The sequence below is a fragment of the Curtobacterium pusillum genome (assembly GCF_007673235.1).
Lineage (GTDB): Bacteria > Actinomycetota > Actinomycetes > Actinomycetales > Microbacteriaceae > Curtobacterium > Curtobacterium pusillum_C.
In genome coordinates, this window is sequence record NZ_VDZH01000008.1 from 56430 (window position 1) to 102047 (window position 45618).

Consider the following 45618-nt stretch of genomic DNA (forward strand, 5'->3'; position numbering starts at 1 on the left):
CGCGTTCGATCAGGGCACGGATGGTCGCCTCAACGGTTTCGATCTCTTCGGGCTCCAGCTCGTCCAGCGACCTCGCTGCCATTCTTGTCACGCCGAGGCTGCGCATCGACTTCGCCAGGCGGAGACGCGCTTCGAGCTTCTTGGTGCGCTCGTCATCGTCCGACATCTGGCCGAGGAGGTACTCGGCGGGCACCTCGAGGAAGGCCGCCAGGCTGGTCACGAGAGCTTGAGAGCCGGCGCCGTCGATGAACGCACGCCACTCGCGCAGCGGAAGCAGCTGGCCCGACTTCCCGAGAGCCTGTCGCGCCTCTCGATAGGCGCCGTCGAGATCCCCGTAGAGGTTGGCCGCCTCGAGAGCAAGTTGCGCGCGGTCCGAGCGGACGACCTCGTCAGCTGCGTTACTCAGAGACAGTCCTGCACGGTCGGCGGCCCGCTGGATGAGCTCGAGGGGATCGTCGTTGATCGCGTGACAGAGCGTGACGAGCTCGACGACGGTCACCGGACGCTTGCCGTTGAGGATCCGGTAGATGGTGTCGTGTGTGATGGACGCTCGATCGGCCCATGCGCGCACGTTGACATGGGCGACACCCTGCGCTGCGCGCAGCTCGGCGGCGAGCGCTTCGTGAAGAGCTCTTGCGGAGGTTTCGCTCATTAGTTCCACTCAAAAACGCTAGCAGGTGCTTGCGGTGGGGTTCCTTGCAAAGATACATCAGTGTCGCTGATCTGCAACTATGGTCGTACTCGACAAGCCATTCACACGAGAGCGATGACCACCACGTTGACCAAGCCCACGACCGCGGCACCGGCGAGGATCAGCCAAACCCATGCACGTGACTGCGTGCCGGGCTCGGCGGTCCTCTCGCCCGAGCGCGGTTTCGTAGCGATGGGGGTAGAACGCTCGTCCAGCACGAGAAGCAGCTTGCTACAGCTCGCTGGAGTGCGCGAGTGAACGGGCCTTTCACCGACACGCCGCCAGCCAACGGCCTAGCCCGGGGTGTTAACACCAGGATCATGCGCATGGCAGCGAATCAATCGGCGGTGAAGCGCAACAGGCTGCCCGCCGGCGTGAAGGGCGCGAAGCCCGAACTCGTGTTCGATCCCGACACTGTGGAGGCGTACCGCGCTGCTGCGCTTGCCTCCGGCAACCTCAGCATGTCGTTGTACCTCGAGCGTCTTCGCGCGCTGTACGAGGCCGCCTACGGCACGCTGCCGATCCTTGACGATCGAGTGGAGCTGCCTATCCCAGCCGCGTAAACGACAGAACCCCCGCCGAGGCGGGGGTCCCGGGCTAGGCCCGAAAGTCATGTCTCACCACCTGGGTAGTCGCCAAACAGTTCAGGTTGTGAGTTCCGAGAGAAGAAGCCCGGTTACCCGGGAGCCTTCGTCGTACCACCACTCCGAGGAGGGGAGGTGTCGTCATCGTAACGCACGTTGCTGCGCTCAGCACGTACGAATCTGCCCGCGTGTCTACACCGGACACCGCCTGGGCTCTCACGCGCTCTATCGCGCCTCGTCGGTACGTGAACCGCATGATCGCGGAGGCGGACGGGCTGATCCGGTCGAACAGTTACCCGTCGAAGTTCCCGACTGCGGGGCACACTCCCCCGTCGACGCCGTGGACGATCGATCTCACCGACCTTGACGGACGGTTCTGGTTCGCCGCGTTCGACCTCGACGCGAAGACCCCGGAGGACTTCGACCAGGCGGCCGAGGACCTCGGCGTGCTGGTCCGGATCCTCCGCGACGCGCAGGTGCCGCACGTGGTGTGCCGCTCGAGCCCGACGGGCGGGTTCCACGTGTGGGTGCCCCTTGCCGGCGTCGACAAGGCCACGATGGTGCAGCTCGCCGGCGCCGCCCGCGCCGTGCTGCCGTCCCTTGACCACGGGCTGCTCTGCAACGACCGCACGGGAGCCGTCCGCCCGCCCCTGACCCCGCACGCACGCGGTGGCGCGTCCGAGGTGATGGCCGGCGCCGACGACGTCGACGTGCTCCGCACCCCGACCGTCACCGCCGGCGACCTCCTCCGCGTCACTGCAGCGTTCCGTGAGCTCCGCCCGACCGTGGATCCTGCGGACTCCTCCCCCACCGGTCCCGTCGACGTCCGCCACCGGGTGCACCGGTCCCTGCCGGCGTGGGGTGAGGCGCACATGGCCACCGTTGCTGGCGGCCGCGACCCGTCCCGTACCGGGTACCTGTGCCTGCTCGCGGCCGCGGTGTCTGGGTGGACCCTCGCCGACGTCGAGCACGCCGCGAAGACCGCGCCCGGCATGGAGCACTACCGCACCCGCAACCGCCCCGCCGGCGGCCGCGAGCCTCGCACCGCGGCCGAGGCGGCCGCGCGCCTTGAGCGGCAGTGGGCGAAGGCGCAGGAGCGGGCCGTGCTGTATCGGTACGCGCCCGAGGAGCGGCTACAGCGCGATCTCACGCAGCTGACGGGCATCGTCGACGTCGTCGAGGCCATGCTGCGGGCGTTCACCGCCTCCCCCGGCCGCTGGACCCGCACCGAGGCAGACCTGCACGACAGCACCGTCCTGACCTACCTCGCGTGGCTGTCTCTGCGCTCCGGCTCCCGCGACGTTGGCGCCGCGCTCCGCTCCGTGGCGATCGCCACCGGGATCCCCTCGAGCACCGTCGACCGGTCCCTCCGCCGCCTCCACGAGGCCGGATGGATCAGCCGCAGGCGCCAGGCAGACGGCCCCAATGCAGCCGTCTGGCGGCTCACGGACCGGTTTTCCACACCTTCCGAACACGTCGGGCCACTTCACAATGTGACCGCCCGCCCCCCGGCCGAGCTCTTCGACGTGAGAGTCACCTTCGTGAACACCCTGGAAGACCGACTCGACGCCGGACGCCACGACGTGTTCACCCGCGCAGGACTCGGACCCACTGCCCGCCGCGTCTACGAGAGCCTGACCAACGACGGGGACGCACCAGAGGTCGTTGCTGAGCGCGCAGGACTCCCCCGCGGCCGCGCACGAGCAGCCCTCGCACGCCTACGCCGCTACTCTCTTGCGATCCTCTCCCCCACGGGCTGGCGCCGGCGACTCCAGGACTTTCGAACTCACGTGGCCAAGCAGCTCGGCGTCGACGGGATTCTCCAGCGACGGGAACAGCAGTACATCGATGAGCGTGACCTCTGGGGCTGGTGGCAGAACCACCTCATCCGCAGGGCCGGCCGCCGCGGCCGCGAGCGCACACCCGCCACGCAGGTCGTCATGTTCCGAGCTACCGATGACCACGGCGGGCCCGAGGCGTATCCGGCGTACCCGTGCTCGAGCGACGGCCGAGCCGACCATCAGGAAGCCATGCGGTTCGTCCGACGCAGACTTCTCCAGCAGCTCCGCGACCTCGAACTGGCTGCATGATGACCCGCACGCATGCCTGCTTGCCTGCTTTCCTGCTTTCTTTCATGCATGAATGCATACATACACGATTGCTTGACAGCCAGCATTCAAGCTGACATGCTTTCTTGCATGCAGACAGTCATGGTGTACAGCGAGTCAGGCGGGGTGTCGAAGACGACGACCGCAGTGTCCATCGCGATGATCGCTGCAGAACGAGGTCTCAGAACACTCCTTGTCGACTTGGATCCCCGGGCAGCTTCAACGAAGTGGCTGAACGTCGAGCCATCGGGGGAGGGGTTGCATGTTGGTGCGATCCTCGGCAACGAGGAGCCGGAGGGGTGGGCAGAGGACCTTGCAGTGCCTACCGCCTGGTCACCGAACCTCCGTGTCCTGCCGAGCGCGCGCAACGTCTCGAACCGCGAGGCCGACCGGGCTGATCATGCGGAGCTCCGTCTCCGCATGTCACTCGAGGGCGTGCAGGCTGATCTTGTCGTCATCGACTGCCCCAACCGCCAGGGCGGCCCGTTGACCCTGGCGGCCCTCAACGCTGCGGACACCGTCATCTACGCGGCTACCGCGACGAACGACGGTATCGATGGCTTCACCGGCGCCCGGAAGACCGTGCAACAGTTCCGACACAGTCGAGAGCGCATCGGCGCCCCCGTGACTATGACCGAAGCCGGCATCGTCGTCGGGGGAGTCCGGGAGACGATCATGTCTCGACCGGCCGTGGCGAGCATCGACGAGCTCCGCGACACAGGCATGCTCTTGGTGCCCCTCGTGCCAGAGCGAGCGATCGTGCAGGAAGTGCGGCTCACGGGTGAGTGGTACGGCAACTACAGGAAGGGCGCACCAGTGCTCGACGCGTACACCGCCATCGTGGATCAGGTGATCCGATGAGCGACCAAAAGCCAGAGCGTCCCGGCGATCTCAGGAGCCGACGCCGACCCCAAGCCGCCGCAGATGAGCTCGTCGACCCGGTCGACTACCGCCAGACCGAGCCTGCTCCGAGTCCTGTTCCGGCCCAGGCTCCGGCCCCGACGTCGCCGAAGGCGCCGGCGCCGCGCCGCGGCCGTCCTCGGCGCGAGGTGACGGTCCCGTTCAGCACCCGTCTCGCACTCGACGTCCAGGATCTGATCGATGCAGCGGTCGACGGCGGCGAGGGCACGATTCGCAACGTCGTCGAAGAGGCGATCCGCGAGAAGTGGGGACAGCGATACGGCGCTGGGGGTCAGCGCTGATACGACTCAGCGCCGTGCCAAGCACTCATCCTTCGGCCCTCGGCAATGCCAGACCGCTGTCGGCGTCTACCGAATGGCGGTCGAGGGCCCTGTAGACGGTGGCCCTGCCTATGCCGAACAGCTCGACGAGTTCGGCGATCGAGTGGTCGCCGGCGCGGTGAAGCGCGACGAGGTGGCGTTCCTGGGCGGGGGAGAGCTTCGGCTTGCGTCCCTTGAGCTTCCCGCGGACCTTCGCTGTGGCCATGCCCTCGCGCGTGCGAGCACGAATGAGGTCGGACTCGAACTCAGCGACCATGCCGAGCACGTTGAACAGGAGCCGTCCTACGGGATCCGTCGGGTCGTAGATCGACCCGCCGAGGTTCAGCTTCACACCGCGGCGTGTGAGCTCTTCCGCGATATCGGTTGCGTCACGGAGGGATCGTGCGAGCCGGTCGAGCTTCGTGACGACGAGGGTGTCTCCCGGCCGGCACGCAGCCAGTGCCGACTTCAGCCCCGGGCGATCGCGCTTGGTGCCGGTCATGCCCTTGTCCGTGAACACTCGATCACTCGGGACTCCGAGCGCCACGAGAGCATCGGTCTGGGCGGTGAGGTCTTGGCCGTCGGTCGAGACGCGGGCGTAACCGAGGGTCCATCCGGGTTCCATGCTAGGAGTCTCGCATAGGGCACCGTCACCGGAACCTATTTCGGACTACCTATCTGAGACGCGCCGGATGTAGGTACCGTCTGGGTGTGAGCAGCGTCGCTGAGCGTCGCCGTTTTCGCTTTGCTTCGTGTCGTGGTCGTGGTATCGATTCCGAGCGAGTGGGGAGACGCGACTTCTGGTCAGGCCGTCATGCGCTCGGAAGCCCGTCGCGGGGCGACCGGGAGTTCGCCTCCCTCGAAGAGACGAGCATGCACAGATGACAACGCGGTCTGGGTCGCGCCCGCGATGATGGCCTGTTCGCTCGAAGCTGACGTCCTCAGCACAGATTCAACGGGGTGTTCGCCGCTGAACAGCCGTCGTCCGATGGCTTCGACAAGGGGTCGGCCTATCGACGCGAGCGCGCCGCCGATCACGATCTCGTGCGGCGCGAGAATCCACGCAATGGCCTGCAGACCAGGAGCGATTCCCGCAGCCAGGGAGTCGACTTCTGCGAGGGCACTTGGATCTCCGAACTGCGCCGCGGCCAGCAGGGACTGAGCCTCCGCGTGGCGTGCGTGCGCCGGGTCCACGAGGCCGCTGAACACGTGAGCTTGCACGGACTCGAAATTCAGCAGCGGTGCCCAGACGACCTCGCCGGCTGCACCGTCAGTGCCTCGATAGAGGCGCCCTTCGATAACGATGCCGAGTCCGATTCGGACACCGTCCGCGCGCACCCACACGAAGTTCGCATCCGGACCTTCCCCAGCGAGGGTTACCTCGCCAAGCGCCGCCAGCTTCGCGTCGTTCTCCACGATCAGCGGGCAATCGAAGCCCGCATCCAGGCGCGCTTGCAGCGGGAAGTTCGTCCAGTCAAGGAAGGTGCTCGGCAGGTCCACGGTGCCGTTATCCCGGACGATACCGGGGGTAGAGACCGTGACCGCGAGCACGTCCGAGCGAGTGGCACCGACGTCGGCGAGAGCAGCATCAACCTCGCGGAAGAAGCGCGCGATACGCGCTTCCCGATCGAGGTTCGTCGCCAGATCGCTTCGTCGATCCAGCACCACAGCGCCAGCGATGTCGGCAATGCGGAGGGTCATGTACCCGAAGTCGAGCTGCGCCCCGAGGACGAATCCGGCGTCCGCGTTGAACCGGAGCTGCCTGGCTGGACGGCCAGCTCCTCGGTTCGCTGCCGCTGCTGGCACCTCGTCGATGATCCATCCCTGATTGGTCAGGTCGTTGACGATCACCTCAAGCGTGCGCCGCGACAGCCCGGTCGTCCGTTGCAGTGCGCCGGAGCTGGCGGGCCCCCGCTCGGACAGGGCGCGCAGTGTGGCGGCGACGTTCAACCGCCGAAGTGCGCTCGGCTCCGCAACAACCATCGTCGCCCCTTCTCGTCCCCGCCACTCTACGTCCTGCGACGCCCGGAGCTGGATTTCTGCCATGTTTCTTCCCAGTATCCGCCTTGTGACATCCCCCGAGGGGAGTAGCAATATTGCGTAGGACGTGCGCATAATCCTCTCCAAGCCCAAGCCGGGCATCCCCTCGCCGAAGGAGTCGTCATGCCGAGCACCCACGTCATCGCCGGAGCACACCTCGCCCCCGTGTTCCTCGACGCTGCTGCCACGACGGCGAAGGCAGTCGACGCCATTGGAGAGGCGGCTACTGCCGGCGCGGAGCTGGTGGCGTTCCCGGAGTCCTTCATCCCGGGCTTTCCCGTGTGGGCAGCACTGTCGGCGCCGATCCACAACCACGACCTGTTCCGCCGATTCGTTGCGGAGTCCATCACCATCGACGGCCCCGAGGTGGGGCTCCTTCGACGGGCTGCACGCCGCCACGGCATCACCGTCTCGGTGGGCATCAGCGAGAAGAGTCACACCAGCGTCGGCAGCATCTGGAACAGCAACGTCGTCATCGGCCCCGACGGCAGCATCCTCAACCACCACCGCAAGATCGTCCCGACCTTTTACGAGAAGCTCATCTGGACGCCCGGTGACGGGCACGGTCTCACCGTCACTGATACCGCCGTCGGTCGTCTTGGCGCGCTCATTTGCGGTGAGAACACGAACCCGCTTGCTCGCTACACCCTGATGGCGCAGGCCGAACAGGTGCACGTGTCCACCTACCCGCCGCTCTGGCCGACCCGCGACCCTGCAGCCGGCGGGAAGCCCTACGACCTCGAAGCCGCGATCCGCGTACGGGCGGGCGCGCACTCGTTCGAGGCGAAGGTGTTCAACCTCGTCGTCTCCGCCGTGTTCGACGACCGGGTGAAGGACGAACTCGCCACCCTCGGCGACGACGCCGCGCGGATCCTCGGCGACGACGCCGCGCGGATCCTCGACGGCACCGCCCGCGGGGTCAGCCTCGTCATCGACCCGTTCGCGGAAGTGATCAGCGACGTCCTCCGCGACGAGGAAGGCCTCCTCATCCAGGAGATCGACCTTGACCAGTGCGTCGAGCCGAAGCAGTTCCACGACGTGTCCGGCTACTACAACCGCTTCGACATCTTCGACTTGACCGTTGACCGCCGCCGTGTCGCCCCGATCGCGTTCACCGAACCCCGGTTCGGCGCATCCGCCGCTGCCGCCTATCCGGACCTCGACGCTGACCTCGAGACGGCTCGATGACCAGCACAGGAGCCACCGTCACCGCCCCCAAGTCGCAGCGGACACGATCTGCAGGGATTGGGGCGGCCGGATTCGTCCTAATGTTCGGCGTCGGGACCATGTACGGTCTCAGCGGCCTGCAGACCGCGCTCACCGCAACGCACACCGTCAACGCGGCCGCAGCGCTTCTGCCGTTCGGCGCCGCATCTGCAGGGCTGGCGGTCGGCAGCGGCATTTCCGGCCCTGTCCTCGGCCGTTTGGGCGCCCGGGGCACCGCGATGCTCGGAGCGCTGATCTGGGCTGCAGCGCTGATCGCGGCCGGCGGCGCATTCCAGGCCAGTTCCCTCGGGGGTGCCCTCGGCGCGTTCGGAGCCGGAGGAATCGGTGTGGGCCTTACCTACCTGACCCTTGTTGCCACCGTCGGGCCCGCGTTCCCGTCGCAGCCGCTGGTCGGCTCAGCGATCGGACCGCTCGGCTTCGCCTTCGGCACTGCAGCCCTGATGCTCCTTGCCGCGATCGCCTTCACCGGCACTTCGGCGGCTGCCATCGGCACGGCGCTCGTCTGGGCCGGCATCGCAGTCGCAGCGCTGACCCTCGCCACCGGTTGGGGGCTCCCGCCACGATCCACGATGGCCCCTTCTCCGATACCGACCCACGAAGCGCGCACCGCGGCGTCGGCTCGGCGGACGCTGCGCCTGCTGCTGTTCGGCAACGCGTATCCCGGGATGCTCTTTCTTGCAATCGTCATCCCTCTGATCGTGTCGAGCTCACCTCGAGTCGATGGTGCCGCTGCCGAGCGCATCATCGCTGCCACAACGGTTGCGCTGTTCCTCGGCGGGTTGGTCGCGCCGCGCCTCCGCGACCTCCTTGGGGCGCGCAGCACCTTCACCCTGCTGCTGACGGTCCGCGGGATCGCCGTGTTCGCGCTGCTGTTCGTGCCCACGCTGCCGGCGGCGATCATCGTCACAGCGCTGATCCTCTTCGGCCACGGCGCAGGCTTCAGCATCCTTCCCGGCCTCATGCGTACCCAGGACGATCCCAGCCGCTTCGCTCGGAACTACGCATCGGTGCTGATCAGTTGGGGCGTCGCCGGCGCTGTCGGCTCCGTGATCGCCGCGCTCTCGGTCGCGGTCACCGGCGGCTTCACTGCCGCGTTGGTCTCAGCCGGAGCCGTCGCGCTGTTTAGCGCCGCGGCCCTGACGATGGCTCGTCGACGCACCGCTGCCGTAATGGGTGAGACAGTTTGACCGCCGCTCCCGCCAGCACCGCCCGCTCCCGCGTGCTGCCACTGATCAGCATCGGCGTCGTCGCCGGGATTCTGTCCGGCCTGTTCGGCGTCGGCGGCGGCGTGATCGTGGTCCCCGCGCTCATGGTCGTGCTCGGCATGAACCAGCGCCGAGCCTCCGGCACCTCCCTGATCGCTATCGCACCGGCGTCCGTCGTCGGAGCGGCCACCTACGCCATCAACGGCAACGTGCACCTGCTCGCAGCAGCCCTGATCGCGGTCGGCAGCATCACCGGATCGCAGATCGGCGTGCGGCTGCTCCGCGTCATCGCCGACCGTGTCCTGCCATGGCTGTTCGCCGCCTTCATCGCCGTCGTCATCGCGTCCCTGTTCTTCGCAGCTCCCAGCCGTGGCAGCAGCATCGAGATTGACCTTCCGAACGCGGCGCTGTTGGTCGGCATCGGCCTGATCGGAGGGGTGCTCTCCGGCCTGGTCGGTGTCGGCGGTGGCGTGGTCGTCGTCCCCGGCCTTGAAGTGGTCCTCGGCGTCGGCGACCTCGTCGCGAAGGGCACTTCCCTCGCGATGATGATCCCGACCGCCGTGTCGGGCACCGTCAGCAACCTCCGCCGCGGGAACGCCGACCTGGGCGCCGGACTCACCATCGGCATCACCGCCTCCGTCCTCGCCCCCGTCGGCGCCCTCATCGCTGCGGTCCTGGCACCGACGACAGCGACGGTGCTGTTCATCTGCTTCCTCGTCATCGTCGCCGGCCTCGTCATCTGGCGCAGCCAGCAACCCCGCACCCCCCAACCGAGCGCATGAGCGCGAAAGGAACCCCCATGACCCAGCTGTCCGACCTCGACGACGAGACACAGCAGGTACCCACCGAGCCCGACGAGCGGGCCCGCGCAACCGAAGCCGCAATGACCGACGACGAACGCTTCGCGGTGATCGTCAACCACATGGCTTCCGGTTTGCTCGACCTCCCCGCCGACAACCGCATCCCCGACAACGTTCCTGTCGGCGCCGGATACACCCCCGGAGTTCCGCGCCTCGGCGTCCCCCCGATGGTGATGACCGACGCGAGCCTCGGCGTCACCAACCCCGGCTATCGCGACGGCGACACCGCCACCGCCCTCCCCGCAGGACTCGCGCTCGGCGCATCGTTCAACCCGGCGCTCGCCCGCCGCGCGGGCACGGTCCTCGGCCGGGAAAGCCTCGCCCGGGGTTTCAACGTCATGCTCGCCGGCGGCGTCAACCTCGCCCGCGACCCCCGCAACGGCCGCAACTTTGAATACCTCAGCGAAGACCCGCTGCTCACGGCAACGATCGCCGCGGAATCGATCGCCGGGATCCAGCATGAAGGGGTCCTGTCGACCATCAAACACTTCTCGTTGAACTGCAACGAAACCAACTCCCGGTGGATCGACGCCCGCATCGACCCAGCAGCGCACCGCGAATCCGACCTCCTCGCGTTCGAGATCGCGATCGAACGCGCCCAGCCCGGCGCCGTGATGACCGCCTACAACAAGGTTAACGGCGAACAGTCCGGCGGTAGCCGGGAGATCGTCACCAACGTCCTCAAGGACGCCTGGAACTACCCCGGATTCGTCATGTCCGACTGGGGCGCCACCCCGGACTGGGAGTACTCCCTCGCCGGTCTCGACATGGAATCCGGTGTGCAGGTCGACACGATGATCTGGGGCGACGAAGCCTTCACCCACCGGCTCCGCGCCGCACTTGCAGACGGTCGGTTCCCCCGCGAACGCCTCTCCGACATGGTCCGCCGGATCCTCCGCTCGATCTACACCGTCGGCCTCGACCGGTCCGTCACCGTCACGGCTTCCGACATTGACGCAGCAGCTCACGATGCGGTCGCCCTCGACATCGCCCGGCAAGGCACGGTCCTGCTCACCAATGACGGGATCCTCCCCCTCGCGTCCGACCTGACCGGCACCATCGCTGTGATCGGCGGCTATGCCCAGCTTGGCGTCATCAGCGGCACCGGCTCCAGCGCCGTCGTCCCGCCCGGCGGCTACGCGGCGAAGGTCAACCTCGGCGGGTTCGGCATCATGAGCCCCAACCGGAACCTCTTCGTCCTCCCGGACAGCCCCCTCGTGCAGCTGCGCGCTGCGTACCCCGACGCAACGATCGAGTACGACCCCGGGATGAGCCCCGCCGAAGCGGCCTCACTCGCCGCGCGCAGCGACCTGGCGATCGTGTTCGGCATCCGCGTCGACGGGCAGGGATACGACCTGATCGACCTCGACCTGCCGTGGGGGCAGAACGCCGTCATAACTGCCGTCGCTGCCGCCAACGCGAACACCGTCGTCGTCCTCGAAGCCGGCAACCCCGTCAGCATGCCGTGGAAGGACCAGGTCCGCGCGATCCTGCACGCCTGGTACCCCGGCCAGGCAGGCGGACGGGCCATCACCGGCATCCTCACCGGCGCCACGAACCCCTCCGGGCGGCTACCAATGACCTTCCCCACTGGCGTCGACGCGATCCCCCGCCCGGCCCTGCCCGGCCAAGGAACCCCCTGGGGCACCCCAACCACCATCGAGTACAGCGAGGGTTCCAACATCGGGTACCGGTGGGCGGCCGCAGCCGGCAACGCCGTGCTGTTCCCCTTCGGGCACGGCCTGAGCTACACCACCTTCGAACACAGCGACATCACCATCGCCGGCAGCGCGACCCTCACGGCCGAGGTCACCGTCACCAACACCGGGACCCGTGCCGGCGCCGACGTGCCTCAGCTGTACCTCACCGGCACCCCCGACCACGCCCGGCAGCGGCTCCTCGGCTTCGAACGCGTCGAGCTCCAGCCCGGCGAGTCAACCCGGGTCCGCATCGCCGCCGACCGACGGCTCCTCGCCGACTACGACCAGAACATCCGCGAGTGGGTCATCCCGGGCGGCACCTTCACCGCCGCTGTCGGCCACTCCGCCACTGAACTTGCGCCCCACCACGACGTGGCAGTCAACGCGGACCGGTTCGGACGCTGACCCGACAAGCACCATCCGACCATCACTCTCTCTCGCACCACTTCCCCTTCCACCTCACCCCTCAAGGACGAGACCATGTCAAGAGCAGCAACCCGCGATCCACACACCACGGCGGTCGAGATGACCGGCCGGCACCGCCTTCTCATCCCACGCCTCGCCGTACTCATGCTTCTCGAGTTCCTCGTCTACGGCTCCTGGAACGCCACCGTTGGCCTCGTCCTCGTTGACCATGGGCTCGGCTCAATCGTGGGCACCCTGTTCGCCCTCGCGGCGCTGGCCGCGATCGTGTCCCCGATGCTCGTCGGCTCGATCGCGGACCGCTTCATCCCGTCACAGTGGGTGCTCGCGGGCATCTCGTTCATCGGCGGCGGCATCATGCTGCTCGTTCCCGGGACGATCCTCGGCGGCAGCGCCGCGCTCGTCCTCACGGCCGTGTTCATCTACATGCTGCTGTTCCAGCCGACCGTTGCCCTCGTGAACAGCGTGTCATTCCTGCACCTCGGACACCGACCGAACATCTTCCCCTACATCCGCGTGTTCGGCACGTTCGGGTGGATCATCGCAGGTCTGCTCGTCGGCCAGCTCGGCCTCTCCTCATCGACGAACCTGTTCTACGTCACCGCTATCGCGTCGTTCGTCATGGGCGCATACTGCCTCACCCTCCCACACACGCCGCCGCTGCAGCGTGGCGCCCGCTTCCACTTCGGCGACGTCATCGGCGCGCAGGCGCTGAAGCTGTTCAAGCAGCGCAACTTCGTCATCTTCGCCATCTGCGCCGTACTGACGTTCATCCCGATCGCCATGTACAACTCCTTCAGCTCCACCCTGCTCTCCTCCCTCGGCTTCGAAAACGTCGCCAGCGTCCTCGTCATCGGCCAGGTGTCCGAAGTTGCGTTCATCCCGGCGATCCCGTGGGTGCTGAAGCGGTTCGGGATGAAGTATGTGCTCCTCATCGGCATGGTGTCGTGGGGCGTCCGCTTCGCCCTGTTCTTCGCCGCCACCGGCGGACAGGCATGGTGGGCCATCATTGCCGTTGCCATCCACGGCATCTGCAACGACTTCTTCCTCACCATCTCCTTCATGTACGCCGAGCGGATCGCCCCCGAGTCCATCAAGGCGCAGTCCCAGTCCCTGGTGCTGCTGCTCACCCAGGGCGTTGGCATCATGATCGGCTCGTTCCTCGCCGGAGGCATTTACAACGCCACCGTCGGCGCTGCCGGAACCCACGCACCCCTCTCCGCGTGGGCTCCCTTCCTGGTCGTCCCGATCGTTGTCTCCGTCGTGGTCGCGATCCTGTTCGCGGTGTTCTTCCGACGCAAGGAAGAAAACGGCAACCCCGACGAGATTGACGTGCCACGTGCCGTCGAAGTGACCCCCTGATCACTGCCTCAACAACACAGCGGCCTGCGACCCCGTTCGGATCGCAGGCCGCTTCTCGGCTCATCGGCCACCCGACCGAGCCCCTCGCCACCCGGCGCTAACACCGCTCACGCGGTCGCGCGAAGTCCGGCCCATCGCTGCCTTCGCGCGACCGCCCCAGCTCTTATGCCGGAGCGGCGTTCCGTGCCACACTGGTCCTGCGTTCATAGTGCGCGCCTATAGCCGGCCTTCGGGTCGGTTTTTTTGTGCCCGGATGTCATGTCGCCTCGCGCGCGCTTCTGGTTTCGCCCGTGACGCCCGACACCTTCGGGCTCACGACCTTCTTTCACGGAGGCCCTAGTCCTCGGACGTGCACGGTGCATGACCCCGAGAGCCAGCCATTCTGCTGGCAGATCGAACGGTGGAGGTCCCATGACCCTGTCGATTCATATCCCCGCTGCCGCTGGCTACGCGGTCGGATTCGCTCTCGCAATGAACTTCATCGCAATCGCGATCGCGATCCGGCAGGTGTGGCCGGTGCTGAGCGACAAGGCTGCTCGCCGCGTCGCTCGTATGCAGCGGGCGAAGGCTGCTTCTAAGAAGTAGCGCTCAAAAAGACACCCCTCCATCGTTGGGAGAGCTCCGTCTCCGTCTTGTTCCATAAACCTCCGATTTCGCTACGACAACCCACGAACGCTCGGAGGTGCAGTCGGGGACGGCGTGTCTTGTAGTGGAACTCAGTCCCGGAATCTACGTCCCGCTACTACCTCTACCGGTCGAGTTTCGTTACGTTCTTCACATGGGTCACCTCCTCGGGTACGCGCGCGTGTCCACCACCGACCAGGACGCGTCGTTGCAGATCGACGCGCTCAACGCCGCCGGCTGCTACCGCGTGTTCGTCGATACCATGTCCGGGTCGCTCCAGCACCGACCTGAGCTCGACAAGCTTCTCGACCAGCTCCGCCCCGGGGACACCCTCGTCGTCTGGCGGCTCGACCGGCTCGGCCGGTCCATCCGGCACCTCATCGACCAACTCCACGCACTCGCGGAACGCGGCATCGGGTTCCGGTCGCTGCAGGAGACCATCGACACCACCTCACCGGGTGGGCGGCTGGTGTTCCATGTCTTCGCTGCGCTGGCTGAGTTCGAACGGGACCTCATCAAGGAACGCACCAACGCCGGCCTCGCCGCCGCTCGAGCCCGCGGTCGAACCGGCGGTCGACCGTCGCGGTTGTCCGCGGACCAGGTCCGCACCGCACGCCGGCTGTACGAGCAGCAGGACATGACTGTCGCGCAGATCGGTGATGTCCTCGGCGTCAGCCGCACCACTATCTACCGGGCTATCGCCCGCCACACCGAACCGGTTGCTGCGAGGCGGCCGAAGCCCTCACCGACGATGTAGCTCACTCATGGACGCGAGCGAGCGGTGGCGGATCCTTCGGCTGCATGTCGACGATGCCATCCCGCTCGCCGCCCTCGCCCGCAGCACGGGCATCACCGAGCGCACCCTGCAACGCTGGCTCACCCGCTACCGCACGGGCGGGTACGTCGCCCTCGCCGACGGTACCCGGACCGATCACGGCGTCCGACGGACGGCAGCGGACCTCGTCCGCCTGGTGGAGGGGCTCGCGCTCACCAGGCCACGACCATCGATCGCCACCATTCACCGTCAGGTCAGCATCCACTGCGCTGAACGGGGGCTGTCGGCGCCGTCGTACTCAGTCGTGCGGTCGATCGTGAACGCGCTCGACCCCGGGATGGTGACGCTCGCGCTCGAGGGGCCGGTCTCCTACCGGGACAAGCACGAAATGCTGCTCCGACGCCGCGCCGACAGGCCCAACGCGATCTGGCAGGCGGACCACACGATGCTGGACCTGCTCATCGTTGGCCCCGACGGCAAGCCCGCACGGCCATGGTTGACGGTGATCCTCGACGACTACTCCCGCGCCATTTGCGGGTACATGGTGTTCCTCGGCGCCCCGTCAGCGGCGAACACCGCGCTCGCGCTGCGCCAAGCGATCTGGCACAAGTCGGAACCGGACTGGCCCGTCTGCGGAATCCCGGACGTGCTCTACACGGACCACGGGTCCGACTTCACGAGCCACCGCCTCGGCGACACCGCCGCCGTGCTGCACCTCCGGATCATCCACTCCCAGGTCGCCCGGCCACAGGGACGAGGCAAGATCGAGCGGTTCTTCGGCACGATCAACACCGAGCTGCTCCCAACGCTGCCAGGCCACCTTGCGCCTGGAACCGCAGCACCGGCACCCAGCCTTGATCTCGCCGGCATCGACTGCGCCATCAACACGTTCGTCCGCCGCTACAACGCTCGCACTCACCGCGAGCTCCGGACGAGCCCACTGCAAGCGTGGATCGCAGACGGGTGGCTGCCACGGCTCCCGGAGTCCCTCGAACAACTCGACGGCTTCCTGCTCACCGTCCCGACCACGCGGGTCGTGCAGCGCGACGGCATCCACTTCGAGGGCCTCCGCTACACCGCGGCCACCCTCGCCCCGTTCGTCGGTAGCACCGTGAGCGTCCGGTACGACCCCCGCGACGTCACCGAGATCCGCGTCTTCCACCGCAACGCATTCCTCTGCACCGCGATCAGCACCGCGCACCAGACCGAGACGATCAGCCTCAAGCAGATCCAAGCCGCCCGGAACGCTCAACGCAGAGCACTGCGCGGGCAGATCCGCGAACGCATCGCGATCGTCACCCCCCTGCCTGGCAACACCACCCCACCAGCAGCCGAGCCGGACCGCCCACGACTGCGAACCTACGAGGAGGACCGGTCATGACGAGTCAGTTCATCATCACCAAGAAACATCGCCGGTTCGCGGAGTTCGCCGACGCGGTCCGGAAGCAGAACACTATCGGCGTCTGTTTCGGCCCTGCCGGCGTCGGCAAGACCCTCTCAGCCCGCCGCTACGCGCACTGGGACAGCATCGGCCCGTTCATCGCCAGATGGGCCGCGCGAAGCGAAGACGACACCAAGATCTACGCCGCCGCCCACCGTGCCCGGACCGTCTTCTACACACCCGAGGTCTCCGCAACGATGCGAGCCCTGCAGGACGACCTCCGGCACGACATGATCCGCACCGAACGCTGCATCGAGGAACACCTTGTCCTCCACGGCCGCCACGTCGACCACATGCACGGCCCCAACCCGTCCCTGCTCGAGCTGATCATCATCGACGAGTCCGAACGCCTCACCGGCAACGCGATCGAGTGGCTCCGTGACCAGTACGACCGAACCGGCATAGCGATGGTCCTCATCGGCATGCCCGGCATCGAGAAGCAGTTCACCCACTACCCCCAGCTCTACAGCCGACTCGGGTTCGCCCACCAGTACCGGCCCCTCGGCCACGACGAGCTGCTGTTCGTCCTCGAACGCCAATGGCGAAAGCTCGGCAAGACACTCGACGCCGACGACTTCACCGACGCGCAAGCCATCGCCGCCGTCGAACGCATCACTCGCGGCAACTTCCGCCTCCTCGAACGCCTGCTCCCACAGATCCAACGCGTCCTGAAGATCAACGAACTCGACGTCATCACCAACGACGTCGTCGAAGCCGCACGCAGCACCCTCGTCATCGGCACCACCTGACCCGACACGAACCGCAGCGAGAAGGACGACACAGAGCGAAGCTGCCCACAGGTCGTGATGGGAGTGCGGTCGGTGTCCGATAGCCGATCGGCTATTGAGACGCCTGCGGCGCTCGATCGATGAGCAAGTAGGCGAGGGTCGCAAGCGTGAGGAAGCCAGCCATAGCGAACATCGCGTGGCCACCGAGCCCGAGGAGCGTTCCAGCGACAGCGGTGCCGATCGAGGAGAACGCGACCTTGATGCCGGCCATGTTGACGAAGATTTGTGCTGCCGCGCCGGGGCGGGGAGAACGCCGCACGGGCCGCCAGACTTGCCGTGAACAGGACTCCCGTCGCGACACCGAGTAGCGCGAATGCTGCCGCGCTGATCGGGACGGAGAAGATCGCCAGTCCGATCACGAAGCCGATTGCGACGACGATGACGCCCCAGCAGATGAGTTGGTCCGCTTGCCCGCGGAGTGGAGCGATGATCAGCAGCAACGACACCGCGAGGTTCCCCGCACCGTAGGCCGCGGTGAGCACCGCCGATGATGCGGCGGTCGCGTCGAGTGCATCGACGGTCCCGACCGCGAGGAGCGGCACTGCTCCGAGGGGGATCGCGGTGACAGCGGTGGCGATCGTCGTCCGGCGCAGACCCGGCATCCGCAGCAGCATCCCGAGCGCGGAACGCAGCCCCACCGGAGCCGGTGCATCATCACTACCGGAGCGTTGCGTTGCGGCGGGAAGGAGCAGGACGACGATCGCCCCCCGCGACAGCCGCACCGGCTGCCGTGAGGATCGCCACGGCGGGTGAACTGGTCGACGCGACGACGGCGATGACGGCGGGACCGGCGGTGGCCGAGACGCCGTACGTGAAGGCGTCCATGCCCTGCGCCCGCCGACGAGCCCGCTCGTCGGTTCCGACGATCGTCGCCAGCTGACTGCTGAGTCCCCCGGTGAGGAGGGGGCCGGCCAGGCCGGCGATCAGGAGGCCGACAGCGGCGGCGATGAGCATGGTTGGCAACAGCAGGATCGCGCCCGCGAGTGCGATCCCGTAGACCAGTCCCGCGGCCGAGAGGACGAGTTTCTTGGACCGAGCGCGATCGAGGAGCTGCGCAGCGACGGGCCCTGCAAGGTGGGGCAGGGTGATGCAGGCTGCGAGGAGGCCGGTGGCGTCGCCGGCGCCAGCAGGGCGAGCGGCGAGGACCACTCCGATGATCGCCGCCGCATCGGCTCCGCGAAGCAGGCACGCTCCGGCGAAGTAGACAATCAGCCCCCGTGTTCGCACACGCACCCCCTCGTGGACTACGACGCTACTGCGTGCGCTGCTCGGGGGGGCGGACGGACCCGGCTGTCGGTACCTCGGTGACGATGTGACGGTGCTTCACGTACGGTGCAGGCATGCGTCCTGGTGTTGTGACCGTGCTCTGCCTAGTGCAGTTCGTCGACGTATTGGGTGTGACGAGCGTCGTGACTGCGATCCCCGCAATCCTGGAGGGCCTCGACGCCGATCCCGCTGCCGCTGGGCCGCTGGCGACGACCTACGCGATGTTCTTTGCCGCGATGCTCATCCTCGGAGCCCGCCTCGGGGACCGGTACGGCCACCGGAAGGTTCTCCTCATCGGGGTCGTTGTCTTCGGACTGGTGGCGATCATCGGCGGGACCGCGCATACCTTGCCACAGGTGGTCATTGCCCGCGCTGTCCAGGGGGCAGCAGCAGCCATCTCGGCTCCCTCCGCACTCCGACTGATTCTGCACACGACCGGTGCCGGGCCGGGCCGGTCGCGCGCTCTCGCGGCATGGAGCGCAGTCGGAGCTGCTGCTGGTGCGACCGGGTTCTTGATCGGTGGACTCCTCACGACGGCGCTTGGATGGCCGTCGGTGTTTTGGGTGAACGCACCGGTCGCGGCACTCTTGGTCGTCGGGATCGCGGTCGTCGTTCGGGAAGAGCCCGAGCCTGACCGTGCCGCGCGACTCGATGTGCTCGGTGCGGTCCTGCTCGTCGCGACGGTCATGCCGGTGATCGCCGGTACAGCCCTGCTCGAGACAGGGGACACGCAGCCGCAGGGAATCGGGTTGATCCTCCTCGGAGCCGCGGTTGCTGCACTTCTGGCCTGGCGGCTTCGCCGCGCGCGATCGCCGCTCGTGCCGCGAGACGCATTCCGCAGCACCAACCTGCGTCGGGGATCGATGCAGTCCTTCGTGAACACCGCGACGACCAGCTCATCATCTGTGCTGGCAACCTTCGTCCTGCAAGACCATCTCGGAATTCCGGCTCTGCTCTCCGGCCTGATCCTTATGGCGTTCAGCCTCGCTGTCATCGGCGGGTCCGCCGTGACTGGTCGGGTAAGTCCGCGCCTCGGACCGGACCGGATGGCTGCCGCTGGCGCCGTGACGATCGCGAGCGGCAACGTGGTCTTAGCTGTCCTTGGCCACTCGTGGCCTTGGATCGCTGCCGGCGTCGCAGTCATCGGTTTTGGGCTCGCCGCGTCCTCGGTTGCGGCGACTGGACTCGGGACAACCGTGTCCCAAGCGCTCACAGGCAGCGCGGCCGGCATCGTAAACACCGGCGCGCAACTCGGTACAGCGATCGGGACCGCTGTCGTCATCCTTGTGGCAGCGGCTGTGTCGCCGCCTGCTGGATGGACTGTCGCTGCGGGGACGGCGCTCCTCTGCGCGGTGTGGTGCCGGTTCCGCCGGCAGTCCGACAACCGAGGCTGACATCGTCCGTTGAGCGATCGGCAATCGGACTGCTCGCCAGGAAGATTTCAGCCCCTCCACGGACCTATCCACTAGCCGCCCCTGTCGCAGCGGCTGGCCTAGCTACAAGCGAGTGCATCCTTTATTCCTGAGGAATCGTTAAGCCCAAGCCGGTACTACCGGTTCTGAACTGGGTTTTTCGGATGCACCCCCGGACTGGTGTCAGGCGGGCGCACCCAGCTGTCTCTTATGCTGCGCAAGCTGACAGCAAACGGTGCTGTCAGCTAGACGTAGGGGGTTCCGTGCGCTCGTTGCTGCACGCTCCGCGCACGAGGAAGCGCAGCATCGCTGCCGCAACCCTCGGTGCGCTGGCAATCATTGGTTCTCTGCTGGTAGCCACACCAGCGCAGGCGCTGAACGACACCGGGACCGGCGGTGTGTTCGTGCCGTCGACGGGGCGCATCCTCGACACCAAGGCGGGGACGGGCGGGTTCAGCACGCCGATGGAAGCGGGGAAGTACCGCACCATCAAGGTCGCTGGCCTGGCCGGCCTGCCGGACGACGGTTCCGTTGGCGCGGTCTCGCTCAACGCGACCGTCGGAGGGTCCGCAGGCTACGGCACACTGTTCGGCCGTCCCGACGCTGACACCGGTCGCACGACGATGCTGATCTACAACGGCGTCTCGGGCGAGTACACCTCCAACAGTGCCACGCTCGCGGTCGGCGCGGACGGCACAATCCAGGTCATGACCGAGACCGCAAGCCGCCTGATTCTGGACGTGCAGGGCTACTACACGGCGAACACGGACGGCACCGCCGCCGGCGGGTTCGTCCCGGTCGCGAAGCGGCTCGTCGACACCCGCTCCGGTACGGGTGCTGCGAAGGCGGCGATCGCTCCGGGGAAGAGCATCGACGTGCAGATCACCGGCGCGAACGGCGTTCCGGCCGGCGCGTCGGCTGCGGTCGTCAACCTGATCGCCGTGAACTCGACGGATGCGGATGGGTACCTCACCCCGTACGCAACCGGTGGGACGAAGCCGGCAAACTCCCTGCACTACGCCCCGGCGGAGACGACGTCGGTGCAGGCGCAGGTGCCCCTGTCGGCTGCTGGCAAGATGACGATCGCGAACTCGTCGACGACCACGAACCTGCTGGTCGACCTGCAGGGCTACTTCACCGCTGCGGGGCAGGGTGGCGCGGTCTTTACCCCGTCTTACGGGCGTGCATACGACTCGCGGGCGTCCGGGAACACGGCGCTGGCGAAGAACGAGACCCGCTCCATCCAGGTCGCCGGCACTGCTGGCGTCCCGGTGATGGGCTCCGGTATCACCGCCGTCACCCTGACGCTGATCGTCGCGCACGGCGGCAGCGCCGGTTACGCCGACGTGTACGCGGACGGGAAGACCAACCCGGGCATTACCGCGGTCAACTTCCAGCCTGACGAGATTCAGACCAACACCATCACTGTCCCGCTTGGAGCGAACGGGAAGATCGCGCTTCGCAACGCGGCCGAGGCGACGAATTACGTCGTCGACGTGCAGGGCTGGTACACGAACCCACAGGCGCCGTCCATCTCGTGCCCTGCGCCATATGCGGCGGGTGCTTGGGTTGCTGCAAAGCCGTCGTCGCTGACGTGCACCGTGAAGGTAGCGCCGGCCGACAGCTCGAGCAATGTTGTCTCCGTTTTGGCGGACGCGGATTACACCGAGTTCACTCGGTCGGACTCTGCGGCGGTCACGAAGTCGGTTGCGGTTTCGCCGGATGCTGGTCTTCACACCATCACCGCCGTGTCAACTGCTCCTGATGGTTCGGATATCACGACGTCCTACGAGTTCGGGCTTGGCGACTGGTCTGCTGCACCGATCAGGCCGCTGCTGGCCGATAGCAGCACCGCCTCCACGACGCCGCTGTTGAGTGTTGCATCCGACGGCGACCTGATCCCGGCTGATGCTTCGATCCGTTACACCGTCATCAGCGCCGATGGGTCTGTCGCGGCGGACTCGGGCGCTGTCGTCGGTGCATGGCATATCCCGGCCGACACGCTCACCGCCGCGCAGAGCTACACGTGGACTGCAACCGTCACCGCTCCCGCTGCTGGCGCGACTACAACCTCGACTGTCACGTCGCCGAGCTGGGCCTTCTCGACCAGCAGCGACGTCACCGACGACTATGCAGGTGCGCCGACGATGACCGAGACATCCACGGAATCCGGGAGTGACACGATCAACCCGGATGACGTGCAGAGCCCGACCATTACTACCGGCGGCAGCAGCACCACGGCCAGCGGCGGCAGCACCTCGACGCCGTCATCGGTGCAGGTCAAGGCGGCGAAGAGCAAGAGCAAGCTGCTGCAGGCGAGTGCGACGAAGAAGGTCACCGGCGGCAGGGGCAGCTTCCGAGTCTCGTTCTCTTCCGTGGCGACGATCAACTCGAAGGTCACGTACGCGAATGTCGACGGGGAGTCCGCCAACTACTTCACCGGTAAGAAGCCCAACAAGGTGACGCTGACTGACTACGTCAACGGCAGCGGCATTGACCTCTCTGCCTCGATCGGGGACGGCGGTCCCAGCGTCACCATCACCAACAGCGGCAAGACCATCAAGTGGGGCAGCAGCACCACGAAGAACAAGTACGTCGAACACGACTGGGATCGCTTCAGCTACTCAGCGACTTACATCCAGTCGATCACTGAATCGGCAACCGGAACCGTCACCTTCGGTTCCTCGTCCTGGAGCACACGCGCAGGATGACCCACCCCGCAACACGACTGCCAGGGCGGTCGCTCCGAACCATCGGAGCGGCCGCCCTGGCGGCGGTCATGCTCTTCTCGACCGCCGCATGCTCAAACAGCACCGATTCCGCCAACCCGCTCCAAGCTGCGTGCCGCACTGCGAGCACACTCATCGGAGACCTGCGCGTCGCCGATCAATCGGGCATCTACCAAGTCGATGACATCTCGGCGGCACCGAGCGTCTACCAAACCACCTGGCGCCTCAAAGCAGCGAAGATCGCCCGCAAGCAAATCGTCCGAAGGGACGACCGTGCGACAGTACGGGACGCGCTCCTCAAGATTGCTGTGGGCGGCGAATCCTCGGACGCTGACCCAGGCTTGGAAGGACTCGAGCTGCGCACCACCGCTGCGCTGGGCCTTGCAACCTTGCCCCTCGAACCGTCGCAGAGAGAGCTGATTGCACGATCGATCGACGCATACCGGGCGGGTGGTGAGTATCGGCTCACCAAAAGCGACGATCCCACCCCATATGCGACCTTCATCGCTACTTCTGCGCTGCACGCATTGCATGCCCCTGTCCCGGATGAGGTTCGCGGCTCCCTCGCTTCCACCGTCTCATCACTGCCAGTAGCGACGTACAACTCGCTCGACGAAATCATTGTGCCACGCGTGGGGAGTTACCTTGCAGCAGGCGGAACGCTGCCGAGCGGCGTCGTCACAGGGGCGACGTTGCGAAAGTGGAACACCCTCATTGGGCAGCAATCGCCGGACGCCCTGTCGTTGTCGCTCACGGCGAACCTGCACACCATCGCGGACCTGGCGCAGCTAAATCCGCCGACGCCCGTATTCAGCTTCTCCAACCTCAACTCAGGCGGAGGATGGGCGGCGCAAGCAGCAGACGTGCCCGACCCGAAGATCACCTACTACGCCACAGTGCTCGGCTTGCGATCCACGAACCTGCAGGGCTATCTCAGCAGCGGGCGCGGCCAAGATGGGTGGCTACCACAGCCCGCCGAGCCGACGATCCAGAGCGCTTATCTCGCAGAAAGAGCCGCAGATATCTGCCCTTCCGTCCCCCGCCTCAATGCGGCGCTGATGCAGAAGCGTCTCCGGGCTGCCACATCCGATGGTGCCTCGGTGCTCGACCTTGCACGCATCTGCTACCTCGAGAAGCAACGGAAGCTCTCCGTAGTCCCGCATACGGACCTCGCGTCACAGTTCGCGGAACTCGCAACGCAAACGATGACCTTCGAAGACGCGGTCGAACTGCGCGTCGCGAGCAAAGAATGCCACGTCACTGTGTCCAAACCCGTCACCCTGAACGACAGTGGGCAGCCGAGTCGCTACCACTACCTCGGAGCAGCGTTCCTCAAGAAGACCAGCACCTGGGCCGGGACGACGAACTCAGTTCGCACGCAGCGTCTCGCCATCCCTTCACAGTACGAACTCATCGTCAACGCTGTGCTCAAGGCCTCGCCAACGGTGCCCGCAAAAGTTCACCAGTTCAAATGTGGTAACTACTATTGCGGGATCTCAAAAAACGGCAGGGGCGACAGTCGCAGTGCATCGCCTACGACTGCAACGTTCGTTGTCGCCCTGGAAGGGCTTCGGCGTGGAAATCGCACGGACGCCATCCTCGCCGGCAACTGATGAGCAGGCTTCGGCGATGCTTCCCAGGGCAGCTGTAGTGCGCCGAGCAGCACTAGCGCCGAGTGAGCACCCCGATCAACATCGCAGTACTAACAAGCGTCGAGCCGGCGATCAGCAGCGCGGCACCAGCAATTGACCGGGGCGTCCCATCCGCGGCAACCAAGATGAACAGGCCGATCACAGCGATTGGCACACCGACCATATACGCGATGAGATCGGTCACCGGACGTGAACGGTTGCTTGGCACGCATGCAGTCTAGGCGAGTCGACCCTGGTCCAAGCATCGTCGCGGTAGCGGGTTGGAACAGGCCGCTTCCACCCCCGCTAGCACGTTCCGGGAAGAACTATTATCGGAACTGATACGGCAGGCGTGCACAGTGTCGCCGCTGCCAGGAACGAGGGCGCGTGGACGACGTGAGCGAGACGGATGGGGCGAGCGTCGCCGTGAGCTCGCAGGGAGTTCGCGCTGTTGGTCGTGGTGCGTCCGCTGCTGAGCGTGCTGCGGCGGAGCGGTCCCGGACTGCGTTTGCGCGGCTCCGCACCGCAGCGCGGGACGGGCCCTCGATCGGATCGGGTGCCGTTGTGGTGTTGGCGGACGCATCACCTCGGGTCTTCGCGGAAGCGTCCCTATCGCCAAACACGATCCGCGCGTACCGGTCGGACCTCAGACAGTTCGCCCGGTGGCGTGCCGGGTTCCTCGACCACGAATTCTCCGAACCGCACGAACTCGAGCAGATCACCACGGCGCCGGTCGACCCGACCGAGGTTGCCGCGTTCCTCGCGGACAAGGCCAACGCCGTCCTCCCCGGTGGCGGGCAGCGGTATGCGCCGGCGACGATCAGTCGCTACGTCGCCGCGATCGACTGGGAACACGCTCGCCGCGGCCACATCCCACCCGGCTCCACACCGATCGTCCGCGACGTCCTGAAGGGCATCCGCCGCACCCGGTCCGTCCCGGTGCGGCGAGCGAAGCCAATGACGTTGAAGGCGCTGCAGACAACGCTGCTCAAGATCGACGTCGCCGACCTCCAGACCGGCGCGCTCGGAACCCGCGATCAGGCGCTGCTGCTGTTCGGGTTCGTCGGTGCGTTCCGCGAATCCGAACTTACCGCCCTCACCGTCGCCGATCTCCGCCTCGTCGACGGCGAAGGCGTCTACGCCCGTGTGCGGAAGTCCAAGACGGACCAGGACGGCGCCGGCCGCATCAAGGTGCTGCAGCAAGGGGCCAACCCGGTCACGTGCGCCCCGTGCGCATACGTCCGTCTCTCTCGGCTGATGGCTGCGCAGGACGCACGCGGGGAAGCGGGCCTCTTCGCCACGCTCACCGGTGCGAGTCTCGCCGTGCACGTCTGCGCCGACGGGCTCGGCCCGGATCGGTTGCCGCCGTCGATGCCGTTCTTCCGCTCCGTGTCGAAGTGGGGCCTGTTCCGGAACGCCGGGATCAGCCCGACCACCGTCGGGAAAGCCGTCGCCCGCCGCGCACACGCGGCCGGGCTCGGAAAGGACGGCTGGTCCGGGCATTCCCTCCGCGCCGGCTTCGTCACCGAAGCCCGCAACGCCGGCGCAACGGACGTGGAGATCATGAACCAGACCCACCACACCAACGCCGCCACCCTGCAGATCTACGACCGCGAATACGCACCCCTGGTCCGCAACGCCGTCACCCGGATGCGCTTGTGACCCCCCAAACTTCCCCCAAACTCGGCCCCAAACTCGGGCCCGACAGTAGGGCGCTGCTCGAGGCGCACTGGGGTCGATTCGTCGCGTGGTGTGAGGCGGCAGGTCACGAGTCGCTCCCGGCGACAGCAGCAACGATCGGACAGTTCCTGACGCTGTTCCCCGGCCGCGCGTCGACGCAGCGGCTCCGCCGACATGCGATCCGCACGCACCACCTCGCAGCCGGCCTCCCGGATCCGCTGCCCACGGTGGAGGCGCGGGTGTGGCCGCGACCAGAAGCCCCCGACCGGGCGGCCGTCGAAGAGGTGCTCGCGGCGATCCCAAAGTACCGGTACCCGATCGGGCTTCGCGGACGCCGCGACGCGTTCCTCATCGTCCTCCTCGGGGTCCTCCATCTGACCCGCGATCAAGCCCGCACCATCACCCCTGCCGACGTCGCCGTGACGAGCATCATCCGGATCCGCGGCCACGTAGTTCCCTCATCCGATGAACCCGCATCCTGTGCTGCCTGCGCGGTGACCCGGTGGCTGCGCATCGTCGGACCGGTCTGGACTGGGTTCCGCGGCGACGTCATCCGACTGCTTGACCCGACGAAGGGCGACCTCGACCGGCACGACTGCGAGCAGACGCTACCGGGGGAGTGGCGACGGGCAGAGCAGCTGCTGTTGCCGTTAGACGTCCACGGATGGGCGCGCACCGGGGCGAGCCTGTCGGGCCGGTCGATGACGAGCATCATCCCGAGTCGACGTGCAGCAGCTGCAGACGGCCCAGTCGCGGAAGCCGTCGGCGCGATCGCGCGACAGCCGTCACGGTTCGACGCGCTCACGCTGCAGGAGACGTACACCGAGCTCGGTAGCACCGACGCTGCCGTCGACGACGCGCTCACTCGACTCGCGCTCATCTTGAACGACGCCCAAGCGCTCGACACCGACCTGCAACAGGCCGCTATTCCACGCAAGCAGCAGCTAGCAGCTGATAGCGAACACTAGCTTCGCTCATCACCAGACCGACCCCCGTACTGCTGCCGCAACCAGCCCGAGACGCGGGCGAGGCGCGGACGAACTCGTCCGCGCCTCGCACCGATCATCAGACGCAGCGCTGGCAGCGGGGCCATCCGTTCGTCCCGGACCGCTTGTTGCGGTCGGGAATCTGCTTGCCCACGGGGCAGTTGCTGTCGTCGTGGTGAACGTCGGGGTCTGACTGATTCGTCGAGTGGTACGCGGCGACTCGCATGATCGGCTCCTTTGCCTTCAGCGCTCACGGACGTGAGCATTACACACACACCGTAGGAGCGAGCGCCGACATTCTGGACCCGTTGGTGCGACACCGCGACGGGACGGACGCTGCCGTTGGAGAGCGGGACAACGTCACCTGTAGAACTTGGCGACACCTCCGTGATGCGAGCATGCTCCTTGGTGGTGGGCGGCGTAGGAGAGCGTCCCGTCATTGCAGAGTGCGGTCGCTCCGCCACCCTCGTCCGGTGCCGGTGCCGGTGCCGGTGCCGGTGCGGCTGGGGCGACATACGTTCCGATCGTGGTCACCTGAGCGACGGGTTGAGTCGTGACCGTCTCGGTGACCTGCTGACGGCTGGTCTCAACGCCGTCCGTGAAGGTGACGCGGAACGTCGTCGTCCGGACGCCGTTCACACCGGTGGTGGTGACGGTCGAGGTGCCCTTCGCGAGGGTGGCGCTTTCAACTGTGGTCGACTCGAACGGGATCGGCGTCGTCTCGATGACGTCCTTCGTCGTGACGATCGGTGTCGGTGTCGGTGTCGGTGTCGGTGTCGGTGTCTTGTGTGGCGCTCTGGTTGCTGCAGGAGAAGACGAAACGGTTGGTGCTGGGTCGACCGCGGAGGCCGGCGCTGCTGGGTGGGTGGCGCCGAAGGCAGATCCGGATCCGAGGAGCACCACCAGGGCGAGTCCTGCCCCGAGGGCCGCGGCGGAGCGCTTCCGCGGGAGGCGGAGCCAGGTGGTGCGACGGAACAGCAGCCCGTAAAGCGCCGTGAGGAGGACCACGAGGGCAGCCATCACCAGCATCGACCAGACACCACCCGACGCCAGCCCAAGGAGCGCAACCAGCAGAGTGCCGACCAATCCGATCCACGTCGACGGGGCGATCTTCTTCCGACGAGCGCCTTGGGAAGCTCCGTTGTCGTGGGGAAGGGATGGCATGATGCTCCTAATTGCTGAGGACTACCCAAGTCTGCGTGAGCTCTCACTGCATCACCTCATCCCAGTTCGAGGGGTGGCGGGTACCCGGCGCCGAAGCTGCGGGTGTCGCGGACGAGCCTGCCGGCAGGACGAGACACTGACGAGACGGGATGAGAACCTGGGGATCACGATTCGACGAAGCGTGAAGGCGGGGCCGCTTCGGTTTAACCTGTCAAAGTCCGGACTCGGAGTCAGCGCGGGCATTCCGGGACTCCGAGTGGGCACAGGACCTCGCGGGAACTACGTACGCGTCGGCTCGGGTGGTGCCACGTACCTGTCCTCCTCAGGATCACGAGCGCCGCGCACTGCACCGCCATATCCGCGGATGCTGCAGAACCCCGCCGTGGTGGACATGGCCGACGTCAGCGGTCTGACAGCGCTTGATCTGCGTCCGACCGGCGGGGACGACATCGTCCAGCAGCTCAACACGGCGGCACGCCGCCCCCGATGGGGCTGGATCGCCGCGATCACCGCCTTGATTCTTGGAGCAGCACTGCTGCCCTGGGGCTTCATCATCTGGGCGGTCGCCGTACCTGGATGCTGGTGGCTCTTCCTCCGCGACGCGCTGCAGAAGAACGTTGTCCTGCTTTATGACCTCGAGGACGTTCCCGCTGTCTGGTTCGACCGATTCAGCACAGCGTGGAGCGTCGCCGTCGCAAGCGACCGGCTCTGGCGCACCGTGGAGTCGGGCCGTGTCCAGACCACCTACCAGCACAAAGCGAACGCCGGCGTCGGCGCGATTGTGCGTCGAGTCTCTGCCACGGCGCGGATCCAGCAACCTAAGGGTCTCGCAACCAACGTCGACATCCCGACTCTGCGGGCTGGTAAGGACGCTCTGTACTTCCTGCCTGATCGCCTCCTGGTCTGCTCCGGCAAGCACTACTCAGACGTCTCCTACCGGCACCTCGCCGTGCGCCGATCCGTGACACGGTTCGTCGAACAGCCGGGCCAGGTCCCGAAGGACACGCAGCTCATCGACCAGACCTGGCAGTACGTCAACGTCAAGGGCGGCCCAGATCGTCGGTTCAAGAACAACCCGGTGCTACCAGTCGTCCAGTACGGACAGCTCGAGCTCACCACAGCGCAGGGCCTTGCTTGGAGCGTGCAGTCGTCACGAGCCACCGCCCTGGATGACGCAGGCGCACTGCTGCTGAAAGTGCCAGCGTGAGGTCGCTGCGAGCGTTGCACCATCTCTAGCTCCGTGCACGCATCCGTCGCAGGAGAACCCCTTGCCACCCTAGAACTACGGGATACGGCCGCCCAGAAGTCGTGGCGCTGGGCATGCCCCAGCGCCACAGGTCCCCGTTGCAAGATGGCCCGCCCAGCCAGCCCCGTAAGTGACTAAGGTTCGAACATGGTGCCAAAGCCCGACTCGTTCTCGTCCGTGTTCTTCGCGTACGGCGGAACGCCGCACCTGCGCGCCGAGACCGTGCAAGACGCGGCCACGACTTTGGCGAAGCAGGGTTACCAGGCCAAGACGTGGCAGGACCTCGAGGTGCGGGGCAGCGTCCTGATCGAGACCATATGCCGGGAGATCGATCAGTCTGACACGGTTGTAGCTGAGGTCAGTGACCTCAATAGCAACGTTCTATTCGAAGCAGGCTATGCGCTTGCGTCAAATAAGCACCTGTGGCTTGCGCTCGACGAGACCGACTCTGACGCCCTCCGTCGCTGGAAGGAGCTCGGAATATTCTCTACCGTTGGCCGAGTCAATTACTCCGGACGAAGCGACAAGCTTGTCTCGGAGTGGCAGCAGGCGACATCCCGGCCCTCGGATGGCCCAACTCTACTTGAAACACTTATGAGTGGCGGGCGTGCCAAACAAGCGGATGCCGTGTTTGCTCCCGCGCTCCCCATCCGGTTTCAAGCCGCCTTGACCCTTGAAAGCTTTCTTGAGCGCCAATCGCACCTCACTATTCTCGGTGCTGGTGACGACCTTGGCATGGCTCCCCTTGATTTCTATGTCAAGGAAATATACCGCGCCTCGGCTGCTGTCTTCCACCTGCTGGCCCCCAAGCGCCTTCGCGCTGTCGAACACAATGCTCGGGCGAGTTTCTTAGCGGGTCTGGCCCATGGTTTTGAGCTGCCCGTGTTGATGGTGGTCGAAGAGGGTTTCGAATCTCCGCTTGATTATAAGGACCTGCTTTACACTTACGACAGCGCTGCCGGTCTGCAGGAACATGTGAAGACTTGGCTCGAGGCGCTCCCAAAGCAGGCCGGAACTAATAAGCGTCTAGGGAAGCTCGCGCTCGATATAGAGCTTCCGCTGCGAAGTTTTGGGCAATACGTAGCTGAATACGAGCGCGACGAACTGACAGAATACTTTGTGGAGACCAGCGAGTTCAGGTCAATTCTCGCGGGAGACTCGAAGGTCTTCGTGGGGCGCAAGGGCACCGGCAAAACAGCGACGATGAGCCAGGGCGTGCTCGAGCTGCGCAAGGATCGCAGAAACCTCGTGGTCTCGGTCAAGCCCTCCGCCTACGAACTTGCTGGACTCGTCGAGTTTGTCAAGGCGCTCGAATCAGATAGCCAGTCTGAGTACGCGATGTTGAGCATCTGGACATACCTCCTGTACACGGAGATTGCCGTTCGGACCGTTAGCTACGCGAGCGAGCGGCCCGCAGGCACCGGAACAGACAACGCGCTCGTCCTTCTGACCCAAGAGCTAAACGACCTCGACATCGATGTCGAAGCAGATCTGTCGACTCGGCTTGAACAAGCCGTCACGTCGCTGACGGTGGAGTCTCGCAGGGACGGGGAGACGGCGCATGTCTACATCGGACGCGTGCTTGGGCTGCACCGCCTAGGGCACCTCAAAGAGCTCATTCTGCAAACACTGAAGGACTTCGACCGGGTGGCGGTCCTAATCGACAACCTGGACAAAACGTGGGAGCGCGGAGCTGACTATGGCGCGATGGCTCGCTTCATCCTCTCACTCCTCACCGCAATTGGTCGCGTGGAGAAAGATTTTGGTCGGCCGCCTCGTGGGTTCGATCCAGTGAATGTCACCCTGACGGTATTCCTGCGAACTGACATTTACGATGCAATCGCTAAGTTTGCAAGAGAACCCGACAAGGTGGGAGTCCTGTCTGTTCGCTGGCAGGATGCCGAGCTCCTCGTTCGAGTTCTCGAGGACCGATATGCAGCAAACCGTTCGAGAAAGCGCGGCCTCCCTGCGTTTGATATGTGGGAGGAAGTGTTTGAATCAGAGGTGAGGGGCCTTCCGACCCGAGACTATTTTCTGTGGAGAACTCTGCCTAGGCCGCGCGACTTCATCTATTTCGCGAACGCTGCGCTCACTACCGCGATCAATCGGAAGCACTCCAGGATCTCGGCAGGGGATGTCACGACTGCAGAGAAGCAATACTCTCGTTTCGCCATCGAGGCTCTACTTGTCGAGAGTGAGGCTGAAGGCTTTGACCTGGAAGAGGCTTTGTATGAGTTTGCCGGCGTCGACTCCACGATGACGGCGGGGGAACTGGACCAACTATTAGCCAATTACGACGAGGCCCCATCCATCCGAGACTGGCTGATTCGAACGTCCTTCTTGGGAATTGAGGTGCGTTCCGGTGAGTTCATACACGTCGAGGGCGAAATCGAGGCAAAGCGACAGCTGAAAGTCGCCAGGCGTTTTGCTAGTCGGTCTAAAGCAGGGGTCCGCTTTAGAGTGCATCCTGCTTTCCGTGGCTTCCTAGAAGTAAGGGACGACGACCTTCACAATGGTGAAATTCGAGACGCTACTTATGACGGAACTGGCGAGTTGACATAAGAGCGCGCTATCGGCCTCGTTTTCGTAGTGTGGGGACGAGGATGATGACGCCGGCCGCGGTGGTGATGGTACCTGCCCACGTCCAGATGGTGCCGGCAACCAGGGCCCAATTGGTGCTGCCGATTGCGGTCTGGGTTGCGGGATTGAAGGCGTTTGCTTGGGCCGCGGCGGCGTGTTGCAGGAGGAGACCGACCGCTGCGGCAACGGTGCCGACGATCAGCCATCCCGGATGTGGGCTGTTGCTCGGGGAGCGTCGACCGGGTGCAGGCTGGAGCATGTGGCGCTCGTCGCTTGCGTTCGTAGGTCGGCACAATGGTGAGCGTGAGCGTGAGCGTGAGCGTGGACGTGCTGGCGGTGCGGTGGGAGAGCATGTTCGTGGCGCTGGTGTCGTTCCGTGATGAGTACGGGCACGTCGACATCCCACGGTCGTTCTGCCGCGGCGCGGGAGCGTCTCTAGGAGCGTGGGTTCATCGGCAGCGGTCGTTGGCGGCCGCGGGCACATTGCCGGCGGACCGGCGAGAACGACTCGAGGCAGTCGGGATGCGCTGGTCGTTGTCGGAACGCACCACTGGCATCGCGGCGTTCGCGGCATTCCAGTGCACAGAGGGACATGGGCTGGTCCCGCACGTTTTCACGACCGCGGACGGGTTCCCATTAGGGACGTGGGTGCAGTCCCGACGTCGGCAATGGGCGAACGATCCGGTGAACACGGTTCGGTTGTGGCCGGAGTTGGTGGATCTCGGCTTCGTTTGGCAGGTGCGTGACCGCGACGCCGCTTGGGATGCCGGCGTTGCAGCGTTGACGCAGTACAGCCGTGATCACGGGGACCTGGCGGTGCCGCACTGGTTCACAACCGCGGACGGATTGCAGCTGGGGCGGTGGGTGGACTCCCGCCGCGTCGAATACCGCACGGGTGCGCTGCTGGCGGCCCGGGTGGAGCAGCTCGAACGACTCGGGATGGTGTGGCGGCTCCGCCTCCCGGCAGATGACCCCGCGCGGCAGCGCCGCGAGGACGTGCACTTCGCCCAGATGCTGCGCCGTGTCCAGGCCTGGTCGACGCAGCACGCGGGACAGCTGCCCGCTGCGCGCGTTGTCGATAGTGACGGGATTGCGATCGGGCGGTGGCTGATCCGTCAGCGTCAACTTCACCGGGACCACCGGCTCACTACCGACCGGGTCACGCAGCTCAACGCATGGAATCGCGCGTGGAGCTGCCCGCCAGGGAGCACATCGACATAACTGCGCCGCAGCGGCATTGAAAATGATGCGGCCGGATCGTCACGTGATGACGATCCGGCCGTGAGTTGTGTTGAGGGGTTACTTCCCGAGGCGGTGGAGGGCGATGCCGAACAGGGAGGTGACGAGGCCGAGGCCGATGGCGAATGCGGCGGTGCCGAACGAGACCACGGAGGTGAACAGAGATGCCCGCAGGAACGATGCGTTCATGATGACGGGCCGGTTCGGGTCGTCTTGGGGGAGTTCGGCGAAGGTTTTCCCGTCGCTGATCGCGGTTGCGTGCGTGTTGATGATCTCGGCTTGCGCGTAGGCGGTGAGGGGGCCGCGAACGGGGCGTTCGGGGAGGAGCTTGCTGTCGGGGGAGACGGTGATCTTCTGCGCGGTGAGCTCGGCGGAGATCAGGCCCCACACGACGGCGCCGGTGGTGCTGAGGATGCCGCCGGCGATGATACCGATGGTGCCGATGTTCCGAACGGTGCGGACGTGTTGACGGCGAGAGCGAGTCATACGAGGAGTTCCTTCTGCGGTGTCGGACAAGTGCCACCCGTTGCGGGCGCTGAGGGTGTTAGTGGGCGGCGGTGTAGGCGTCGCGGACGGCTTGGCTGATCCGGCCACGGGAGGATACGTCGTGGCCGTTCGCGGTGGCCCATTCGCGGATCTTGGCGAGCTCGTCGGGGTTGCTGCGCGGCTTGCTGCTCGAGCTGCCACGCGCACTGCGCCCCGTCACCTTGCGTGCGGCGGCGACGTAGTCGGAGAACGCGTCGCGGAGCGCGTCGGCGTTGTCGTCGGTGAGGTCGATCTCGTAGTGGCCACCGTCGAACGAGAACTGCACGGTCTTGCCGGTTCCGTCTTCGATGGTGGCGCCGGTGAGGTCGTCGACGAGGTGCGTGGTGACTTTCTGAGCCATGATGAGGTCGCCTTTCGCTTGGGGTCATCTCCACCCTGGCATAGCTGATCAGTAAAACGCTTTGTTCGTGGTTCTTTGCTGCGGTAGGTCGGGCAGACTGGGTGGTGATGTCTGATTCGTTGCCGGTTGTGTCCGGGTATACGGCTGCTCTTACCGAGCTGAAGCAGCAAGTGCGCGATGCCCGCTTCACGGCACAGCGCCGCGTCAACACGGAACTGATTCGCCTCTACTGGGGGATCGGCGCGACCATCCTGCAGCGCCAAGGCGACGAAGGGTGGGGGAGCAATGTCATTGGCCGGCTCGCGACGGATCTGCGGGCGGAGTTCCCGGAGATGAAGGGCTTCTCGCGGGCGAACCTGTTCTACATGCGCCGGTTCGCGGGGGAGTGGCCGGCGGATGCAGTTGTCCAACAGCCTGTTGGACAACTGCCCTGGGGGCACATCACCGTCCTCCTCGACCGGCTCGACGACCACAAGCTCCGGAACTGGTACGCCGCCCAGGCTGCCACGCACGGGTGGTCGCGGAACGTCCTCGAGCACCAGATCCGCTCTGACGCACACACGCGGCTGCAGGCGGCGCCGACGAACTTCGCCGAGGTCCTCCCGCCGGGGGACTCGGATCTGGCGCAGCAGATCACGAAGGACCCGTACGTGTTGGACTTCCTCGCCCTCGACGGCGATGCGAAGGAACGCCACCTCGAGCAGGCCCTTGTCGACCGGATCATCGACACCCTCCGCGAGCTCGGCGAGGGCTTTGCGTTCGTGGGCCGGCAGGTGCACTTCGACGTCGACGGGGACGACTTCTACGTCGACCTGTTGTTCTTCCACGTCGAGCAGCTCCGGTACGTGGTGATTGAACTCAAGACCGGGAAGTTCAAGCCGGAGTACCTCGGCCAGCTCGGCTTCTACGTCGCGCTCGTCGACGACAAGCTCCGCCGACCCCAGCACGCCGACACGGTCGGCTTGCTGCTGGTCGCGGACAAGAACGACGCCGTCGTCCGGTACTCCCTCGGCGCGCACCAGACCCCGATCGGTGTCGCCAGCTACGACCTCCTCCCACCCGCGGTCCGGGCTGCTCTGCCTTCGGAAGCCGACCTCGCAGCCGCACTGACGACGGAGACCGACACCCTCGATCCCTGATAAGGAGCGCGTGCACCAGAAGCCTCCCCGCGGTGTCTCACGGAAGGAACCCCGGATTCCCGCAGGAGCTCGACTTGGCCGTGGGCTGTGCGGTAGCGGATCGGCTTTCGGGCGGTGTTGCTCGAAGGGTGGGGACGGGTGGTGGTGGCGTATCCGGTTCGGTCGGTGTGGTGCTGCCGGGTTGGCTCCGAGTGCTCGCGGCGCGTTACGGTCCGTCAGGGACGTGCGATGTCGTACATGACGGGGAGTGGGGGTGGGTCGGTGGTGACCGGAGTGCTCTGGGAGGTGCGGTGTGCTTGGCATGATTGCCGGCTCCGGGGAGTGGTTGCGGTTTCGTTTCGTCCGCACGCGGTGGGGCCGTCGGGGTGGGCGTTGACGGTGTGTGAGCATCATGCTGTCCCGGTTCCCGAGAGCGCGGCTGGGCAGAGATGGGGTGTGGGTGTGAACGCGTTGCGGTTGCGGGGACGGTCGGAGACGGAGTGGGACATCATCGAGAGCCTGACGGACCGGATCGTCGGCCGGGTGATTCTCGAGAACGGAGCGTTTTTCCTCACCGATGTCGACGGTGAAACCGAGGTCGGCGCGTTCTACCGCCTCGAGCCAACCGTGCCGGCTGCGGCGGCCGTCCTCGGGGGACGCTTTCTCGATCCGTGACCGTGGGTCTACGGTCGGTTCATGTCGACGCCGTCAGACGAGCTTGCAGCGATCGGGATCGATGTCGGCGCGCAGAAGCCAGCGGTGGCTCGAGCGTTGGAATGTATCGGGTCGCGGTATCGGGAGCTACTGACAGCGCCGGAGATCGCGGCGGCGAGCGGCTACAGCAAACGGGGCCTGCAGGAAGCGTTCCAGCGGGACCTGGGCATGCCGCCATCGGCCGTGGTCCGGCTGCTGCGACTGCACCGGGCACGAGCGATGATCCTCGCGAACCCGTATCAGCCAGTCGGAACGGCCGCGGCGGCGAGTGGGCTTGCGCACTTCGGCCGGTTCTCCGCCTACTACCGGGCCCAGTACGGTGAGACACCGTCCGAGACCGCACACGCCGCCCGCGCCTAACTGCCGGCTTGATGGCTCCAGCGAGTGCCCTGGACTTGGGGCTGCCGGGACAGATACGCAGACCAGTGTCGCGTCGAGTCCGGTGCGAGAGAACGACCGTTCCCCCTGTTTTGGGGATGGATCCGGGTGGTGAGGGTTGTTTGACTCTGTTTATGAGCAGGTTCGGGTATCTGCTCCGCAGCTGAAACCGCGTTTGCGTGGTGTCGCTCCGGGATGTCTGGCCGCCTTCGGGTGGCGGCCAGACATGCCCCGTTCGGTCCGTCGCCGAAGCGGGGTCCTCTGTAGTGCCGACTTGTCCGGACATGCGCGTGGTCGCATCGTTGATGGTGCGCACCCTGTTCGGGTCAGGATGTGGCGTGTGCGGGATGTCGGTGGCGTGTGGTGCGTGGCCGACATCCCGAACCTTTCCGGGGAACTGGACAGAGGGTTCCGCCGGTGGACGGTCGGTTCTATGCTGTGCGGAGCGCTCCGCGGCAGTGATGCTTGCGTGACACTCGTTTCCCGTTCGAGAGACTTGCCTTTCCTGCCTTGAGGCTGGTGGGGGAGTGCGCTATCCCGGGGGTGGCGGGATGACCCGAACGTTCCACCGCTCCCGGGAACCCACTTTCGCTGGTAGTGGCATGCCGGACCTATTTGAGCGTCAGCGCGGCCACCAGAAGCGTTGCCGTGACGGCGGCAAGGGTGCCGAGGAGCGCCCATCGCCACCAGTGCATGCGCAGGCTCCCGCGTGGCCAGCGAACGGGAGCGGGCTTCCGCCGTCGAGAAGATGGGTGGCACATCGGTTGCACGGTACGAGCCGTCGGTTCGTGCAGACTGTGTGGCAGCAACTGGGGTTCCCGTTGCTAGCGGGGTGGGCTGCTACCTGATCCGGTATCCCACCCCGCGGTTCGACCAACGGGGCGAAGGGAGGCCGGCGTATGAGTGATGGTGACGTGACGCCGGCATCGCCTGGCGCGTTCTGCCTGGTACTGCCGGGCCCGCGTCGAGTGGGAGGGTTTCTGCAGCAGCAGGTCGAGCAGCTCATCCGAGACGCCATCGCCGATGGTGTCCTTCTGGAGGGTGATCAGCTGCCGCCGTACCGGGTCGCTGCGGTGACGTCTGGGTTGAGCATTCACACGATCCTGAATGCGTATCGGGCACTGATCGCTGACGGTGTGGTGCGGTCGGTGCCCGGTGATGGCTACTTCATCGCCGGCCCTGTTCGTTACCGCGACTTCTTCACCCCACCGAACGAGCGACCGCCGGTGTGATCAGTGGCAGCTGGGACGTGGACGGCGTACGCAGTAGGGTGCAGATGCCGTCCGGTAGAGCATGCTCTCGAACGGCACACGGGCCCCTTTCGGCAACACTGGGTGCCCGGCCGGGGTGGTGTTTCAGGGACAGCACCCCGGCACCAATCCCACCCGGAAACCGCCCGGCGGAGGACCCCCGCCGGAGGGCCTAAAGGCCCAGCGCGGCTGTCGCCGCCACACCCGTACACCCGGGCAAGGGCCGCACGGGCAGTCACAGGACCTGCACCGGCCTGATCAAGTACCAGTCCGGGTCTTGCGCCAGGCACTCGCGGTGCCCTTCCGGCCCGTCCGGTGTGTCGTACCAGCTCTCAAGAAGCTCGCGAAACGCACCGCACCGCACCAGTTCGTTGACCTGTGGTTCGCGGCGTGCGTTGACGCAACGTCGTGGGGACCGTGATTCGGACGGATCAATCATGCCCAGGCAAGCGGCGTCCGGAACCTCGCTCCCGTGTCCGCGTCTTTGAGGGTGTGTTCGACACAATCGACGATGTGAACGAATTGATGATGGACCGCACGCGTTTGGCTGTGCGGACCAAGGAGATCGCGGCGGCGCGTGATGCTGTGGCGCGGACCCATCTGACCTACGGGTTGCAGGTGGGCGCTGTTGATGATGCGCCGTTCGTGTTCGAGGAGACCGTGTCGGGGACGGAGCTGTTGTCGTTGGAATCGACGCGGTGCACGGGAATCGTTCGTGGGGAGGTCGAGTCTGGTGACGCCGTGATCGTGACGTGGTTGAAATCCGGCTGTGGCGCCGTGGATGGGAAGGCGCTGCTGCGGGGTCGGCCGGTGCTGTATCGGGAGGGCCGGCAGTCGTTTCGGTGGGCGGGGTTCCAGAAGGATGTGATGCGCATCGACCGGGAAACCGTCGAGCAGGTCGCCGCGGAACGGGGCGGGTGGAACCCGGCACCGTTGGAGTTCAAGCCCCATCACGTGCCGGAAGGGGCGCCGCTCGCGGCGTGGTGGCTGGTTGTGCGTGCGATCGCTCCCGAGATCCTGGGCAGCACCGGACCGGTGTCGCTGGAGCGGGAGCGGGAGCTTGTCCGATTCGCGGCCGCGGGCTTGTTGACCGCGGTCCCGCACTGGCCGGTCGGGCAGGGCCGTGAGGCACCGGCGCGCACCCGGTTGACGAAAGCCGAAGCGTTCCTGCTGGACCACATCGCGGAGCGGATCACTGTCGACGACGTTGCACAGGCCGCGGGCATGAGCGTGCGGGGACTGCAGGGCGCGTTCCAACGCATCCACGGGGTGTCGCCGCTGTTCTATTTGAAGGGCATCCGGCTGCTGCTGGCGCGGGAGCAGCTCGAGTCCGGCGAAGCCGAGTCGGTGGCAGCGGTGGCCCGGTCCGTCGGGCTGACGCACCTCGGCCGGTTCGCGGCGTCCTACAGGGCGGAATTCGGCCAGCTTCCGGGCGACGCGCTGCGGGCCGCCGCCGAGGGTTGACCGCCGAGCGGTTGCTGCCGGAGCGCGGTATCCAGTTCGACAAGTCGGTAGAACACGGTTCGGTGCGCGTCTGTGAGCCCGCCGGGGTTGGTCAGCATGGCGGCTCGATTGGGGCGGTCTGGACGTGGCGGTCGAGTGCGGTCTGCGCGTCTGGCAGGGTGCGGTAGTCGCCGAGGTACTCGCCGAAGCCATTGCGGACGAAGAAGTGCTGGCCGTGCTGGTCGATGGTGCCGGCGAACGCGCCGCCGCTGTCGGCAACCCAGAAGCCCGCGTCGGCGGCAGCCCACCGCAGCATGGTGGATGAGACGGTGACGGTGAGGGCGGGAGAGGTTTTCGGGTGGTGCAGCAGGATGCTCATGCGCGGGGCTTTCTGAGGAAGTCGCCATAGGTCGGCTCGGTCGGGGAGATCAACTCGTCGCTTGTTGCCGGAGTGGTTGTGACGATGGTGGGGAGGTCGTTGATGCGGGCGACGACGATCGCGTGGACCTCAGCCGGCGTCAGCAGACCGCGGCGATGCCACTGTTGCGGATCCGCCCGGGGGCCTGCTTCCATGAGCGGTGCCGTCGTGGGTTCTTGCAGGAGCGGCCCCATGTCGATCGGCTCAGTCGGCGTCGCCGCCGCCCCGGCGCTCACCAGGCACTCGCGACGACGATGGCCACCGTCGCGACCGTCACCGAAACAAGCCCGGTCGTGACCGCGACGACGGCGAGGCGCCGGGTCCAGCGTGCGTGCTGCACTTCGGTCAGCGGTGATCGCTGTGCGCCGTAGTGGGCGGTGAAGCTGAGGTCCGCGCGGGGCGCGGGCGCAGGTGTAGCAGTGGGAGGAACGAGGGTGTGCGTCATGCCGAGCGGCCTTCCCCGTGGCACGGCTGGCCACGGTGACTGGTCAGGCACCACCTCCGTCGTGCTGCTGGCGGGAAGCGCCAGCGTCGTCGCGACCGGGGCGCGGGAGTCCTGACAGCAATCAGGGTACGAACCCGGACCCTTGGCGTCTAACTTCCTTAACTAGAAGCGCTATTTGGTTACTGCGCCGAGGTGCTGGTGTGTGTCGCGGTGCGGTCGACAACCTGCTGCACGGCGGCAGCGAGCTCAGCGATCCGCTGGGCTTCCGCGGCCGGCACCGCGTCGAGCAGCTCCTGCACGGCTGCGGGTAGCCCTTCGTACGCCTCGACGAGGCTGCGTTGTCCGTCCGGGGTTAGCCGCACGATGCGGGATCGACGGTCGTCTGGGTCGGGTTCACGCACTGCGAAGTCACGTGCAGCGAGCCGGTCGATCGTCATCGTCGCCGCCGCACTGCTGACACCGAGCGCCTCCGCGAGGTCTGCTGCGCGCGCGGGGAAGCCGCCGGCTTCTCGCGCGGCGAGGAACTGCACCGTCTGGAAATCATTTGCCTTCAGGCCCATCCGAGCGCGTGCACGGTTCTGGAGCATCGTCTCCGCGACGCGAAGCCGGTTCACTGATTCCAGTAGCAGCACCCCTGCAGGAACGTGCGCACCGTCCTCACCCATCAGCCCCTCCAACCCGCAGCTGCCGGCCGCCTAGCGGCGGCCCGTCCGCATGCCAGTGTGCCAGCCGAGGCCCGGACAGACGTCCGGGCTTCCCGCGCCCTGCAGGGAGCACGCGCCACGACGACGTATCCGGACTGCGCAAGAACCGTGACCGTGTGAGGTTTGCTCGGCGTAGGACGTGAGGTGTGGGCGCCTGCCCGTGGTTCGGGTCAGGGGGCAGGCGCCCTCGCGCTACGACGTCCGCTGGTGCGCGTGACGATTCCAACCCGAGCAGCAGCTCGGACGGCCAGCGGCTAGGGTTCCGCGGCGCAGCCCCGTAAACGGCACCGAGCACCACCCGGGTTCGGCCAGGTAGTTTGTGAGGTGCGGGATGGCTGTTGTAATCCATCGCCCGAGCGCCGCGGAACGGCCGAGTTTGTACGGTGGGGGCATGTCGGAGACGCCTGTTGTACCCGTGGCCGCGTTGCTCGATGCGGTCGAGCGGTGCCGGTATGCGGCTGCGCGGCTTGAGCGCACTCGGGCGGCCGCAGGACACACGTCGATCACGGAGCGGGAGGCGCTCCGGTACCTCCGGGCTGCGTCGGCGCGGGATGAGCCGTGCACGCCGAAGCAGCTCGGCGAGCACCTCGGCATCACCACGCCGTCGATGACGAGCCTGCTAGACCGGTTGGAGGCGTCCGGATTTCTCAAGCGAGTGCCAAACCCCACCGATCGACGCTCCAGCTACGTGCAGCTGACTCTGGCTACACCGGATCGAGACGACACCGACCCACTTGCCGCGCACATCGCCGCCCTCTGTGCCGCCATTCCCCTAGCGGACGTGGAGATCATCACCCGGTTCCTCAACGACCTCGCAGCCCTCCACCCCACCACAACCACCAGAACCGGAACAGTGCAGGAGACACAATGAGCAACATCACCCCACCCTCCGTCCCAAACGATGACGGTGCCCTCGAGGGGCCCGACGTGGAAGTGCCCACCACCGACTCGGATGGCACGGTGAAGCCCGCTGGTCTCGGTGACGACAGCACCATCCCGAACCACCCGGACGGGCTCGCCGCCGGTTACTCCGATACCGACTCGCACTTCAACCCCGAAGAAGACACCCCCACGCAGTAACCCGGTTCTGATGGGTCCGCGATGGTGCGGACTGGTCACAGACCCACAACTGTCGGATAGTGGAAGGTCCGCCGGGCAGTTCGGGTCCGCACGACGCACCGGGGGTACCGCCGAGCTTCAAGAAATCGGCCGGTACCCCGCACCCCTGGAGATGACCCCGCTCAGGTCCATTCAGACGGTGCGCTCCGCGGCATCGACGCCGCGGATCTCTCATCGTCGTCTCGGTTCGCGTTCTCCGCGGAGGAGAGTTGAGCGGTGTGCACCATCCCGGGGACGTGCGGGATGACCCGAACGGTCCGCACACCTCCGCAAGCACGAGCCGGGGGTGGGTGCAAACTGTGGAGCAGCAGCGGGGTGGTTCCCGTTGCGAGCGGGGCGGCTGCCACCTATCCGGTGGCCGCCCCGCGCCTCCAACGGGAGCGCGACCCTACTGGGAGCCGAACAGGTCGGGGCGTGCAGTGTGTTCGCGGGTGCGGTCGAGTGGGATTTCGAAGAGGTCAGTACGGCGGTAGTCCTCGGACCAGCCCCGGCGCATGCGTGATGCTGCACGGTCGAAGGCTTCGATGATGTCGAATCCGGGGACGAGGAGCGCTTGCACGCGGAGGCCGTCGTAGAGGGCGAGGAGCTGTTCCGTGGCGCGGGCGGGCTCCATCGTGTTCGGTTCTCGACCAGTACGGATGTCGTGCTCGAGGGCGGTGCGGATGGTCTGCCGGAATCGGAGGTACAGGGTGCGGTAGTATTCCGCACCCTCGTTTGCTGGGTCGGAGCTTGCTGCAAGGGTTGATGCGAGCAGCCGCATCAGTGCGGGTTCTTCCGAGTACGCGACGATGAGCGCGTGCAGGTATGCGACCGCGCCGTACTGCTCGGCGATGGGCAGCAAGGGCCGAGACAGGGTGCTGGACCACCGGTCGACGGTGGCGGTCAGCAGGCTCTGCCGGGTCGGGAAGTGTTGTCGGAGTGCGTCGACGCTGATCCCTGCGGTGTCGGCGATCTGGTCCATGTCGGCCCGTTCCACGCCGACATCGTGCAGCACCATGATCGCGGCGCTGATGATATGCAGACGCGGCTCGATCGCATCGCCGACGCCCTGGTCGGTCAATGGTGCGAGGGGGTGCTTCCGGAACCACTCCAGGAGTGCTTTCGCCCGCGATGTGCTGCCGCCGCCCGGGACGGGGTCCGGATGGTCGGTGAACAGGTCGAGAAATCCCGGGATGTCCTTGATGAGAGGGTCGGCGGATTGGAATGCCATCGACCATTCTGGGAATGCCCGCGCACTGATGTGATCGACGGCCACTTCACGGACGTTGATGTGGCGTGGGTCCTGCCGGATCCCGGCGAACCGCTCCCGGACGACGTCGTCGTCGCCTTCGATGATCCCGAGACAGTTGCTGCCCTGATGGGCCAGGATCCCGGTGATTCCCAGCTGCAGGTTCTTCTCCCGGGCGATCACGAGGATCTCCGCGAGCTCCTCGTCCGTGACCGGGCGGGCCATCGTGCTCACGTACACCAGTGACAACATCTGGGACCCCTGTTTCCTTCACGCGTGTCTTACTCGCCCAGACTGGGCCACGCTTCCAAGAAACAGCAACCCGCGACTGGTTGCTGCGTCAGATGGATCACGGGCAGTACCGGTGCAGGAGCAGACAGTGGTCGGTGAAAATGCCGACATCGCGGTCGCATCAATCGGAGTTAGTGTCTCCGGCAACCCGGTTTGAGCATGCTCCTGGGTCAACAGGGTGCCTGTTGCTGCACGCAACGGCGTCCAGCCGGGATGGTGTCGCAGGGGCGCCATCCCGGACCCCTGCGGGCTGTGCGCCGCTGACAGCGGGTCGGGAGTTGCATACCATCGAGCAGGGGGAAGCAGATGAGACGACGCATCGCGTGGGTGAGATGACGACCGCCACGCGCGCCCCACGCGAGGACGGTGACGACGAACTCGACAGCGCTGACTCCTCCTGGATCGACGCGGTCCAGCGAGCGATGCGTCCTGCACCCGCCGTGCTCGACGAGTACACGATCGCGACCACGGCACGGTCTGCGCGAGGGATCTCCGGAGACCTGTCTGATGTCACTGTGGACAGCCAGCGTGGGTACGCCACGGTCACGGTGGGCGACGTCATGGGCAAAGGCCTCGCCTCAGGGGTGCTCGCTGCGAACCTCCTCGGCAGCCTTGAGGTGTTCCGCCAGGAACCACCCGGCGAAGCCGTCGACGCTGCGGAGACCGCGACCCGAGACCACTTCGAACGCGCATCCGCGTTCGCGACCTTGTTCCACGCCCGGCTGCGATTCCGGGATGGACGGATCGAGTTCGTCGACGCGGGCCACGGCCTCACCGCGCACGCCCACACAACCGGTGCCGTTGAACGGATCCCATCGGCGGACTTCCCGATCGGCCTGCAACCCGCCGGGATACCTCGCCTGCCCCGTCTCCTCCATCTCGCCCCCGGGGAGCTGCTCCTGATCGTCACCGATGGCCTGTTCGAGCTCCCCGACGCGTCCATGCACACACTCACGCAACTCGCCATCGAACTGCGAACAGCGACGTACCTGCAGCTTGCGCTCACCGCCTTCCTCGAAGCCGCGGGCTCAGACCTCGACGACGACACCACCCTCACCGCGATCCGCCGCCACCCCTGACACAGTGTTGTGGCCATGCGGCGCGTGATGCCATCGCCTCGCTGAGAGATCGATCGGTGCAGGGCAGTGCGCGAACGGCAGGTGCCTGAAGAGGCGTCGGGCTCCAGTTCGACCGCGGAGTACCTGGACGACGTGCGACGCGGTCCCCGGACTGGGGGAAACCGGTCGTGATCCGAACGCCTACGGTGAACCCATCACCAGTAGAAAGATCGGTACGCCCCAGATGCCCGGCACCCAGCCAAGAGCTCTCGACCCGTTCACAGCCGCTTACCGGCAGTACGCGTCCGGGTTGCGCGGCTTCGTGGGAACGATCATCATCGACCGTCACCTCGCTGAAGACGTCGTCCATGAAGCGTTCCTCGAATGGTGGCAGCACCCTGCCCGGTATGACCCGACTCGCGCCACGCTCGAGTCATGGCTGCGCACAATCGCCCATCGACGAGCCATCGATCGGATCCGCAGCCGTGAAGCGTCCCGCCGCCGGGACTTGCGCCTCGGGATCCGCGACCACCACAGCACCGACCACAGCCTCGACCAGTTCGACGCTCACTTTTCACGAGCTCAGCTCCGGGAGGCCTTGTCTGCGCTGACGGACAAGCAACGCGACGCGGTTCTTCTGCGGTACCTCGGCGAACGCAGCACCGCGGAAGTCGCCCGCGACCTCGACACCACGCTCGGCACGGCAAAAACCCGCGTCCGAGACGGGCTCGTTGCGCTTCGTCACCACCTGCAGGCCGACCCAGCAGCCGCCTGACCCTCACGTACTCCGGCACCATCCCCCTCCACCGAAAGGCACCCTCCATGACCAGCAACGCAGCAGCTCCGCGCACCGGTTTCGCCGCCACCCTCACCCAGAAGGGCGCCCTGCTGTTCGGCGTCGTCTTCCTGATCGTCGGCATCGCCGGCTTCATCCCCGGACTCACCATGGACATGGGATCCATCTCCATGGCCGGTCACGGCTCCATGGCGCTGCTCCTGGGCCTGTTCCAGGTATCCGTCTTGCACAACATCGTCCATCTGCTCTTCGGCATCGTCGGCGTTGCCGCAGCCCGCTCTGCCGGCGGCGCACGGCTCTACCTGCTGGTCGGCGGCATCATCTACGCGGTGCTGTTCATCTACGGCCTCTTCACCGCCAGCATGACCGGCGCGGCGAACTTCGTTCCGCTCAACAGCGCCGACAACGTACTCCACGCCTTCCTCGCTGTCGCGATGATCATCCTCGGCATCGTCCTGCCCCGAGCGAGCGCACGCGGACGAGCTTGACTTCCGAGTGATGATGCGAAGGGCACCGATCACATGATCAGTGCCCTTCGTTCGTTCTCCCAGAGCGACCGACATGATCAGCCACGTGGACCGATGACCGACCGCACCTTCCATCGGACGTGTCTGCCTCCGATCGACGGAGCGACTCTGGAAGACGGCGCATGCGCAACGCCCCGTCGCGAGCGACGGGGCGTTGGCCGTTCCGGTCTGCCATGCACAACCGGAGTACGTGGGGTGTTACTTGATCTTGGCGGTGATGGTGGCGGTGCCGACGAGGAGGCCGCTCTTGACGGCGTCGGTC

The 45618-nt window shown here is 66.2% G+C and carries 43 protein-coding genes and 1 pseudogene (1 of these 44 cut by a window edge); 30 read left to right on the plus strand and 14 right to left on the minus strand.

The annotated features are described in order from the left end of the window. A protein-coding gene (locus FS532_RS17820) for an XRE family transcriptional regulator (protein WP_144757249.1) crosses the window boundary here: on the minus strand, positions 1–652 show its 5' portion. The gene continues 20 nt to the left of window position 1, outside the view; only the first 652 of its 672 coding nucleotides appear in the window; the start codon lies at positions 650–652; its stop codon lies beyond the left edge, outside the window. Positions 653–1017: 365 nt separating this feature from the next. Here FS532_RS17820 and FS532_RS17825 point away from each other — a divergent pair, with 365 nt between their 5' ends. From FS532_RS17825 to FS532_RS17835, 3 genes are all read left to right on the plus strand, one after another. After that, complete coding sequence (locus FS532_RS17825) at positions 1018–1254, plus strand: hypothetical protein (protein ID WP_144757251.1); 237 nt, start codon at positions 1018–1020, stop codon at positions 1252–1254. A 275-nt stretch (positions 1255–1529) separates the two neighbouring features. Further along, positions 1530–3365, plus strand: coding sequence for a hypothetical protein (locus FS532_RS17830; protein WP_144757253.1), 1836 nt, complete (start codon positions 1530–1532; stop codon positions 3363–3365). A 108-nt stretch (positions 3366–3473) separates the two neighbouring features. Further along, positions 3474–4244, plus strand: a complete 771-nt coding sequence (locus FS532_RS17835; protein ID WP_144757255.1) for a ParA family protein — start codon at positions 3474–3476, stop codon at positions 4242–4244. Positions 4245–4610: 366 nt separating this feature from the next. On the opposite strand, the gene FS532_RS17840 is transcribed toward FS532_RS17835, so the two are convergent. Beyond that, positions 4611–5228 carry a recombinase family protein gene (locus FS532_RS17840; protein ID WP_144757257.1) on the minus strand — a complete coding sequence of 206 codons (618 nt, stop codon included), beginning with the start codon at positions 5226–5228 and terminating at the stop codon, positions 4611–4613. 179 nt (positions 5229–5407) lie between these two features. Further along, on the minus strand, positions 5408–6649 hold the full coding sequence (locus FS532_RS17845) for an ROK family protein (RefSeq protein WP_186322130.1): 1242 nt from the start codon (positions 6647–6649) through the stop codon (positions 5408–5410). 117 nt (positions 6650–6766) lie between these two features. On the opposite strand from FS532_RS17845, the gene FS532_RS17850 reads away from it, so the two are divergent. From FS532_RS17850 to FS532_RS17885, 8 genes are all read left to right on the plus strand, one after another. Beyond that, positions 6767–7831, plus strand: a complete 1065-nt coding sequence (locus tag FS532_RS17850; protein WP_144757260.1) for a carbon-nitrogen hydrolase family protein — start codon at positions 6767–6769, stop codon at positions 7829–7831. Then, positions 7828–9057 carry an OFA family MFS transporter gene (locus FS532_RS17855; protein ID WP_144757262.1) on the plus strand — a complete coding sequence of 410 codons (1230 nt, stop codon included), beginning with the start codon at positions 7828–7830 and terminating at the stop codon, positions 9055–9057. Before FS532_RS17850 ends, FS532_RS17855 begins: the two co-directional genes overlap by 4 nt. Further along, positions 9054–9857 carry a sulfite exporter TauE/SafE family protein gene (locus FS532_RS17860; RefSeq protein ID WP_222122016.1) on the plus strand — a complete coding sequence of 268 codons (804 nt, stop codon included), beginning with the start codon at positions 9054–9056 and terminating at the stop codon, positions 9855–9857. The genes FS532_RS17855 and FS532_RS17860 overlap by 4 nt, the downstream gene beginning before the upstream one ends. Before the next feature lie 17 nt (positions 9858–9874). Further along, positions 9875–12040 (plus strand): beta-glucosidase family protein, encoded by a 2166-nt coding sequence (locus FS532_RS17865; protein ID WP_186322131.1) that lies wholly within the window; start codon positions 9875–9877, stop codon positions 12038–12040. A 75-nt stretch (positions 12041–12115) separates the two neighbouring features. Further along, a complete protein-coding gene (locus FS532_RS17870) occupies positions 12116–13420 on the plus strand; it encodes an MFS transporter (RefSeq protein ID WP_144757264.1) in 1305 nt (434 codons plus the stop codon). 778 nt (positions 13421–14198) lie between these two features. After that, positions 14199–14801: a recombinase family protein gene (locus FS532_RS17875; RefSeq protein ID WP_144757266.1), complete on the plus strand. Its 603-nt coding sequence runs from the start codon at positions 14199–14201 to the stop codon at positions 14799–14801. Between the two features lie 7 nt (positions 14802–14808). Then, positions 14809–16200 carry a Mu transposase C-terminal domain-containing protein gene (locus FS532_RS17880; RefSeq protein ID WP_144757268.1) on the plus strand — a complete coding sequence of 464 codons (1392 nt, stop codon included), beginning with the start codon at positions 14809–14811 and terminating at the stop codon, positions 16198–16200. Beyond that, complete coding sequence (locus tag FS532_RS17885) at positions 16197–17009, plus strand: AAA family ATPase (protein WP_144757270.1); 813 nt, start codon at positions 16197–16199, stop codon at positions 17007–17009. Before FS532_RS17880 ends, FS532_RS17885 begins: the two co-directional genes overlap by 4 nt. A 91-nt stretch (positions 17010–17100) precedes the next feature. Here the strand turns inward: FS532_RS17885 and FS532_RS18835 are convergent, their stop codons facing one another. Both FS532_RS18835 and FS532_RS17890 read right to left on the minus strand, forming a co-directional pair. Beyond that, entirely contained in the window at positions 17101–17259 is a 159-nt protein-coding gene (locus tag FS532_RS18835; protein WP_186322132.1) for a hypothetical protein, read from the minus strand. 446 nt (positions 17260–17705) lie between these two features. Next, positions 17706–18275 (minus strand): hypothetical protein, encoded by a 570-nt coding sequence (locus FS532_RS17890; protein WP_144757272.1) that lies wholly within the window; start codon positions 18273–18275, stop codon positions 17706–17708. A gap of 146 nt (positions 18276–18421) precedes the next feature. Here FS532_RS17890 and FS532_RS17895 point away from each other — a divergent pair, with 146 nt between their 5' ends. The 3 genes from FS532_RS17895 to FS532_RS17905 all read left to right on the plus strand — a co-directional run bounded on the left by FS532_RS17895 (position 18422) and on the right by FS532_RS17905 (position 24068). Continuing rightward, a complete protein-coding gene (locus FS532_RS17895; protein ID WP_186322133.1) occupies positions 18422–19708 on the plus strand; it encodes an MFS transporter in 1287 nt (428 codons plus the stop codon). Positions 19709–19989: 281 nt separating this feature from the next. After that, positions 19990–22437 (plus strand): hypothetical protein, encoded by a 2448-nt coding sequence (locus FS532_RS17900; protein WP_144757276.1) that lies wholly within the window; start codon positions 19990–19992, stop codon positions 22435–22437. A 68-nt stretch (positions 22438–22505) separates the two neighbouring features. Then, a complete protein-coding gene (locus FS532_RS17905) occupies positions 22506–24068 on the plus strand; it encodes a hypothetical protein (RefSeq protein WP_144757278.1) in 1563 nt (520 codons plus the stop codon). A gap of 52 nt (positions 24069–24120) precedes the next feature. Here FS532_RS17905 and FS532_RS18840 read toward each other — a convergent pair whose 3' ends face one another. Next, positions 24121–24291 carry a hypothetical protein gene (locus FS532_RS18840; RefSeq protein ID WP_186322134.1) on the minus strand — a complete coding sequence of 57 codons (171 nt, stop codon included), beginning with the start codon at positions 24289–24291 and terminating at the stop codon, positions 24121–24123. Between the two features lie 365 nt (positions 24292–24656). Between FS532_RS18840 and FS532_RS17910 the strand changes: the two genes are divergently transcribed. Together FS532_RS17910 and FS532_RS17915 are read left to right on the plus strand one after the other, a co-directional pair. After that, positions 24657–25748, plus strand: a complete 1092-nt coding sequence (locus FS532_RS17910) for a tyrosine-type recombinase/integrase (RefSeq protein WP_186322135.1) — start codon at positions 24657–24659, stop codon at positions 25746–25748. 437 nt (positions 25749–26185) lie between these two features. After that, entirely contained in the window at positions 26186–26734 is a 549-nt protein-coding gene (locus FS532_RS17915; protein ID WP_144757283.1) for a hypothetical protein, read from the plus strand. A 378-nt stretch (positions 26735–27112) separates the two neighbouring features. Here FS532_RS17915 and FS532_RS18935 read toward each other — a convergent pair whose 3' ends face one another. Further along, complete coding sequence (locus FS532_RS18935) at positions 27113–27772, minus strand: G5 domain-containing protein (RefSeq protein ID WP_260852810.1); 660 nt, start codon at positions 27770–27772, stop codon at positions 27113–27115. A gap of 145 nt (positions 27773–27917) precedes the next feature. Here FS532_RS18935 and FS532_RS19190 point away from each other — a divergent pair. The 4 genes and pseudogenes from FS532_RS19190 to FS532_RS17935 all read left to right on the plus strand — a co-directional run. Continuing rightward, a pseudogene (locus tag FS532_RS19190) lies at positions 27918–28208 on the plus strand (DUF4236 domain-containing protein); the annotation flags it as partial. Positions 28209–28280: 72 nt separating this feature from the next. Beyond that, positions 28281–29123, plus strand: coding sequence for a hypothetical protein (locus FS532_RS17925; RefSeq protein WP_260852811.1), 843 nt, complete (start codon positions 28281–28283; stop codon positions 29121–29123). A gap of 186 nt (positions 29124–29309) precedes the next feature. Beyond that, entirely contained in the window at positions 29310–31724 is a 2415-nt protein-coding gene (locus FS532_RS17930) for a P-loop ATPase, Sll1717 family (protein WP_144757287.1), read from the plus strand. Between the two features lie 321 nt (positions 31725–32045). After that, entirely contained in the window at positions 32046–32963 is a 918-nt protein-coding gene (locus FS532_RS17935; RefSeq protein WP_186322137.1) for a helicase associated domain-containing protein, read from the plus strand. A 78-nt stretch (positions 32964–33041) separates the two neighbouring features. Here the strand turns inward: FS532_RS17935 and FS532_RS17940 are convergent, their stop codons facing one another. Continuing rightward, the gene (locus FS532_RS17940; protein ID WP_144757292.1) at positions 33042–33467 is read right to left on the minus strand and encodes an aromatic ring-opening dioxygenase LigA; all 426 of its coding nucleotides are present in this window, start codon (positions 33465–33467) and stop codon (positions 33042–33044) included. Positions 33468–33525: 58 nt separating this feature from the next. Next, the gene (locus FS532_RS17945) at positions 33526–33867 is read right to left on the minus strand and encodes a histone-like nucleoid-structuring protein Lsr2 (RefSeq protein WP_144757294.1); all 342 of its coding nucleotides are present in this window, start codon (positions 33865–33867) and stop codon (positions 33526–33528) included. Positions 33868–33974: 107 nt separating this feature from the next. Between FS532_RS17945 and FS532_RS17950 the strand changes: the two genes are divergently transcribed. The 5 genes from FS532_RS17950 (at position 33975) to FS532_RS17970 (ending at position 38791) form a co-directional block, all read left to right on the plus strand. Further along, the gene (locus FS532_RS17950) at positions 33975–35006 is read left to right on the plus strand and encodes a PDDEXK nuclease domain-containing protein (protein WP_186322138.1); all 1032 of its coding nucleotides are present in this window, start codon (positions 33975–33977) and stop codon (positions 35004–35006) included. Positions 35007–35447: 441 nt separating this feature from the next. Then, entirely contained in the window at positions 35448–35660 is a 213-nt protein-coding gene (locus FS532_RS17955; RefSeq protein ID WP_144757296.1) for a hypothetical protein, read from the plus strand. Between the two features lie 21 nt (positions 35661–35681). Then, positions 35682–36059 (plus strand): helix-turn-helix domain-containing protein, encoded by a 378-nt coding sequence (locus FS532_RS17960; RefSeq protein ID WP_144757299.1) that lies wholly within the window; start codon positions 35682–35684, stop codon positions 36057–36059. Between the two features lie 917 nt (positions 36060–36976). Next, positions 36977–37309, plus strand: coding sequence for a GntR family transcriptional regulator (locus tag FS532_RS17965; protein WP_144757301.1), 333 nt, complete (start codon positions 36977–36979; stop codon positions 37307–37309). A gap of 531 nt (positions 37310–37840) precedes the next feature. Continuing rightward, positions 37841–38791 carry a helix-turn-helix transcriptional regulator gene (locus FS532_RS17970; RefSeq protein ID WP_144757303.1) on the plus strand — a complete coding sequence of 317 codons (951 nt, stop codon included), beginning with the start codon at positions 37841–37843 and terminating at the stop codon, positions 38789–38791. A 91-nt stretch (positions 38792–38882) separates the two neighbouring features. Here the strand turns inward: FS532_RS17970 and FS532_RS17975 are convergent, their stop codons facing one another. From FS532_RS17975 to FS532_RS17990, 4 genes are all read right to left on the minus strand, one after another. Continuing rightward, positions 38883–39149 (minus strand): hypothetical protein, encoded by a 267-nt coding sequence (locus FS532_RS17975; protein ID WP_144757305.1) that lies wholly within the window; start codon positions 39147–39149, stop codon positions 38883–38885. Further along, positions 39146–39424: a hypothetical protein gene (locus FS532_RS17980; RefSeq protein WP_144757307.1), complete on the minus strand. Its 279-nt coding sequence runs from the start codon at positions 39422–39424 to the stop codon at positions 39146–39148. Before FS532_RS17980 ends, FS532_RS17975 begins: the two co-directional genes overlap by 4 nt. Continuing rightward, complete coding sequence (locus tag FS532_RS17985; RefSeq protein ID WP_144757309.1) at positions 39421–39633, minus strand: hypothetical protein; 213 nt, start codon at positions 39631–39633, stop codon at positions 39421–39423. The genes FS532_RS17980 and FS532_RS17985 overlap by 4 nt, the downstream gene beginning before the upstream one ends. A 179-nt stretch (positions 39634–39812) precedes the next feature. After that, a complete protein-coding gene (locus FS532_RS17990; RefSeq protein ID WP_186322139.1) occupies positions 39813–40220 on the minus strand; it encodes a MarR family winged helix-turn-helix transcriptional regulator in 408 nt (135 codons plus the stop codon). Positions 40221–40728: 508 nt separating this feature from the next. Between FS532_RS17990 and FS532_RS17995 the strand changes: the two genes are divergently transcribed. Both FS532_RS17995 and FS532_RS18000 read left to right on the plus strand, forming a co-directional pair. After that, the gene (locus FS532_RS17995; RefSeq protein ID WP_144757314.1) at positions 40729–41208 is read left to right on the plus strand and encodes a MarR family winged helix-turn-helix transcriptional regulator; all 480 of its coding nucleotides are present in this window, start codon (positions 40729–40731) and stop codon (positions 41206–41208) included. Continuing rightward, positions 41205–41417, plus strand: a complete 213-nt coding sequence (locus FS532_RS18000; protein WP_144757316.1) for a hypothetical protein — start codon at positions 41205–41207, stop codon at positions 41415–41417. The genes FS532_RS17995 and FS532_RS18000 overlap by 4 nt, the downstream gene beginning before the upstream one ends. 427 nt (positions 41418–41844) lie before the next feature. Here the strand turns inward: FS532_RS18000 and FS532_RS18005 are convergent, their stop codons facing one another. Further along, positions 41845–42936, minus strand: coding sequence for a BLUF domain-containing protein (locus FS532_RS18005; RefSeq protein WP_144757317.1), 1092 nt, complete (start codon positions 42934–42936; stop codon positions 41845–41847). 317 nt (positions 42937–43253) lie between these two features. Here FS532_RS18005 and FS532_RS18010 point away from each other — a divergent pair, with 317 nt between their 5' ends. The 3 genes from FS532_RS18010 (at position 43254) to FS532_RS18020 (ending at position 45317) form a co-directional block, all read left to right on the plus strand. After that, positions 43254–44054, plus strand: a complete 801-nt coding sequence (locus FS532_RS18010) for a PP2C family protein-serine/threonine phosphatase (protein WP_186322141.1) — start codon at positions 43254–43256, stop codon at positions 44052–44054. Between the two features lie 223 nt (positions 44055–44277). Next, on the plus strand, positions 44278–44808 hold the full coding sequence (locus tag FS532_RS18015) for a sigma-70 family RNA polymerase sigma factor (RefSeq protein WP_144757321.1): 531 nt from the start codon (positions 44278–44280) through the stop codon (positions 44806–44808). Positions 44809–44855: 47 nt separating this feature from the next. Further along, a complete protein-coding gene (locus FS532_RS18020; RefSeq protein WP_144757323.1) occupies positions 44856–45317 on the plus strand; it encodes a DUF4383 domain-containing protein in 462 nt (153 codons plus the stop codon). Positions 45318–45618: the final 301 nt, after the last annotated feature.

Excerpts from the sequence above, each read along its gene's own strand:
- FS532_RS17825 (WP_144757251.1), top strand. The coding sequence starts at position 1,018 with ATGGCAGCGAATCAATCGGCGGTGAAGCGCAACAGGCTGCCCGCCGGC.
- FS532_RS17830 (WP_144757253.1), top strand. The coding sequence starts at position 1,530 with ATGATCGCGGAGGCGGACGGGCTGATCCGGTCGAACAGTTACCCGTCG.
- FS532_RS17835 (WP_144757255.1), top strand. The coding sequence starts at position 3,474 with ATGCAGACAGTCATGGTGTACAGCGAGTCAGGCGGGGTGTCGAAGACG.
- FS532_RS17840 (WP_144757257.1), bottom strand. The coding sequence starts at position 5,228 with ATGGAACCCGGATGGACCCTCGGTTACGCCCGCGTCTCGACCGACGGC.
- FS532_RS17845 (WP_186322130.1), bottom strand. The coding sequence starts at position 6,649 with ATGGCAGAAATCCAGCTCCGGGCGTCGCAGGACGTAGAGTGGCGGGGA.
- FS532_RS17850 (WP_144757260.1), top strand. The coding sequence starts at position 6,767 with ATGCCGAGCACCCACGTCATCGCCGGAGCACACCTCGCCCCCGTGTTC.
- FS532_RS17855 (WP_144757262.1), top strand. The coding sequence starts at position 7,828 with ATGACCAGCACAGGAGCCACCGTCACCGCCCCCAAGTCGCAGCGGACA.
- FS532_RS17865 (WP_186322131.1), top strand. The coding sequence starts at position 9,875 with ATGACCCAGCTGTCCGACCTCGACGACGAGACACAGCAGGTACCCACC.
- FS532_RS17870 (WP_144757264.1), top strand. The coding sequence starts at position 12,116 with ATGTCAAGAGCAGCAACCCGCGATCCACACACCACGGCGGTCGAGATG.
- FS532_RS17875 (WP_144757266.1), top strand. The coding sequence starts at position 14,199 with ATGGGTCACCTCCTCGGGTACGCGCGCGTGTCCACCACCGACCAGGAC.
- FS532_RS17880 (WP_144757268.1), top strand. The coding sequence starts at position 14,809 with ATGGACGCGAGCGAGCGGTGGCGGATCCTTCGGCTGCATGTCGACGAT.
- FS532_RS17885 (WP_144757270.1), top strand. The coding sequence starts at position 16,197 with ATGACGAGTCAGTTCATCATCACCAAGAAACATCGCCGGTTCGCGGAG.
- FS532_RS18835 (WP_186322132.1), bottom strand. The coding sequence starts at position 17,259 with ATGGCCGGCATCAAGGTCGCGTTCTCCTCGATCGGCACCGCTGTCGCT.
- FS532_RS17905 (WP_144757278.1), top strand. The coding sequence starts at position 22,506 with ATGCTCTTCTCGACCGCCGCATGCTCAAACAGCACCGATTCCGCCAAC.
- FS532_RS18935 (WP_260852810.1), bottom strand. The coding sequence starts at position 27,772 with ATGGCTGCCCTCGTGGTCCTCCTCACGGCGCTTTACGGGCTGCTGTTC.
- FS532_RS17925 (WP_260852811.1), top strand. The coding sequence starts at position 28,281 with ATGCTGCAGAACCCCGCCGTGGTGGACATGGCCGACGTCAGCGGTCTG.
- FS532_RS17930 (WP_144757287.1), top strand. The coding sequence starts at position 29,310 with ATGGTGCCAAAGCCCGACTCGTTCTCGTCCGTGTTCTTCGCGTACGGC.
- FS532_RS17940 (WP_144757292.1), bottom strand. The coding sequence starts at position 33,467 with ATGACTCGCTCTCGCCGTCAACACGTCCGCACCGTTCGGAACATCGGC.
- FS532_RS17945 (WP_144757294.1), bottom strand. The coding sequence starts at position 33,867 with ATGGCTCAGAAAGTCACCACGCACCTCGTCGACGACCTCACCGGCGCC.
- FS532_RS17950 (WP_186322138.1), top strand. The coding sequence starts at position 33,975 with ATGTCTGATTCGTTGCCGGTTGTGTCCGGGTATACGGCTGCTCTTACC.
- FS532_RS17960 (WP_144757299.1), top strand. The coding sequence starts at position 35,682 with ATGTCGACGCCGTCAGACGAGCTTGCAGCGATCGGGATCGATGTCGGC.
- FS532_RS17965 (WP_144757301.1), top strand. The coding sequence starts at position 36,977 with ATGAGTGATGGTGACGTGACGCCGGCATCGCCTGGCGCGTTCTGCCTG.
- FS532_RS17975 (WP_144757305.1), bottom strand. The coding sequence starts at position 39,149 with ATGAGCATCCTGCTGCACCACCCGAAAACCTCTCCCGCCCTCACCGTC.
- FS532_RS17985 (WP_144757309.1), bottom strand. The coding sequence starts at position 39,633 with ATGACGCACACCCTCGTTCCTCCCACTGCTACACCTGCGCCCGCGCCC.
- FS532_RS17990 (WP_186322139.1), bottom strand. The coding sequence starts at position 40,220 with ATGCTCCAGAACCGTGCACGCGCTCGGATGGGCCTGAAGGCAAATGAT.
- FS532_RS17995 (WP_144757314.1), top strand. The coding sequence starts at position 40,729 with ATGTCGGAGACGCCTGTTGTACCCGTGGCCGCGTTGCTCGATGCGGTC.
- FS532_RS18000 (WP_144757316.1), top strand. The coding sequence starts at position 41,205 with ATGAGCAACATCACCCCACCCTCCGTCCCAAACGATGACGGTGCCCTC.
- FS532_RS18005 (WP_144757317.1), bottom strand. The coding sequence starts at position 42,936 with ATGTTGTCACTGGTGTACGTGAGCACGATGGCCCGCCCGGTCACGGAC.
- FS532_RS18015 (WP_144757321.1), top strand. The coding sequence starts at position 44,278 with ATGCCCGGCACCCAGCCAAGAGCTCTCGACCCGTTCACAGCCGCTTAC.
- FS532_RS18020 (WP_144757323.1), top strand. The coding sequence starts at position 44,856 with ATGACCAGCAACGCAGCAGCTCCGCGCACCGGTTTCGCCGCCACCCTC.